This is a genomic window from Vreelandella sp. V005 (assembly GCF_052645115.1).
In genome coordinates this window covers 1-57671 of sequence record NZ_JBQXYA010000012.1, presented here as the reverse complement: position 1 = coordinate 57671, position 57671 = coordinate 1, and the positions used below count along the sequence as shown (strand labels likewise).

53 protein-coding genes and 1 rRNA gene (1 of these 54 running past the window's edge) are annotated in these 57671 nt (G+C 52.8%); 12 read left to right on the top strand and 42 right to left on the bottom strand.

Annotated elements, in window-relative coordinates:
* On the bottom strand, positions 1-963 hold the 5' portion of the coding sequence (locus ACUN8H_RS18330) for a class I adenylate-forming enzyme family protein (RefSeq protein WP_445533471.1). Its footprint begins 639 nt before the window's first position; only the first 963 of its 1602 coding nucleotides appear in the window; its start codon is at positions 961-963; the stop codon falls past the left edge of the window.
* Positions 963-2114 carry an acyl-CoA dehydrogenase family protein gene (locus ACUN8H_RS18325; protein ID WP_445533470.1) on the bottom strand — a complete coding sequence of 384 codons (1152 nt, stop codon included), beginning with the start codon at positions 2112-2114 and terminating at the stop codon, positions 963-965. The genes ACUN8H_RS18330 and ACUN8H_RS18325 overlap by 1 nt, the downstream gene beginning before the upstream one ends.
* Positions 2115-2352: 238 nt before the next feature.
* On the opposite strand from ACUN8H_RS18325, the gene ACUN8H_RS18320 reads away from it, so the two are divergent.
* The 3 genes from ACUN8H_RS18320 (at position 2353) to ACUN8H_RS18310 (ending at position 6038) form a co-directional block, all read left to right on the top strand.
* Positions 2353-3894: a 3-hydroxyacyl-CoA dehydrogenase gene (locus ACUN8H_RS18320; protein ID WP_445533469.1), complete on the top strand. Its 1542-nt coding sequence runs from the start codon at positions 2353-2355 to the stop codon at positions 3892-3894.
* A gap of 11 nt (positions 3895-3905) precedes the next feature.
* Positions 3906-5114, top strand: coding sequence for a 3-oxoadipyl-CoA thiolase (locus tag ACUN8H_RS18315; RefSeq protein ID WP_445533468.1), 1209 nt, complete (start codon positions 3906-3908; stop codon positions 5112-5114).
* A 102-nt stretch (positions 5115-5216) separates the two neighbouring features.
* Positions 5217-6038: an IclR family transcriptional regulator gene (locus ACUN8H_RS18310; RefSeq protein ID WP_445533467.1), complete on the top strand. Its 822-nt coding sequence runs from the start codon at positions 5217-5219 to the stop codon at positions 6036-6038.
* On the opposite strand, the gene ACUN8H_RS18305 is transcribed toward ACUN8H_RS18310, so the two are convergent.
* The 10 genes from ACUN8H_RS18305 to ACUN8H_RS18260 form a co-directional block, all read right to left on the bottom strand.
* Positions 6031-7887 (bottom strand): protein kinase domain-containing protein, encoded by a 1857-nt coding sequence (locus ACUN8H_RS18305; RefSeq protein ID WP_445533466.1) that lies wholly within the window; start codon positions 7885-7887, stop codon positions 6031-6033. The two genes, ACUN8H_RS18310 and ACUN8H_RS18305, sit on opposite strands and share 8 nt — an antisense overlap.
* Before the next feature lie 11 nt (positions 7888-7898).
* On the bottom strand, positions 7899-9152 hold the full coding sequence (locus ACUN8H_RS18300; RefSeq protein ID WP_445533465.1) for a 2-oxo acid dehydrogenase subunit E2: 1254 nt from the start codon (positions 9150-9152) through the stop codon (positions 7899-7901).
* 20 nt (positions 9153-9172) lie between these two features.
* Positions 9173-10150: an alpha-ketoacid dehydrogenase subunit beta gene (locus ACUN8H_RS18295; protein WP_445533464.1), complete on the bottom strand. Its 978-nt coding sequence runs from the start codon at positions 10148-10150 to the stop codon at positions 9173-9175.
* Position 10151: 1 nt separating this feature from the next.
* Positions 10152-11354, bottom strand: coding sequence for a thiamine pyrophosphate-dependent dehydrogenase E1 component subunit alpha (locus tag ACUN8H_RS18290; RefSeq protein ID WP_445533463.1), 1203 nt, complete (start codon positions 11352-11354; stop codon positions 10152-10154).
* A 165-nt stretch (positions 11355-11519) separates the two neighbouring features.
* Complete coding sequence (locus ACUN8H_RS18285) at positions 11520-12293, bottom strand: ABC transporter permease (protein ID WP_445533462.1); 774 nt, start codon at positions 12291-12293, stop codon at positions 11520-11522.
* Entirely contained in the window at positions 12286-13248 is a 963-nt protein-coding gene (locus ACUN8H_RS18280; protein WP_445533461.1) for an ABC transporter ATP-binding protein, read from the bottom strand. Before ACUN8H_RS18280 ends, ACUN8H_RS18285 begins: the two co-directional genes overlap by 8 nt.
* Entirely contained in the window at positions 13245-14444 is a 1200-nt protein-coding gene (locus tag ACUN8H_RS18275) for an ABC transporter permease (RefSeq protein ID WP_445533460.1), read from the bottom strand. The genes ACUN8H_RS18280 and ACUN8H_RS18275 overlap by 4 nt, the downstream gene beginning before the upstream one ends.
* A 48-nt stretch (positions 14445-14492) precedes the next feature.
* Complete coding sequence (gene osmF / locus ACUN8H_RS18270) at positions 14493-15419, bottom strand: glycine betaine ABC transporter substrate-binding protein OsmF (RefSeq protein WP_445533459.1); 927 nt, start codon at positions 15417-15419, stop codon at positions 14493-14495.
* A gap of 133 nt (positions 15420-15552) precedes the next feature.
* Complete coding sequence (cysS, locus tag ACUN8H_RS18265; protein ID WP_445533458.1) at positions 15553-16947, bottom strand: cysteine--tRNA ligase; 1395 nt, start codon at positions 16945-16947, stop codon at positions 15553-15555.
* Positions 16948-16965: 18 nt separating this feature from the next.
* Positions 16966-18645, bottom strand: coding sequence for a glutamine--tRNA ligase/YqeY domain fusion protein (locus ACUN8H_RS18260; RefSeq protein ID WP_445533457.1), 1680 nt, complete (start codon positions 18643-18645; stop codon positions 16966-16968).
* A gap of 181 nt (positions 18646-18826) precedes the next feature.
* On the opposite strand from ACUN8H_RS18260, the gene ACUN8H_RS18255 reads away from it, so the two are divergent.
* Together ACUN8H_RS18255 and ACUN8H_RS18250 are read left to right on the top strand one after the other, a co-directional pair.
* Positions 18827-19327: a peptidylprolyl isomerase gene (locus ACUN8H_RS18255; protein WP_445533456.1), complete on the top strand. Its 501-nt coding sequence runs from the start codon at positions 18827-18829 to the stop codon at positions 19325-19327.
* A 13-nt stretch (positions 19328-19340) separates the two neighbouring features.
* Positions 19341-20114, top strand: coding sequence for a UDP-2,3-diacylglucosamine diphosphatase (locus ACUN8H_RS18250; protein WP_445533455.1), 774 nt, complete (start codon positions 19341-19343; stop codon positions 20112-20114).
* Positions 20115-20223: 109 nt separating this feature from the next.
* Here the strand turns inward: ACUN8H_RS18250 and ACUN8H_RS18245 are convergent, their stop codons facing one another.
* The 8 genes from ACUN8H_RS18245 to ACUN8H_RS18210 form a co-directional block, all read right to left on the bottom strand.
* Positions 20224-22044, bottom strand: a complete 1821-nt coding sequence (locus tag ACUN8H_RS18245) for a SurA N-terminal domain-containing protein (protein ID WP_445533454.1) — start codon at positions 22042-22044, stop codon at positions 20224-20226.
* Positions 22045-22170: 126 nt separating this feature from the next.
* On the bottom strand, positions 22171-22443 hold the full coding sequence (locus ACUN8H_RS18240; protein ID WP_007114333.1) for an HU family DNA-binding protein: 273 nt from the start codon (positions 22441-22443) through the stop codon (positions 22171-22173).
* Between the two features lie 195 nt (positions 22444-22638).
* Complete coding sequence (gene lon, locus ACUN8H_RS18235; protein WP_445533453.1) at positions 22639-25050, bottom strand: endopeptidase La; 2412 nt, start codon at positions 25048-25050, stop codon at positions 22639-22641.
* A 279-nt stretch (positions 25051-25329) separates the two neighbouring features.
* Positions 25330-26610 (bottom strand): ATP-dependent Clp protease ATP-binding subunit ClpX, encoded by a 1281-nt coding sequence (gene clpX, locus ACUN8H_RS18230; RefSeq protein ID WP_295711689.1) that lies wholly within the window; start codon positions 26608-26610, stop codon positions 25330-25332.
* 74 nt (positions 26611-26684) lie between these two features.
* Positions 26685-27302, bottom strand: coding sequence for an ATP-dependent Clp endopeptidase proteolytic subunit ClpP (gene clpP, locus ACUN8H_RS18225; protein WP_088700269.1), 618 nt, complete (start codon positions 27300-27302; stop codon positions 26685-26687).
* Positions 27303-27370: 68 nt separating this feature from the next.
* Positions 27371-28723, bottom strand: a complete 1353-nt coding sequence (gene tig, locus ACUN8H_RS18220) for a trigger factor (protein ID WP_445533452.1) — start codon at positions 28721-28723, stop codon at positions 27371-27373.
* 288 nt (positions 28724-29011) lie between these two features.
* Entirely contained in the window at positions 29012-29389 is a 378-nt protein-coding gene (locus tag ACUN8H_RS18215; protein WP_445533451.1) for a hypothetical protein, read from the bottom strand.
* Positions 29390-29392: 3 nt separating this feature from the next.
* Positions 29393-29857 (bottom strand): flavodoxin, encoded by a 465-nt coding sequence (locus ACUN8H_RS18210; RefSeq protein WP_445533450.1) that lies wholly within the window; start codon positions 29855-29857, stop codon positions 29393-29395.
* Between the two features lie 141 nt (positions 29858-29998).
* Here ACUN8H_RS18210 and ACUN8H_RS18205 point away from each other — a divergent pair, with 141 nt between their 5' ends.
* Positions 29999-30205 carry a DUF2788 domain-containing protein gene (locus ACUN8H_RS18205; RefSeq protein ID WP_445533449.1) on the top strand — a complete coding sequence of 69 codons (207 nt, stop codon included), beginning with the start codon at positions 29999-30001 and terminating at the stop codon, positions 30203-30205.
* Positions 30206-30326: 121 nt separating this feature from the next.
* On the opposite strand, the gene ACUN8H_RS18200 is transcribed toward ACUN8H_RS18205, so the two are convergent.
* The 13 genes from ACUN8H_RS18200 to ACUN8H_RS18140 all read right to left on the bottom strand — a co-directional run bounded on the left by ACUN8H_RS18200 (position 30327) and on the right by ACUN8H_RS18140 (position 42782).
* Complete coding sequence (locus ACUN8H_RS18200) at positions 30327-30626, bottom strand: integration host factor subunit alpha (protein WP_445533448.1); 300 nt, start codon at positions 30624-30626, stop codon at positions 30327-30329.
* Between the two features lie 129 nt (positions 30627-30755).
* Entirely contained in the window at positions 30756-33137 is a 2382-nt protein-coding gene (pheT, locus tag ACUN8H_RS18195) for a phenylalanine--tRNA ligase subunit beta (RefSeq protein ID WP_445533447.1), read from the bottom strand.
* Between the two features lie 26 nt (positions 33138-33163).
* Positions 33164-34183, bottom strand: coding sequence for a phenylalanine--tRNA ligase subunit alpha (pheS, locus tag ACUN8H_RS18190; protein WP_445533446.1), 1020 nt, complete (start codon positions 34181-34183; stop codon positions 33164-33166).
* 159 nt (positions 34184-34342) lie between these two features.
* Positions 34343-34696: a 50S ribosomal protein L20 gene (gene rplT, locus ACUN8H_RS18185; protein WP_007114344.1), complete on the bottom strand. Its 354-nt coding sequence runs from the start codon at positions 34694-34696 to the stop codon at positions 34343-34345.
* A 64-nt stretch (positions 34697-34760) separates the two neighbouring features.
* A complete protein-coding gene (rpmI, locus tag ACUN8H_RS18180; RefSeq protein WP_295711667.1) occupies positions 34761-34955 on the bottom strand; it encodes a 50S ribosomal protein L35 in 195 nt (64 codons plus the stop codon).
* A gap of 82 nt (positions 34956-35037) precedes the next feature.
* Positions 35038-35529 carry a translation initiation factor IF-3 gene (gene infC / locus ACUN8H_RS18175; protein ID WP_008957470.1) on the bottom strand — a complete coding sequence of 164 codons (492 nt, stop codon included), beginning with the start codon at positions 35527-35529 and terminating at the stop codon, positions 35038-35040.
* A gap of 60 nt (positions 35530-35589) precedes the next feature.
* Positions 35590-37512 carry a threonine--tRNA ligase gene (gene thrS, locus ACUN8H_RS18170; protein ID WP_445533445.1) on the bottom strand — a complete coding sequence of 641 codons (1923 nt, stop codon included), beginning with the start codon at positions 37510-37512 and terminating at the stop codon, positions 35590-35592.
* A gap of 216 nt (positions 37513-37728) precedes the next feature.
* Positions 37729-38598: an OmpA family protein gene (locus tag ACUN8H_RS18165; RefSeq protein WP_445533444.1), complete on the bottom strand. Its 870-nt coding sequence runs from the start codon at positions 38596-38598 to the stop codon at positions 37729-37731.
* Between the two features lie 332 nt (positions 38599-38930).
* A complete protein-coding gene (locus tag ACUN8H_RS18160; protein ID WP_445533443.1) occupies positions 38931-39398 on the bottom strand; it encodes a DUF2489 domain-containing protein in 468 nt (155 codons plus the stop codon).
* Between the two features lie 131 nt (positions 39399-39529).
* Entirely contained in the window at positions 39530-40447 is a 918-nt protein-coding gene (gene cyoE / locus ACUN8H_RS18155; RefSeq protein ID WP_445533442.1) for a heme o synthase, read from the bottom strand.
* Between the two features lie 14 nt (positions 40448-40461).
* Positions 40462-41514 carry a COX15/CtaA family protein gene (locus ACUN8H_RS18150; RefSeq protein ID WP_445533441.1) on the bottom strand — a complete coding sequence of 351 codons (1053 nt, stop codon included), beginning with the start codon at positions 41512-41514 and terminating at the stop codon, positions 40462-40464.
* A gap of 33 nt (positions 41515-41547) precedes the next feature.
* Positions 41548-42060: a hypothetical protein gene (locus ACUN8H_RS18145; protein WP_445533440.1), complete on the bottom strand. Its 513-nt coding sequence runs from the start codon at positions 42058-42060 to the stop codon at positions 41548-41550.
* Entirely contained in the window at positions 42060-42782 is a 723-nt protein-coding gene (locus ACUN8H_RS18140; RefSeq protein WP_445533439.1) for an SURF1 family protein, read from the bottom strand. Before ACUN8H_RS18140 ends, ACUN8H_RS18145 begins: the two co-directional genes overlap by 1 nt.
* On the opposite strand from ACUN8H_RS18140, the gene ACUN8H_RS18135 reads away from it, so the two are divergent.
* Positions 42781-42972 carry a DUF2909 domain-containing protein gene (locus ACUN8H_RS18135; RefSeq protein ID WP_295711652.1) on the top strand — a complete coding sequence of 64 codons (192 nt, stop codon included), beginning with the start codon at positions 42781-42783 and terminating at the stop codon, positions 42970-42972. The two genes, ACUN8H_RS18140 and ACUN8H_RS18135, sit on opposite strands and share 2 nt — an antisense overlap.
* A 5-nt stretch (positions 42973-42977) precedes the next feature.
* Here ACUN8H_RS18135 and ACUN8H_RS18130 read toward each other — a convergent pair whose 3' ends face one another.
* The 5 genes from ACUN8H_RS18130 to ACUN8H_RS18110 all read right to left on the bottom strand — a co-directional run bounded on the left by ACUN8H_RS18130 (position 42978) and on the right by ACUN8H_RS18110 (position 47612).
* Positions 42978-43838, bottom strand: coding sequence for a cytochrome c oxidase subunit 3 (locus ACUN8H_RS18130; RefSeq protein ID WP_445533438.1), 861 nt, complete (start codon positions 43836-43838; stop codon positions 42978-42980).
* Positions 43835-44461 carry a cytochrome c oxidase assembly protein gene (locus ACUN8H_RS18125; protein ID WP_445533437.1) on the bottom strand — a complete coding sequence of 209 codons (627 nt, stop codon included), beginning with the start codon at positions 44459-44461 and terminating at the stop codon, positions 43835-43837. The genes ACUN8H_RS18130 and ACUN8H_RS18125 overlap by 4 nt, the downstream gene beginning before the upstream one ends.
* Before the next feature lie 49 nt (positions 44462-44510).
* On the bottom strand, positions 44511-46148 hold the full coding sequence (gene ctaD, locus ACUN8H_RS18120; protein ID WP_445533436.1) for a cytochrome c oxidase subunit I: 1638 nt from the start codon (positions 46146-46148) through the stop codon (positions 44511-44513).
* 48 nt (positions 46149-46196) lie between these two features.
* Positions 46197-47312 carry a cytochrome c oxidase subunit II gene (coxB, locus tag ACUN8H_RS18115; RefSeq protein ID WP_445533435.1) on the bottom strand — a complete coding sequence of 372 codons (1116 nt, stop codon included), beginning with the start codon at positions 47310-47312 and terminating at the stop codon, positions 46197-46199.
* 126 nt (positions 47313-47438) lie between these two features.
* Positions 47439-47612, bottom strand: coding sequence for a DUF2970 domain-containing protein (locus ACUN8H_RS18110; protein WP_445533434.1), 174 nt, complete (start codon positions 47610-47612; stop codon positions 47439-47441).
* Positions 47613-47813: 201 nt separating this feature from the next.
* On the opposite strand from ACUN8H_RS18110, the gene ACUN8H_RS18105 reads away from it, so the two are divergent.
* A complete protein-coding gene (locus tag ACUN8H_RS18105) occupies positions 47814-48032 on the top strand; it encodes a hypothetical protein (protein ID WP_445533433.1) in 219 nt (72 codons plus the stop codon).
* Between the two features lie 28 nt (positions 48033-48060).
* Here the strand turns inward: ACUN8H_RS18105 and hrpB are convergent, their stop codons facing one another.
* From hrpB to ACUN8H_RS18090, 3 genes are read right to left on the bottom strand one after another with little or no spacing between them, the layout of a single operon-like run.
* Entirely contained in the window at positions 48061-50181 is a 2121-nt protein-coding gene (gene hrpB, locus ACUN8H_RS18100) for an ATP-dependent helicase HrpB (RefSeq protein WP_445533432.1), read from the bottom strand.
* Positions 50157-50501, bottom strand: coding sequence for a hypothetical protein (locus ACUN8H_RS18095; protein WP_445533431.1), 345 nt, complete (start codon positions 50499-50501; stop codon positions 50157-50159). The genes hrpB and ACUN8H_RS18095 overlap by 25 nt, the downstream gene beginning before the upstream one ends.
* 7 nt (positions 50502-50508) lie before the next feature.
* Positions 50509-51171 (bottom strand): TetR family transcriptional regulator C-terminal domain-containing protein, encoded by a 663-nt coding sequence (locus ACUN8H_RS18090; protein ID WP_445533430.1) that lies wholly within the window; start codon positions 51169-51171, stop codon positions 50509-50511.
* A gap of 189 nt (positions 51172-51360) precedes the next feature.
* Here ACUN8H_RS18090 and xdhA point away from each other — a divergent pair, with 189 nt between their 5' ends.
* Genes xdhA through guaD form a run of 4 tightly spaced genes read left to right on the top strand, consistent with a single transcriptional unit; the run spans position 51361 to position 57415 of the window.
* Positions 51361-52818, top strand: coding sequence for a xanthine dehydrogenase small subunit (gene xdhA, locus ACUN8H_RS18085; protein WP_445533429.1), 1458 nt, complete (start codon positions 51361-51363; stop codon positions 52816-52818).
* Entirely contained in the window at positions 52802-55225 is a 2424-nt protein-coding gene (gene xdhB, locus ACUN8H_RS18080; RefSeq protein ID WP_445533428.1) for a xanthine dehydrogenase molybdopterin binding subunit, read from the top strand. Before xdhA ends, xdhB begins: the two co-directional genes overlap by 17 nt.
* Positions 55226-55230: 5 nt before the next feature.
* Entirely contained in the window at positions 55231-56094 is an 864-nt protein-coding gene (gene xdhC / locus ACUN8H_RS18075; protein WP_445533474.1) for a xanthine dehydrogenase accessory protein XdhC, read from the top strand.
* Position 56095: 1 nt separating this feature from the next.
* On the top strand, positions 56096-57415 hold the full coding sequence (gene guaD / locus ACUN8H_RS18070; RefSeq protein ID WP_445533427.1) for a guanine deaminase: 1320 nt from the start codon (positions 56096-56098) through the stop codon (positions 57413-57415).
* A 155-nt stretch (positions 57416-57570) separates the two neighbouring features.
* Here the strand turns inward: guaD and rrf are convergent.
* Positions 57571-57671 (bottom strand): 5S ribosomal RNA (rrf, locus tag ACUN8H_RS18065); the annotation flags it as partial.

Genomic DNA, 57671 nt, shown 5'->3' with positions numbered 1-57671 from the left:
TAGGCCAAAGGCTGCTTCAACACGGGTTTTGGTATCGCTATCCAGCGGCGAGCCGCCTGCGGAGATATAGATAAGCGCCGGCGCTTCTAACGCTCGCTGCTCACGCTTCAAATACTCCAGGGCGCGAGCGTACATGGCGGGCACGCCCTGAAGCACGGTAATGCGCTCCTCTTTCAGCGTTGCCAGCAGCTGTACCGCGTCAAACCGGGGTACGGTATACAGGCAAGCACCGTTATACAGCGAGCCCATACACACCGATGAGAGACCAAACACGTGAGACATCGGTAACACACCATACACCCGCTGCCCTTCACTCAGGTGGCGCATGCCGCCGGAAATAGAGGCGATATACAGTATGCCGCGATGGGTCAGCATGACGCCTTTCGGCGTACCGGTGGTGCCCGAGGTGTAGATCATGGCCGCGACCTGCTCAGCACCTCTGGCGTGCACAGGCTCTGGCTCGCTATCAAACAGCGGTGAAATCGCGAGGCCGCCGAGCTGCGGATGCTGATAGCGGTCAGCCGCGTGGCGCTCGGCGTGCTGGCTCGCCTCTTGGGAGGCTTCGCAGGTGTAAAACACTCGGCGTGGCAGGCAGTTGCCCTGAATTAAATCCACTTCCTGAGCGGAGAGGCGCGAATTGACAATCGCGACCCAAACATCCATTTCACTGGCAGCCAACAACAGCACTACCAGCGCACGGCAGTTTTCGCTAATCGTCATGATACGGTCGCCGGGGCGCACGTTCAGAGAAGCTAGCCACTGGCAGGCGGCATGGATCTCATGACCCAGCTCGGCGTAGTTCCAGCGAACGTTGCCATCCACAAGGGCGGGCTGGTCCGCTAGGTGCTTGGAATTTTCCAGCACGCGGGTGCTTAAGCGATCAGGCAATTCCGCCACCAGTTCGCTGGCCAGACGGCCAAAGATATTCTCGTCAGGCGCTTGGTAAGGGACCGACAGAGCCATTAAGACGCCTCCCGCACCATGTTCCGGGCGATTACCAACTGCTGAATTTGCGTCGTCCCTTCGTAAATGCGGAACAAGCGCACATCGCGGTAAAAGCGCTCAACGGCGTATTCCGACATATAGCCCGCCCCGCCATGCACCTGCACGGCACGGTCGGCCACGCGACCCACCATTTCGGCACAGAACAGTTTGCAGCAGGAGGCGAGTGTGGAGACGTTCTCGCCGTCATCCTTACGCCGTGCGGCATCCATCACCATGGTTTTGCCAGCGTAGGCTTCGGTTTTGCTATCCGCCAGCATCGCCTGAATCAACTGATGTTCAGACAGCGCAGCACCGAACTGCTTGCGCTCCATGGTATAGCGCAGCGACTCTTCTACTAAACGCTCGGCCACCCCCACGCACACGGCAGAGATATGCAGGCGCCCACGATCGAGTACTTTCATGGCGGTTTTGAAGCCTTGGCCCTCTTTACCGCCAATGATATTTTCAGCGGGCACGCGGCAGTTATCAAAAATGATGTCGCAGGTATGCGCGCCCTTCTGGCCCATCTTATTATCCGCCGGACCGCGTATGAGGCCTGGGGTATCACCTTCTACGATAAACGCAGAGATACCGCCCGCGCCTTTGTTGTCTGGGTCGGTACGCGCCATCACGGTGAACAGATCTGCTTCCGGCCCGTTGGTGATATAGCGCTTGGTACCGTTTAATACGTAGTGGTCGCCATCGCGCACGGCGGAGGTCCGCAGGCTGGCGGCATCAGAGCCTGAATCCGGCTCGGTCAGGCAGAACGAGCTGAGTATCTCGCCAGTGGCCAGGCGTGGCACGTATTTACCTTTTTGCTCGTCGGTGCCATCGATCAGAATACCCTGGGCACCAATGCCGTTGTTGGTGCCGAATACCGAGCGAAACGCCGGAGAAGTTTTGCCAATTTCCATGGCCACCAGGGCTTCCTCTTCCATGGTCAGCCCCAAACCGCCGTACTCTTCAGGAATCGATAGCCCGAACAACCCCATCTCTTTCATTTCCGAGAGGATCTCAGCGGGCACCGCATCCTCTTCTGCAAGACGTGTTTCGTTAGGAATCAAACGCTCGCGGACAAAACGGGAGATAGTATCAACAAGTTGATTGATCAATTCGGGATCGCGAATCATGACGGCTCCTGGTGATGATAGTTTGCTTTTTATCGTTGGAAATAGTGCTTGGATGAGATAGGGACACCGATTAAAACCGAACCTATTTCATCAGGCGAAATTAACGTCCACACTTCTTGTCAGGCACTTTTGCATAGCCTAGGATGGCAGTCAATAATTGAAACACCATTTTGCAATGCAAAACAAAGCAAACAAATAAACAGGCAGTAGAAGCCTCAAAGCAGAGAGGATTTGGCATATGGTTAGCGAATCAGCACCGTCTCCCTTCACCACGCTGGGTATTGTGGGCACCGGGGCCATGGGTCGCGGCATCGCTCAATTAGCCGCACAGGCAGGCCTAAACGTGATGCTTTTCGATGTTAGAAAAGGAGCGGTCGAGGAAGCGCAGCACTTTATTACTGGGCTATGGCTGAGAAGCGCTGACAAGCAGCGCATTAGTCAAGCGCAGGTACAGCAGTATAGCGAGCGACTGACTGAAGCCAGCGAACTCACCGCCCTTGCTACTTGTGATATTGTCGTTGAAGCGATCGTCGAGAAACTCGAAGCCAAACAGGGTCTGTTTAGCGATTTAGAAGTCATTGTCAGCCAGGATGCCGTGCTAGCGACCAATACCTCCTCCCTCTCGGTAACCGCTATTGCTGCTGCCTGTCAGCATCCCGAGCGCGTGATCGGTTTTCACTTCTTCAACCCCGTCCCACTAATGAAGATTGTTGAAGTGATACCAGGGCTGCGCACTGCTGACACCGTCACTCAGCGAGTCAATGCTTTGGGCACCGCCATGGGCCATTTTACCGCCCAGGCTACCGACACCCCAGGTTTTTTGGTCAATCACGCCGGGCGCGCCTTTGGCACCGAAGCGCTGCGCGTTCTCAGTGAGAGCGTAGCCGACCCCGCCACCATTGACCGTATTATGGTCGACCAAGGCGGCTTCCGTATGGGGCCGTTCACGCTGCTGGATTTGACCGGCCTGGATGTCTCTCATGCGGTGATGGAGTCGGTCTACCACCAATACTATGAAGAGCCACGCTTTCGCCCGTCCCCGATCACCCGCCAGCGACTCTCAGCAGGCCTGCTGGGGCGCAAAACCAGCGAAGGCTTCTACCGCTACATCGACGGCCAGCAGCAAATGCCAGATGAGCTTACCATTGTCGCTGCTTCCCCCTGCCCAGTGTGGATCAGTCAGGACGACCCTGATAGCGCCGCCCAGCTTGCTGAACTGGCCAGCACAGCGGGCTGGCCGCTTGAGCGTGCTGAACACCCTTCCGCCGAGGCACTTTGTTTGCTGACGCCGCTAGGCGAAGACACCACGTCGTGTGCACTGCGCCAAGGCTTGAACGCTGAGCAGTGTGTAGCTATAGACATGCTGGCGGGGCTGGATAAGCGCCGCAGCCTGATGGCCTCCCCCATTACCCGCCCAGACCTTATCAACGCGGCTGCCAGCCTGCTCAATGCCGATGGCACCCCGGTCAGTACGCTTCATGACAGCAACGGCTTTGTTTTACAGCGAGTGGTGGCGTGCATCGTCAATGTCGGCGCTGACATCGCTCAGCAAGGGGTCGCAGCGCCCGCTACTATCGACCGCGCAGTGGAACTCGGCCTGGGTTATCCCTTCGGCCCGCTGCGCATGGGCGACCACTACGGTGCTTCGCGCATCCTGACCATTTTAAACAATCTGCTGGCCGCCACCGGCGACCCCCGCTATCGCCCTAGCCCGTGGCTGCGCCGCCGCGCCGCACTGGACATGCCTCTCACGGATGAAACAACAGGCTTACACAAATAAGGAGAACAACCATGCAAGATGCCTATATTTACGATGGACTGCGTACCCCTTTTGGCTGCCATGGCGCTAGCCTGGCGGCCATTCGTCCAGACGAGCTGCTGGGATTGACCTTGAAAGCGCTGGTAGAGCGCAATCCTTTTGCGCCCGATAGCTACGAAGAAGTGCTGGCGGGCTGTACCAACCAGGCGGGAGAAGATTCGCGTAACGTGGCCCGTAACGGTGCGCTGCTAGCAGGCCTGCCCATTGAAGTGGCTGGCCAAACCGTTAACCGCCTGTGTGGCAGCGGCTTAGCCGCAATGATGGACGCCGCCCGCGCCGCCCGCTTAGGCGAAGGCGAGCTATTTTTGGCTGGCGGCGTGGAGTCCATGTCGCGCGCACCTTACGTGCTCGGCAAAGCCGACTCGCCCTACGCTCGCAACCAGCCAATGTTCGATACCGTGATTGGCTCGCGCTTCCCCAACCCGTGGATCGCCAAGGAATACGGCAGCCACAGCATGCCGGAGACCGCCGACAACATCGCTCACGACCTGAACATCGGCCGCGAGGCCAGCGACGCCTTTGCCGCTCGCTCCCAGGCACGCTATGCCACTGCGCTGGAGACCGGTTTTTATGAGGGCGAGATCTTTGGGGTCGAAGTACCCCAGGGGCGTAAGCAGCCTCCATTGTTAGTGAATAAAGATGAGCATCCTCGCCCAGAAAGCACACAGGACAAGCTAGCCAAACTCGGTGCGCTGTTTGAAGGTGGTGTGGTCACGGCAGGCAACGCCTCAGGCTTGAACGACGGCGCGGCGGCAATGATTGTCGGCACGCTTGCAGCAGGTGAGCGGGCTGGGCTTGCTCCGCGAGCGCGTATTGTTGCCAGCGCCGTGGCGGGCGTTGCTCCCCGTGTCATGGGGTTGGGGCCGGTACCCGCCTCGCAAAAAGCACTGGCACGAGCTGGCCTATCCCTTGAACAAATGGACGTAATTGAAATTAACGAAGCCTTTGCGGTGCAGGTGCTGGGCTGCGTTCAGCAGTTGGGGCTTTCAGCAGATGATCCGCGTCTTAACGCCAATGGAGGCGCCATTGCTATTGGCCACCCGCTGGGCGCCTCGGGCGCTCGCCTGACGCTGACGGCGCTGCGCCAGCTAGAAGCCACCGGCGGGCGTTATGCACTGGTGACCATGTGCATTGGTGTCGGTCAAGGCATCGCAACGATCATCGAGCGTCTGGATGGCTAATACGCCGTTAAAAGCAGGCGTTTTCGTTGATGAGCATGAAAGCTGCCCCTAAGTCGATATGCGATAATGAATGCCATAAGCCACCTATTGTTAGGAAATTGAATGCAATCCACCGACTCAGATGCTGAAGAGCCGCAACTGCCCGGAAAAGATCGTAACTTTGTGACCGCGCTGGCGCGCGGTCTTGAGCTGCTACGTGCCTTTGGAACCGGTGAGGAGTATCTAGGTAATGCCGAACTCTCCAATCGCACCGCTATTCCCCGCCCTACGGTGTCACGGCTGACTTATACGCTGACCCAGTTGGGTTATCTACAGCACAACACGCATCTTGAGAAGTATCGTCTTGGCCCCGGTGTGCTGGCGTTGGGCTATCGTTTCCTGGCGAACATGGGTATTCGCGAGGTCGCTCGACCACATTTACAGAAGTTTGCCGATGCCACCGACTGTAATGTCAGTCTGGGCAGCGCTGATCGTAGTGATATGGTTTACCTGGAAACCTGCCATGGTAGCGGGCCGCTTATCATTCGTCTCGATGTGGGGTCACGCTTACCTATCGCCACCTCAGCCATTGGTCGTGCTTGGCTTTGCGGCTTGCCCGCTGCTCGGCGCCAGCAATTAATGCATGAGCTGGCGGGCTTCCATGGTAGCGACTGGCCTGCGCTGGAAGCCGGCATCCATCAAAGTTTGAAGGACTATGCCGAATATGGCTTTTGTCTCTCCGAGCAGGATTGGCAGCGCGACATCAGCGCCGTGGCCATGCCGCTCATCCTGGAGGATGGCGCCGAGGTCATGGCCATCAACTGCGGCGGCTCTAGCCTGCGGCTGGATCACGACCGCTTGGTCAATAATCTGGGGCCTCGCCTTAAGGAGGTAGCAGAACAGATCAAACAGGAGCTGGCACCCCGTTACCGTTCTGCTAGGTAGCGTCTCCGAGCGATGATCGCCTGGTGGCTTCCCGCGGGTCGCGTGGGTAGTAGCGTTCTGGCTGGCTTGCCAAGTGGGTAAAATAGCGAGTGTCTTTATAGGGCATTTTCATATAGCCCGAGACGCCCAGCCCTTCAATCTGATTGACCGATGACAGGATCCGAGCCAGTAGACTTCGAAACTCGGCTTCTCTGGCGGGGTCGAGCAGGCGGTAATAGCTGTGAATCTTGAGGTGCTGAGGTAATGCTTCAAAAATGATCATGCCGGTATGGTGTATATCGTTGAGCTGCTGCAGCACGTGCATGATCGCCTCCGGCAACGCCAGCAGCTCCTCCGGATCGGGACCGTCTTCGAAGTAACTATGTTGACGGGTGCGGTCCTCCAGCTCAGGTACCGCGCTCAGCTCGTAGCCAATCGCCATGTTCGGTTCGCTGACAAACGCCTCCTCCGCACTGGCGCGCTCCAGATGAAGGGTTTGGCGGGCATTGAACAAACAGCTCTTGAACACCCCCTGACGGTGAATGGCACGCGCCAGATGCACCATGTTGTTGACCGCTTCAACGAAGGCGGGCTTCAGCACCGGGTCATGAAGGTTTAGCGAAGAGTCAATGTATACCCCTTCCCGCTCCCAGCGAACTGCTAATCCGCCTACCACTGGATACTTACCCAACCGGCTGACGGAGGCCAGAAAGGCTTTTTCGGTTTCCCCCATGCCCTGCATGAACTGCTTGTAGTAGCGGTCAAGCTGCACATCGTTGACATCATTGAGCGTTTCCTGGGCATTTGCTTCACGCAAAAAGGCCTTCCGTGAGCTATAGACCACCGTATCTATTTCCTGCCGGGCAGGTCGTGCCCATACCGGCACTAGCGGCACCTTTACCGATTCGGGGAGATCAATCATCACCACCTTAGCCATGCGTGTCATATTGGCCAAAAAGTAGTCGCCCGCTTTACGACGAGCTTGAGGATCGGTATCCAACATGCCATCCAGTGTACGCGCAAACTCCATGGGCAGCCCCAGCGAGCTGGCTGGAATGGCACGATGCCCAAAACGACAGGACTGGGCTGACGCCAGTGCGTACAAGGTGCCTGCGGTGCCCTGCTCATCAAAACGCGGCGAAGATAGCGCCCCATTGAGCTGCTCTTCACCAATAAAGTAGACATCGCCGAGCCGGGCATTGGTTTGCTGCAGATTATCCGACATTAATTCCATGACATTGGCGCTCACAAACTGCAGTTGAGCATCTAGTTGCGCAAAAACCGATGATCCCCAGTCAATCAACGCAATTGCTTCCTGCTCAGGATCGAAGACCAAATTGGAGGGTTTGATATCCCCATGCACGACAGGCCGCGCCTGGGGACCAGATTCGCGGCGCAAAGCGAGAAGGATATCAGCTAACTGCGCAGCGATACGCACGATCAAGCGGGGTGAGAGGCGCCCTTGTCGCAGCGACACTTGCTCGAGATTCCAACCCGGCGCACGCTCCATGACCAAAATAGATTGTCCTCGGGAGCGCTGATAAGCAACTAATCCGGGAATACGTGGGTGTGACACCTGGTCGAGCATGAACGCCTCTTCCTCAAGGCGTTCCTGGAGATGCGTCGGCAGAGTAATGCGCGAGAACTTAAAGACATAATGGTGGTTAGCGCCTTGCTGGGCGGTACTACCGGCAAATACAAAGCCGTAAGCGCCCTTACCGATCAACTCGATGCCTTGGTAACCCAGCTGGGTGAGCTGCGCTTGGCACAGCGCCACCCAGTCCTTGAGTTTTCGGGCATCGTGATGGCTCAGCAGATAAACCGACTGTTCTTCGGGTATATAAAACTGCTGAAGCGGTGCCTGGGACATAAGTCGCCTTGCTAGCCCAAGTGAAGCAACATGGTCTCGGGATCTTCCAGAAAGCCCTTCCAGCTATTACAGAAGCGCGCAATGGTGCCACCATCGATGAAGCGATGATCCCCCGCCCAGGTAATGGTCATGATGGCACGCCGCTGCACCTCGCCCTGCGCATCAAACCTTGGCAGCCACTGGGTTTTACCAATCGCGACAATGGCGGCTTCCGGCGCGTTGATGATAGGAGCCGCGTAGGTGCCGCCGAGCGCACCAATATTGGAAATACTGATGGTTCCGCCTTTGAGATCCGTTTGATCAACGCGTCCTTCCCGTGCAGCAGTGGTTAGCCGAGCCACTTCCCGAGCAATCTCCAGCAGAGACAAGCGTTCGACACTTTTGACATTGGGCACCATCAGGCCTGCCTTGCTATCCACTGCCATACCGATATTACACTGAGAAAAGTAGTGCAGCTCGTTACCCGCCGCATTTAACTGGGCGTTTACAATGGGTTCTTCTGTGATCGCTAACGCCATGGCTTTCATAAAGAACGGCATTAGCGTTATCCGCTCGCCTCTTGCCTCTGCTAGTGGCTTCAAACGCTCACGTAGTGCCAACAGCGCTGTTACGTCGATCTCTTCGCCGTAATGAAAATGGGGAATCGTGCTGGCCGACTCCACCATTCGCTTGGCCATTACCGCCCGCACGCCACGCAGTGGCTCCACCCTGGACACCCGCTCTTCGTCTTGAGTGGGTAAGGCTTGCGACGCTGGCGTAGCGGTCTCACTAGGCTGTTCAAGGTGCGCCAATACGTCTTCCTTGAGCACACGGCCATCTTTACCGCTGCCTGCTATATCCGTCAGTTTGAGCTGATGCTCTCGCACCAATCTTCGCACTGCGGGGCTGGCGGGTACTTTTCCGTGGGTGGCCAACATTGACGTGGTTGGCACTGCCGCTGTGTCCGTTGACGTAGCGGTACTTGTTGTTGGCGTAGACTGAGAGGCATCCGGAGTATCCTCCGGCGTGCTGGGCTCGCCGGATACTTCTCCTTCGGCCTGATAGGCGTATAAGGGAGCGTGTACCTTGGCAATCTGCCCCTGAGCCACATAAAGCTTGGTGACAACACCAGCTTCTGGGGCGGTAATTTCCACCAGCGCTTTGTCGGTCATGACTTCAACGATGGGCTGGTCTTCTTCAATTTGATCGCCTTCAGCGACGCGCCATTCGACGACTTCGCACTCGACAATGCCTTCGCCAATATCAGGCAGTAAAAAATCGCTCATTGTTGTTCCCCTCCTCAGCGCTAAAAGTTGACGCTTTCGCGAATCGCTTCAAAAATCTTCAGGTGATCGGGCAGATACTCTTTCTCCAGCACCAACGGAAAAGGCGTATCCAGCCCTGTCACCCGAGCAATGGGCGATTCTAGATAAAGAAAACAACGCTCCTGAATGGTGGCAGCAATTTCACCGGCAAAACCACCGGTTAAAGGTGCTTCATGGCTCACGACCAAGCGACCGGTCTTGAGCACTGATTCCACGACAGTGTCCGCGTCCCAAGGCAGTAGTGAGCGCAGGTCGATCACTTCACAGGCGATACCCTGCTCTTCGGCCAGCTCGACTGCTTTACCGATCACTTCCATCTGGGCACCCCAGCCGACCACGGTAATGTCGGTACCCTCTTTGGTAACTTCGGCCTCGCCAATGAGTAGCTGATAATCCTCTTCGGGCACTTCGCCTACCGCTGCGCGATAGAGGCGTTTTGGCTCTAGGAAAAGCACCGGATCCGGATCACGAATGGCGGCAAGCAGCAGCCCCTTCGCTTGATAGGGGTTGCGTGGCACGACTACTTTCAAGCCGGGAGTATGGGTGAAATAGGCTTCTGGAGACTGGGAATGATAAAGCCCCCCGGCGATTCCCCCGCCGTAGGGGGTACGAATGGTCAGCCCGCCTACATTGAAAAGATCCCCTGAGCGATAGCGGAATTTGGCGGTTTCGTTAACGATTTGGTCGAACGCGGGAAAGATATAGTCAGCAAACTGGATTTCCGCGACCGGTACCGAGCCTTGGGCCGCCAAGCCATTGGCAAAGCCGATGATGCCTTGCTCTACTAGCGGCGTGTTGAAACAACGAGCCTTGCCGTACTTTTCCTGCAAGTGACTTGTCGCCCGGAAGACGCCGCCGAAAATCCCCACGTCCTCACCAAAGCAAATGACCTTTTCATCTTCTGCCATGGCGATATCCAGCGCATTATTAATCGCCTGAAGCATGTTCATTGTGGCCATGTTACGCCTCTCCCTGCGAATCAGTGTCGGTGCCCACGTCCAGATCCAGCGACTGCGCCCCTCGTGGATAAGCGTCTGGATAGCGGCGAATATGGCGTTTCAGTTGATCAAACTGACGTTGCAGCGCAGGTGTAATGTCGGCATAGACATCGCTGATTAAACTCTCAAGCGGTGGCGAGGGACGCTTCTCGGCACGTTTTAACGTCTCGAGCACTTCCCGACGCAGAGTTTCTTGCTGGGTAGTCTCTTCTTCTTCGCTCCACCACTGCTTTTTTAACAGCCACTTTTTTAACCGCAGCACGGGGTCTTTAGCGCGCCATACCTCTTCTTCATCCTTGGAACGATAGCCGGAGGGGTCATCCGAGGAGGAGTGGGCAGCAAGGCGGTAACTCATGGCCTCGATCAAGACAGGCTGGTTGCGCTCAACAGCAATTTTACGCGCGTGACGGGTCGCTTCATAAACGGCCAGTACATCGTTACCGTCCACACGTATCACGTGCATACGGTAACCAAACGCCCGCGGAGCAATACCGTCGGCGGCAAATTGCTCGACGGCAGGCGTGGAAATGGCGTAGCCGTTATTGCGACAGAAAAAAATCACCGGCACCTGATGCACCGAGGCCATGTTGAGCGCGGCGTGAAAGTCGCCTTCGGAAGCGGCACCTTCACCAAAAAAGGTCAGCGTGCAGTGGCCGTTACCCGCCAGTTTCTGTCCATAGGCGTAGCCCGTCGCCTGAGGAATCTGGGTGGCCAACGGGGAAGAAATGGTCAGATAGTGGAGCTTGCGAGAACCATAGTGGATCGGCATTTGACGGCCTTTACCGTAATCCAACTCATTGCCGAACAATTGGTTCATGAATTCATCAATCGAGAAGCCGCGATACATCAAGGCACCCTGCTCACGGTACTGGGCCATGATCATATCGGCATCATCAAGCGCGGCAGTGGCGCCTACCACCGCCGCCTCCTCACCCGTGCACTGCATATAAAAACTAAGCCGCCCCTGTCGCTGGGCAGCCATCATCCTTTCATCCAGGATACGAGTGGCTAGCATGGCGTGGTAAATGCGCCGGGCGTGATCACGCTCAAGCGCCGGCTCGGTGGCGCCTTCATGCAGCTCGCCTTCCGGGCTCAGAAGGCTAAAAGTTGGAATCGAAAATTCATCGCCGGTCATGAAATCCGGCTGGTGCACATATTCGGTCATCATTATTGTCCTTGTTTCACCCCTTTTGAGGGCAGTGTTGCTGGTATTGATCGTTTTTGCCAGTGGATTTATCTGCCAAGATCAATACAACTACTGCGACAGTAACGCAGCACAAGCACTTTAGGGATACAACTTAAGGCGCAGAGGAGTGAAAACCGAGACAGGTTAAGGTGCCGAGAACCGAGAACGCAGCGAATGCTGCAATACTTCAAACAGGCTGTCGACCGTTAAGGCCAGTAGCGCAATGGTCAACGCTCCCTGAACCACATACGCCATATTACCGTTGACGATGCCAGAAATGATCGGGTCGCCAAGGTTACTGGCGCCCACAGTGGCCCCTAACGCAGCGGTGGCGATATTGATAGTCACTGATGTGCGGATGCCTGCCAGAATGATCGGGGCGGCCAGTGGCAGCTCGACCTGACGTAACGTCTGTGTCGGCGTCATGCCCATCGCATGCGCAGCAGATTTTATATTGCTGTCCACTTCCTGCAGCCCGGCCAGCGTATTACGCACAATGGGCAACAGGCCATACAGCATCAAGGCGACAATAATAGGTAGGGTGCCAAACCCAAGCACAGGTACCGATAGTGCAAGTACGGCCACCGGGGGAAAGGTTTGCCCCAGCGAAGCCAACTGGGCCACCAAGGGTAAAAAATCAGCACCTCGCGCGCGCGTCACCGCAACACCGGCAGCCACCCCCACCACAACGGTCACCACTGCTGCGATGCCTACCACCAAGAGATGACGACCCAACAGCACATAGAAATCGACGCGGTCATAAACCACCTGCCTGGCATCGGGTTCTATCCAGCGAAACAGTGGCTCGGCAGCAGACATGGCCACTACGCTAAGCAGCAGCAGTGCCCCCCATACCAGTGGCCAAAGCCAGGGTGAGGCATTTTTACGTGGCTGCAGGGCACTCAGCGAGTTACTCACGTACGTTTCCTTTATCCAGTTGCGCTTCCTTGATGATTCTTCGCAACGAGAGTTCGCCAATAGGGACATCGTGCTGGTCGACAACCGTCAGCCTATCGCTATGATCGCGTAGCATCATGGAAAGCGCTTGACGCAGCGAAAAATCTGCCGGAATGCGCGACTGGGCAGGCAAGGTTTGTCCCAGGGAGGTCATATGGTCTTTGACACGGGTTAACGCCGCCTGTTTGAGTCCCCGTTCAAGCCCTCCCAACATTGATTCGACAAACGGGTCGGCTGGCTGTTGTAACAGCGCCAGCGGGGATCCCTGCTGCACAATGCGCCCTTCGCGCATCACAACCAGATGATCCGCCAGTTTGAGAGCTTCATCCATATCATGGGTCACGAAGACCACTGTTTTATGCAGCCTCGCCTGCAACCTGGCCAGTTCATCCTGCAGCTTTTCACGGGTAATCGGATCGAGGGCGCCAAACGGTTCGTCCATTAACAAAATATCGGGGTCGGCGGCCAGCGCTCTTGCCACCCCTACCCGCTGTGCCTGGCCACCAGAAAGCTGGTGGGGGTATTTATGCGCAAACTCCCCCACCGGCAACCCCAGCAGGTCCATCAACTCTTCAACACGTGCTTGAACCTCTGTCGCTGACCACTTCAATAAGCGCGGCACAAGGCCGATATTACGCGCCACGTTCCAGTGAGGGAAAAGGCCGGTATGCTGAATGACATAGCCAATCCGGCGGCGCAGTTTGACGGGGTCGTATACCTCAATGGCCTGGCCATCCAGGATGATCTCGCCGTCGCTATGCTCGATTAAGCGATTGATCATGCGCAAGGTAGTCGATTTACCGCAGCCGGAGGTGCCTACCAGCGCACAGAACTTGCCTTTAGGCACGCGCAGTGAAATATCATCCACCGCGGTTTCTTCATCAAATCGCTTTGAGACATGGGAAAGCTCGATCATTGTGTTCCTCCGGGGCGCAGCGCTTCGGCCAGTGCGCCCAGGCTCGCATCGACCACCAGAGCCAGCATGAGAATAGGCAGTGCGCCGAGCAGGACCATGTCCATAGCCGCTTGGCCCAAGCCTTGAAAAATAAAGGTGCCAAGCCCGCCTGCCCCGATCAGTGCGGCAACAGCGGTAAGACCAATGGCTTGAACCGTGGTAATACGTACCCCCTCAAGCAGTACCGGCAGTGCCAACGGTAGCCGCACCTGCCAAAAACGCTGACCAGCGCGCATCCCCATTCCCTTGGCGGCTTCCAACGTATCGGGGCTGACTTCTTCAAGAGCGGTATAGGTATTGCGAACCATGGGGAGCAGGCTGTAAGCAATCAACGCGATCAACGCAGGCGTTGTGCCAATCCCACTAACGCCTAGCTGTTCTAAAAAAGGCACATTGTCGGCTAGCCATGCAAGCGGCGCCAGCAGTAGCCCAAACAAGGCAAGGCTGGGGATGGTTTGCAGGAAATTAAGTACTGCAAAAGCGCTTTTTTGAAGTCGCGTATAGCGTCGCATCAACATGGCCAGTATCAACCCCAGCACCACGCTAATGCACACGGCGATCCCCACTAGCCGCAAATGCTGACCAATAGCACGCACAAACTGCTGATCACGCGCTTTGAATTCCTGAACCAAGGCAAGGCTATCCAGCCAGAAGGCACCACACAACCACCACACGCAGGCCACGCCACCTAGCAGCAGCGTGGGCCAGAAACGCGTGAGGTGTAAGCGTAAGCGTATTTCAATCAGGCAAAGCAGTAGTACAAAGAGTACCACCCAATACGCTGCTCCCAGGCCCAAGCGCGCCTGGGGCAGCTCAGGGTCAATCATTAAATAGCTGCTGGCCATTAACCCCACGGGCATCAGTGCCATCAACATCATGACGGTAGCTAGCAGAGCGCGATAATGCCGGTGGCTCGGCTGCCAAGCTAACAATCCCAGAGTACTGAGCAACAGTGTCGCCAATACCGCGCCGGGCCAACCCAAGGCTTCAAGGGCACCGTAACCGGTACCCTGAACAATTCGGTTAGGCGCCATGGTGACCACGTCGAGGATCCAGAAAGCTGCCAGCATGATAAGGCTGAGGCTAACAAGCACAGCATTAGGGTGCCGACCCTCCCAACGAAGCCGTGGGCTGGGCAGAGCATCCAATAGCGACATTAATTAATTATCCCGAGCATGAGCATTGATAGTTTAACCCATCATGCATTAGTTATTGAGCTTATCAAGATAGTCGCTGGCCACTTGGGTGGGTGATAGACCGTTAACGGCAACGTCTGCATTGAGTTTTTGCAGTGTGACTAGGTCAAGAGAAGCAAAAACGTCGTTTAGAAGCGTTTCCATTTTGGGATAAGTTTCCAGCACGCTTTCACGCACCACAGGGGCAGGCTGGTAAACGGGCTGCACACCTTTCGTGTCTTCAAGCACGACCAGACCCAGTGCGCTTAAACCACCGTCAGTGCCATAGGTCATTGCGGCATTAACACCACTGGTTTGCTGTGCAGCAGCCCGCATGGTGGCAGCGGTATTGCCACCGGAGAGTACCAGCAATTGCTCATCGCTTAAGTCAAAGCCGTAGGCCTCTTGAAAAGCGGGTAACGCCTGTGCTGATTCGACAAATTCAGCGCTGGCGGCAAACTTGAAGTCACCTCCGTCTGCCAGGTAGGCAGAAAGGTCTTCTAAGCTGACCAACTCATGCTCTTTGGCCACGTCTTCGCGAACACTCATTGCCCAGGTATTATTAGCGCTAGCGGGCTCTAACCATACCAGGCCCTGTTCGGCGTCACGCTCCTTAACAGTTTCGAAAGCTTGATCAGCATCTTTCCAAACAGGACTGTCGGCCATGTCAAAAAAGAAGGCACCATTACCCGTGTACTCTGGGTACACATCGATTTCTCCCGCTTCCAGCGCAGTACGTACAACGCTAGTACCGCCTAGCTGTAAACGGTTTTCGGTAGCAATATCATTGCGTTCTAAGGTCTGAATAATCAATTCGCCCAACACCGACCCTTCCGTGTCGATTTTGGAGGCCACCACCACCGGCTCATTAGCGCTAGCCTGGGAGAGCATAATAGCGGACACGGCGCATGCAACGGTAAGCGGCTTGGCAAGGATAGAACTGGCTGAAAAGCGCATCTTTGAATTCCTTTTGAAGTGGGCTTTTTTTAACTGGGGCTCTTAAGCAGTATAAGAGCCAACAGCGTTTAAGTCAGAGCCTTCAGCGTTTAAGAAGAAGGTCTGCAGCTTTTAAGGAGAAGGCCTTTAACGTTTAAGGCGCCTCTAACACCCAAGAAGTACCTTCTCGTGAGTCTTTGAGAATAATACCCAGGGCTGACAGCTCATCTCGAATCGCATCCGCCTGAGCGAAGTCCTTATTCGCTTTCGCTTCAATACGATGAGCAATTTTCGATTCAATTTCGCTTTCGCTAAGCGGCATACCCTGTTGCTGCGTGCCTTTTAGGAACGCTTGTGGTGCTTGCTGAAGCAGGCCCAAAATAGCCCCTAGCTGCTTGAGTTCTCCCCCCAGCCTAGCGGCTTCATCTGGCTGCTCCTGTTTGGCGCGGTTGAGTTCACGAGCCAGCTCAAACATCACCGCCAGCGCCTCAGGTGTGTTGAAGTCATCGTCCATCACTTGCACGAAACGCTTCCGGTAGGTGGAGGCCTCTTGGCTGATAGGGGTTTCAGCTTCAACGCCCTCTAACGCCGTATACAAGCGTGTTAGCGATTTGCGTGCTTCGGTCAATGAATCAACAGAGTAATTGATCGGGCTGCGGTAGTGGCTGGCCACCAACAGAAAGCGCACCACTTCAGGGTCGTGCTCGGCCAGCACATCACGGATGGTAAAGAAGTTACCCAGGGATTTGGACATCTTCTCCTGATTCACCCGCACTGCCCCAGCGTGCATCCAAGTATTGACATAGGTTTTGCCAGTGGCCGCCTCAGATTGTGCGATCTCGTTTTCATGATGCGGAAAAGTAAGATCCGGCCCGCCACCATGAATGTCGAAGGTGTCACCCAAGCAGCATGTCGACATTGCCGAGCACTCGATGTGCCAACCAGGACGGCCATTACCCCAGGGGGAAGCCCAATGGGCCTCACTCGGTTTGGCAGCTTTCCAAAGCACGAAATCGAGCGGGTCTTTTTTATGAATATCCACATCAACTCGACTGCCTGCACGCATATCATCAAGCTGGCGATTATTGAGTTTTCCGTAATCGGCAAACTTGCGCACCCGGTAGTAGACATCACCATTATCGGCCGCGTAGGCATAGCCTTTTTCAATCAGCGTTTCAATCATCGCTACAATATCGCCGATATGGCCGGTAGCACGGGGTTCATGGCTGGGCGCAAGTACATTCAAACGCGTTTCATCTTCGTGCATGGCATCAATCATACGCTCGGTCAGCGCAGTGATACTTTCGCCATTTTCGTCGGCGCGCTTGAGGATTTTATCATCGATATCAGTGATATTACGCACGTAGTTAACGTCGTAACCACGCTCACGCAAGTAGCGAGTGATGACGTCGAAGGCGACCATCACCCGGGCATGCCCTAGATGGCAGTAGTCATACACCGTCATACCGCAAACATACATACTCACTTTGCCCGCCACAAGCGGGGTAAAAAGTTCTTTGCGACGAGTCAAGGTATTGTAAATGTGCATGTGGCTATCCATGTTTTCTTAGCCCTTCTGCTTGATTTTGGCCCAGCTATCCTTCAGCCCTACGGTGCGGTTAAAGACTAAATGCTCTGAGGAGGAGTCATGACGATCGGCACAGAAGTAGCCAATCCGCTCGAACTGGAAGCGTGACTCGGGGGTCGCCTCGGTAAGGCTTGGCTCACCAATCGCCTGACAAGCGACCAGAGACTCCGGATTAAGATGCTCTAGAAAATCGACATCTTTGTCGCGATCCGGCTGTTCAACGGTAAACAAGTTGTCATACAGACGCACTTCCATGGGTACACCGTGCGCGGCACTTACCCAGTGAATAACGCCTTTTACCTTGCGCCCTTCTGGATTTTTGCCCAGCGTATCGAAATCAACCGAACAGTGCAGCTCGCTAATCTCACCGGCGGCGTCCTTGATCACTTCGTCACAACGGATCACATAACTATTACGTAGACGCACTTCTTTGCCCGGCGCCAAGCGGAAGAACTTTTTGGGCGCATCTTCCATAAAGTCGTCTTGATCGATATACAGCTCGCGGGTGAAAGGCACCTTGCGTACCGTCATATCTTCACGTGCAGGATGGCCGGGCACGTCGTATATCTCTTCGTGGTCTTCTGGCACATTGGTTAGCACAACTTTTAGCGGCTTTAACACGCACATGGCGCGCGGCGCATTGTCTTCTAGATCCGAACGAATGGCGTGGGTCAGCATGGCAATATCGACCAAACCGCCGTCGGCACGAGTGACGCCAATCATTTCGCAAAATTTGCGGATCGATGCCGGCGTGTAGCCGCGGCGACGCATGCCCGAGATCGTCGGCATACGCGGATCATCCCAGCCATCGACAATTTTTTCATCTACCAGCAGCTTCAACTTACGCTTGGATGTTAGCGTGTAATCCAGGTTGAGCCTAGCAAACTCGATTTGCCGTGGTTTCGCGGGAACGGGCAAGTTATTCAAAAACCACTCGTACAGCGGCCGGTGATCCTCGAACTCAAGGGTGCAGATCGAATGTGTAATACCCTCGATAGCATCCGACTGACCATGGGTGAAGTCGTACGAGGGATAGATTTTCCACTTATCTCCCGTTTGGTGATGGCTAGCATGGCGGATGCGATACAGGATAGGGTCGCGCAGGTTGATATTGGGCGATGCCATATCAATTTTCGCGCGCACGACTTTTTCACTTTCACCAAACTCGCCTTCACGCATGCGTGCCAGCAGGTCGAGATTCTCTTCAGCACTGCGCTCTCGGTAGGGACTCGGCTTGCCCGGCGCCGTTAGGGTACCGCGATACTCGCGGATTTCATCCGGTGAAAGGTCATCCACGTAAGCTTTGCCTTCACGCATCAAGTGCTGTGCCCAGGCGTAGAGCTGATCAAAATAGTCGGAAGCAAAGCGCACGGGGCCTGCCCACTCGAACCCTAACCAGCTGACATCCTCTTTTATGGCATCAATATAGGCCTGCTCTTCTTTGGCCGGGTTGGTGTCGTCAAAACGCAGATGACACTCGCCACCCAGTTGCTCCGCCAGCCCGAAATTTAGACAGATCGACTTTGCGTGGCCGATGTGCAAAAAGCCGTTGGGCTCCGGGGGGAAGCGTGTCACGATTTTAGTGACCTGGCCGCCCTCGATCTCGTCGCGTACTTGGTTACGAATGAAGTTCGGCGCTGGGGTGGTCTCGTTGGTCATGGCGGTGTTAATTACCTCGTGGTGGATGGCGTGCTGCGCCGGGAGGACATGTTCTGAAAACCTGTCTTGAAAACATAGGATACTCCTATGACCCTTCGCGGCGCAGGGCAAAACCGCTATTATAACGTGACGCCGATGCACAGCGCCAAGGCGAACGCCTTTAATGAACAGGAATTTATCAATGATCGTATTACAGACGAACCACGGTGACATCACCATCGCTCTTAACCACGAAAAAGCGCCGATTAGCGCGGCGAATTTTGAGCAGTACGTTCGCGACGGTTTTTATGACGGTACGCTGTTCCACCGGGTGATTGACGGCTTCATGGTTCAAGGTGGCGGTTTCGATAAAGACTTTGAACAAAAGCCGACACGTGACCCTATCGAGAACGAAGCCGACAACGGATTAAAAAACACCGTGGGCACATTAGCCATGGCGCGCACCCAGGATCCGCATTCTGCCACCGCACAATTTTTCATTAACGTGGGCGACAACAGTTTTCTCGATCACAGCGGGAAAAGCTTACAAGGCTGGGGTTATGCGGTATTCGGCGAAGTCGTTGAAGGCATGGAGGTCGTCAACGAAATCAAAAACGTTTCCACGACACGCCGTGGAATGCACGCCGATGTGCCTGCTGAAGATGTCATTATCGAACGCGCTTATGTGAAGGAAGCGGAATAACACGGGGAGCCTTATGCGCACATTGCTTATTGCCGACCTGCATTTAAGTAGCGATACCCCTGATACCAATCAGGGGTTTTACCTTTACCTAGAGCATACTGCTCCAGGGGCAGATGCACTGTATATTTTGGGCGACCTTTTCGATGCTTGGATCGGTGATGACCTGCTCGACGCCACCCACCACCCCGTCAGCGGCATTGCTCATGAGGTCATTACGCGTCTGCGCAAGCTTAGCGACGACGGTACCGCTGTCTATTTAATGCATGGCAACCGTGATTTCCTGCTGGGCGAACGCTTTGTGAGTGCCTGCCAGGCAATGTTGCTAGCGGATATTGAACAAGTAGAGTTGCAGGGTGTGCCGGTGGTTTTACTTCACGGTGATAGCTTGTGCACTCAAGACGAAGCCTATATGGCCTTTCGTCTTCAGTCCCGCAATCCAGAGTGGCAGGCACAAATGCTCGCCCTACCCTTGGAGCAGCGCTTGGAGCTGGCGAAAAGCTTACGCATGCAGTCAGGTGAAGCCAATGCTAATAAGGCTGAGGCGATTATGGATGTCACTCAGCAAGACGTTGTCGCGCTAATGGAGCATTATGGTGTGGCTACGATGATTCATGGTCACACGCACCGGCCCCATGTCCACGACCTGACAGTGGAAGAAGTACCTGCTAAGCGTTACGTGGTGGGCGACTGGGATAGTCAGCATGGCTGGGACATTGTGATTGAACGTTCCGATCACACCGCTCCTCGGTTGCGTCAATTTGCGCTTTCAGAGCCACCTGACGCTTAGCCGCGCCATTTTTGCTCATATCAACCTCATCGTATAAAAAAAGCCGATCGCAATGATCGGCTTTTTTGGCTACCTAAGTACTTCAACCTGCACTTCTAAACCAGCACCTCTAGCGTTCGATGTCTGCATCACTACGCAGGTCATCGACTAACCCTTGCAGAACGGACTGAGCTCGAAGTTGTTCTGCCATCTGCGAGACAAATGTCTCCATCTGCTCATCGACTTCACCTTCTGAAACGCTATCCAACGCCACCACGGCGACTCCTTCCGGTAGCTCTACGGCCCGATAAACACTGCCATCATCTTCAGGACGTGGCATGCGGAAGGCTTCCTGAACAATGACTTGCGGTACCGTGGTATCTGCTTGACGGCTCACGTTATTGGCTTCAACCCAATTGATGTCGGCTTCCTCACCCGCACGCAGGTCAGCCATCAGTGATTGCGCTTCCTCAAGCAATGCTTGCTGCTGCTGCTCGGCGGCCACTGCCATTTCGACCTCTTCGCGAACTTCATCAAGTGACAGTACTGTCGCATCACGCTGCTCAGCAACTCGAAGCACCATGCGACGATCCTGGTCGAGTTCGATGACTTCACTGTTATAGCCCTCTTCCAGCACGTCGCCGCTAAAGGCTGCGGACATCACGCCAGGCTCGGATAAAACCCCTTCAGCTTCATCATCCCGGGCGAGCCAATCACTCTGATTCAAAGTCAGGCCAATGTTGTCAGCCACGCTTTGCAGGTCATCCGCGGCAAAGCTTTCATCAATTAACTGCTGAACCCGCTGATTAAATTCATCATCGACTTCACGTAAGGCCACTTCACGGGCTAATTCATCACGCTGCTCTTCAAAAGTAGGCCCTTGAATATCAGTCACTTGAATAATGTGAAATGCATTATCCAGCTCAACCGGTTCGGAAATGTCACCCTCTTGCAAACTAAATGCAGCGTCATCAAAACTATCGCCAAAGAAACCACGGCTAATGACCCCAAGATCACCATCCTCTTCGGCACTAGCCGTATCATCAGAGTAACGCACGGCAGTGTCTGCAAACGATTCGCCATTATCCAGCGCTTCTCTGGCTGTCTCGGCCACTTCCTGAGCCTCTTCACGCGTGCGCTCATCACCAAAAGTGATCATGATATGAGAGACTTGGCGATCCGCGTCTCGGTTTTGTTCGCGCCAAGCATCACGAAGCGATTCTTCATCGACATCGCGACCTTCTGCCATTGCTTGGCGATCAACTATCACATACTCAAGACGTACCTGTTCAGGACGCTCGTAGCGCTCCTGATGGCTATCATAATAGGCTTGAAGATCGTCCTCAGTGACGCCGATATCGGACTCAACGCCGTTTCCATCCAAAATGACGTAGCGTAAGCTACGCTGCTGACGCTGCAGTTCAGCCAGACGCGCCTGCTCACTGGGCAAGCTAAAATCGCTAAATGCTAGACCCTGCTGTAAATGCTGCCGCTGAATATCGACCCGTAATTCTTCACGGAAAGATAACGGTGTGTAGCCAGCGCCTGCTAAGCGGTTACGGAACACCTCAGCGGAGAAGCGGCCGTCCTGATCATGAAATTCGGGCAAACTAACGATCAACTGATCCAATTGCTCTTCGGAAACGGCAAAATCACCCTCTTCTGCATACTGTCCCAGCAATTGTTGGGTGATGAGCTCATCAAGCACATCGCTGCGCAAAGCCCGCTCTTGCTCGGGGGGCACCTGCCCTGAGCGTAATGCGCGCTGGACTTCGAGCTCAACCTGCTGACGCATGATGGGCTGTCCATTCACGCTTGCTACTTCGTCTGGGTCGCTGCCAAAAAGCCCAAACAGTGACTCAATTCCAAACAGCGCCATGGCCGCAACCATCACACCGATAATAATTTTGGCACCCCAGCTCCTGGAGCCGTCTCGAATACTTTGCAGCATGCTAGCCTCAGATAGTCACAGCCAAACACATCGACCCGCTAAAACCTAATAAATAGGGGGCCAGAAAATAACATGGGCGCATCGCCAATGCGATGCGCCCATAAGGTTACAGCAAACGCGGTCAAATTAGTTGACGGCGTCTTTCAATGCTTTACCTGCTTTGAAGCTGGGTACTTTGGCGGCGCTGATCTGAATTGGCTGACCCGTCTGTGGGTTGCGGCCAGTTCGTGCAGCGCGCTCTTTAATGGCGAAGGTACCAAAACCTACCAGTGATACGCTTTCGCCTTTCTTAAGGCTATCGGTGACAGACTCCACCATGGCATCCAATGCGCGGGTTGCCGCTGCTTTCGGAATATCTGCAGACGCGGCAATGGCTTCAATCAGCTCGGACTTATTCACTCTTCACCCCTTGACTGTTTCAAAAATGGCTCTGAACGGCATGGTCACCGATAGGTACGACGATCAAAGCATAGCTGCGTTTTATAGCAACGCCTTGAAACACCTGTCAAGCAACCATGCTGTGAGATACCCGCTACACAAAGCAACGAGCACAAATATTAAGTAAAATTAAAGACCATGAAGGGCTTTAACAGCTTAATGAGTACTAGCAACTACGGTATTACTATACGAGGCGTCGCTGCTTTTCAACGGCGCACCGTTTTCTACATTATTTGCTAGTGCTACGGCTAAGACGTCATCTATCCAACGTACCGGACGAATATCAAGTGCACCTTTGATATTGTCAGGCACTTCCTTGAGATCACGACGGTTTTCTTCAGGGATTAGCACTATCTTTATACCACCGCGGCGGGCTGCCAGCAATTTCTCCTTAAGACCGCCAATAGGTAACACTTCGCCGCGCAAATTGACCTCACCGGTCATGGCTACGTCACAACGGACTGCACGGCTCGTATAAGCGGAAACAATCGCCGTCACCATAGCGATACCTGCACTCGGGCCATCCTTGGGCGTTGCCCCTTCAGGCACGTGAATATGCAGATCCTCTTTTTCAAACCGTTCAGGATCAATACCGTATGCTTCTGCTCTGGCCCTAACCACCGTTTGAGCCGCGCTTACCGACTCTTTCATGACATCACCAAGAGAACCGGTTTTGTTGATACGGCCTTTGCCAGGCGTTACTACAGACTCAATGTTAAGCAATTCACCACCGACGGATGTCCAGGCAAGCCCCGTGACTCGGCCAACCTGATCTTCCTGTTCAGCGAGTCCATAGCTATAGCGACGTACACCTGCATAGTGCTCAATTTGCTCACTGGTTAGGTTCTGGCCTTCCTGAACATTGGCTGGATCTCGTTCTTTTTCAATACGCTCTCGTAGCACTTTACGCGCCACTTTGGCGATCTGGCGCTCAAGCTCACGCACACCTGCTTCACGGGTGTAATAGCGAATAAGCTCTAAAAGTGCGCTATCTTCCAGCGCTAACTCTTCATCTTTTAAGCCGTTGGCGGCCAATTGCTTCGGCAATAAGTAGCGTTTGGCGATGGCCAGCTTCTCATCTTCTGTGTAGCCCGGCAGACGAATAATCTCCATGCGGTCTAGTAGAGCGCTAGGGATATTCATCGAGTTCGCAGTACATATGAAGAGCGTTTCTGAAAGATCGTAATCAAGCTCTAGGTAATGATCGCTGAAGCTATTGTTCTGTTCAGGATCAAGCACTTCAAGCAGCGCAGAGGCAGGATCACCGCGATGGTCCATGCCCAGCTTGTCAACTTCATCCAATAAAAATAGCGGATTTTTGACGGCGGCCCGGCTCATACGCTGCATTAATTTACCCGGCAGCGACCCGATATAGGTGCGGCGGTGACCACGAATTTCCGACTCGTCGCGCACACCACCCAACGCCAAGCGCACATACTTGCGATTGGTCGCGCGCGCAATGGACTGGCCAAGTGACGTTTTACCTACCCCAGGCGGACCGACCAAGCACAACACAGGCCCTTTCATCTTGCGTACGCGCTTCTGAACCGCAAGATATTCAAGAATACGCGCCTTGACCTCCTCCAGGCCGTAGTGATCCTCATCCAGCACCTGCTGTGCTTTGACAAGGTCGTGCTTGACCCGGGTACGTTTTTTCCAGGGAACCGCCACCAGCCAATCCAGGTAAGAGCGAACAACGGTGGCTTCGGCGGAGTTTGAGGCCATCATTTTGAGTTTATTGAGCTCTTGTGTGGCTTTCTCAAATGCCTCTTTCGGCATCCCGGCTTCTTTAATCGCCAGCTCGTACTTTTCGGCCTCATTAGGCACATTATCCAGCTCACCCATCTCTTTCTGGATGGCTTTCATCTGCTCATTGAGGTAGTACTCACGCTGGGTTTTCTCCATCTGCTCTTTAACCCGTGAGCGGATGCGTTTTTCTACCTGAAGCAGATCAATTTCAGACTCAATCAGCGCCATCAGGTGCTCGATGCGATCACGCACCCGATCCATCTCTAGCAATTCTTGTTTATCGCCAATCTTTAACGATAGATGGGCACAAATGGTGTCCACTAAGCGACTTGGGTCTTCAATACCTGACAAGGAGTTAAGTACCTCGTTAGGGACTTTCTTGGAAAGCTTCACATACTGCTCAAACTGGTTGAGGAGTACACGAACGAGTGCCTCTTGCTCCCGGCTGGTGAGCGGCTCGCTATCACGGGGTGTTAGATGTGCTTGCGTGTAGCCCGCATCATTATCTTCAACACTTATGACATCCGCTCTAAAATTGCCTTCAATAAGTACCTTGACCGTGCCATCCGGGAGCTTAAGCAGCTGCATAATGTCAGCCACGGTACCCATCGAATAAAGGTCAGCGTTATCGGGCTCGTCCTGAGAAGCTTCACGTTGAGCCACCAACAAGACACGCTTATCAGCCTCCATCGCTGCTTCGAGCGCCTGAATGGACTTTTCACGACCAACAAAAAGGGGTATTACCATTTGCGGATAAACGACCACATCGCGCAACGGTAATAGGGGTAGACATTGTGTCTGTTCGGCGTTCTGCTGCATCGCAGACGTTCCTCGGCAAATCGGATGAATACTTAAAAAAGAGTACTTGCTAAAGTACTACATCGTCTTCAATAAGCTGTTGTAAACACGTAAGCATTGAGCGAACTAGGCAGTAACACCTCGCGACAACGCCTTTCAACAACAATGCTATTGGTAACCTGAGCGCTCTTCAGCGATGCTGCGCTTTAACGGCGTTGAGCCTCAACAGCAAGGGGTCGCCTAAGCGACCCCTTGAATTTAGCGCAAGCGGTTAAAGCGGGGCCGACATTTGACTAATCACTAGCCATCGGTGCCGTCGACTCGCGCTTCTTCCTGCTGAGAGTAAATTAACAGAGGCTCGCTCTCACCAGCGATCACTGAGCCATCAATGACCACTTTGCTGACACCTTCCAGTGATGGGATTTCATACATGGTATCAAGCAGCACCGACTCGAGAATAGAGCGCAATCCGCGGGCACCTGTCTTACGCTCCATCGCTTTTTCGGCGACGGCACGAAGTGCCTCTTCTCTGAACTCAAGCGCCACGTCTTCCATTTCAAACAACTTGACATATTGCTTGATCAAGGAATTCTTGGGCTCGGTCAGTATCTGGATCAATGCGTCTTCAGTAAGCTCCATCAGTGTCGCGATGATAGGCAGACGACCCACAAACTCAGGTATCAGACCAAACTTAACCAAGTCTTCCGGCTCAACGTCAGCTAGCAGCTCGCCCACACCACGAGAGGACTCCTTACTCTTGACGGCCGCATTGAAACCAATACCACCTTTCTCAGCGCGGTCACGGATTACCTTGTCCAAGCCCGCGAAAGCACCACCCACTATAAACAGGATGTTGGCTGTATTGACCTGGACAAATTCCTGCTGGGGGTGCTTGCGCCCACCTTGGGGTGGCACTGATGCAGTAGTACCTTCAATAAGCTTAAGAAGTGCTTGCTGGACGCCTTCGCCCGAAACGTCACGAGTAATCGAAGGGTTATCCGATTTACGTGAAATTTTATCGATCTCGTCGATATAAACGATACCGCGCTCAGCTTTTTCGACATCGTAATCGCATTTCTGCAACAGCTTTTGAATGATATTTTCTACATCTTCACCGACGTAGCCAGCTTCTGTCAGCGTGGTCGCATCAGCAATTGTAAAGGGCACATTCAATAGCCGTGCCATGGTCTCCGCCAACAGCGTTTTACCGCTACCAGTGGGGCCAATTAGCAGAATATTTGATTTACCCAGCTCAACATCGCCGTCGCGGACATCGGTCTTTAAACGCTTGTAGTGGTTATAAACCGCTACGGAGAGCACCATTTTGGCGCGATCCTGTCCGATGACGTAGTCATCCAGAGTATGACGTATTTCGCGAGGCGTCGGTAAACGCTCCTCGTCGCTCTCGGCATCGGCTTCGAGAACTTCCTCGCGAATGATGTCATTACATAAGTCGACACACTCATCGCAGATATAGACGGACGGGCCCGCAATTAACTTACGTACTTCGTTTTGATTTTTGCCACAAAACGAGCAGTAGAGCAATTTGCCACCTTCGTCCTTGCCTTTGCCGTCGGCCATTCGCATACCTCTGTCACTGCGGCGGCTCACGCCGCCGGAAAAGCTCGTTAGAAAAGCAGACTCCTATCACGCTATCAGGATGTAGGCCGCTTATCCAGCACTGCATCAATTAAGCCATACTCTTTGGCTTTATTGGCGCTCATGAAATTATCCCGATCAGTATCACGCGAGACAGCTTCGATATCTTGGCCAGTATGATGGGCAAGAATCTGATTCAGCTTTTCGCGAATACCCAGAATTTCTCGGGTATGTATTTCGATATCAGACGCTTGGCCTTGATAACCACCCAGCGGCTGATGAATCATGACACGTGAATTGGGCAGGCAATAACGCTTCCCAGCAGCGCCCGCTGTTAATAACAGCGCGCCCATGCTCGCAGCTTGTCCAATACATACCGTTGAGACATCAGGCTTCACAAACTGCATCGTGTCGTAAATCGACATTCCCGCGGTGACCGAACCACCTGGCGAGTTGATATACAGGTGAATATCTTTATCTGGATTTTCCGACTCCAGAAACAGTAACTGAGCGACCACCAAATTAGCCATGTAGTCTTCTACAGGGCCTACCAAAAAGATCACACGCTCTTTCAACAGGCGTGAATAAATGTCGTAGGCTCTTTCCCCTTTGGCGCTTTGCTCAACCACCATGGGCACTAAACCGCCGGCGTTTTGAATATCAAACTCACTCATTTAGGTGATTCCTTGCGTCCGGGAAGGGAAAGGCGCACCGACATAGAGGTGCGCCACGTTCCAGGGTGTTAGGCGCTCGCTTGCTCGCCCTCTTCAGCACCCTCTTCTTGCTCTGCCTGCTGCTGAGCAGCGGCAAGGGCTTGCTGATAAGACATTTCCACATCTTTAATGTTCGTTTGCTCAAGCAGTTTCGCAACCGCTTTTTCTTCGAGAATGGCAGATTTTACTTGGGTTTTCAGCTGCTCATTACCCATGTAATAGCTGACCACTTCTTCAGGATCTTGGTACTGCTCAGCAAGCTCGGTTACTTTTGCTTTGATGGCATCATCATCAGCATCAAGTTCGTTAGCTTTAATCACTTCAGCCAGCAACAAACCAACCTGAACACGGCCTTTGGCCTGCTCTTCAAACAGCTCGTTTGGCAGCTGGCTAACGTCGAAATCTTCACCTAAGCCAAACTGCTGGGCCGCTTGGCGCTTCATGCCATCCGTTTCTTGCTGAACCAGAGCGCTCGGCACAGGGATCTCATTTACTTTTTTCAACGCATCCAGCACTTGCTGCTTAACCCGGTTATCAACGGCTTGCGATGCTTCACGCGTCATGTTCTTCTTGATTTCAGCGCGGAATTTCTCCTGATCGCCGCCTTCAACGCCAAAACGCTCGATGAACTCGTCATCTACTTCAGGCAATTTCTGACGGCTAACTTTATGCACTGTCACTTTGAAGGTGGCTTCTTTACCGGCCAAGTGTTCTGCCTGGTAATCGTCAGGGAAGGTAACGTTAAGCGTCTTCTCTTCTCCTGCCTTGGCACCAATTAGCTGCTCTTCAAAACCTGGAATGAAGCTATTGGAACCAATGACCAATGAATGACCTTCAGCGCTACCGCCTTCAAACGGCTCATCGCCAATATAACCCTGGAAATCGATAGTCACCTGATCACCATCAGCGGCGGCGGCATCGACCTCTTCCCACGCAGCGTTTTGCTTGCGCAGCGTATCGATCATTTCATCGACATCCGCATCGCTAACTGAAACCACGGGGCGCTCAATCTCTGTGCCTTCAATCGAGTTCAGCTCTACCTGCGGGTAAATTTCCATCACCGCCACGAATTCAAGATCTTTGCCAGATTCATTAACGGAGGGTTCAATTTGCGGAAAACCAGCCGGGTTGAGGCCTTCATCGGTAATAGCGCGCACGTAACGCTCACGCATTACTTCGCTGACGACTTCGTTACGAACGTCCTGGCCGTAGCGCTGCTGAACGACTGCCATTGGCACCCGGCCCTGGCGAAAACCATTCAAGCGAACGTTCTTCGCGGTGTCTTTCAAGCGAGCACTAACGGCCTCGTCGATTTCGGCAGCCGGCACTTGAATAGTAATGCGACGTTCGATCTGGGAGGTCGTCTCGACAGAAACTTGCATGAATTGTCCTCTAACGGCTGGGCGTTGTGTTGATTGCATGTAATTTTGCTGATTGGATCTAATAAGATCAAAGGGGCAATTTTAAGAACCCCAACGCATGGTGGCAAGCGCCATGCTCGCAACATGGGGGCAGTGAATTCAAAAACAAGGTAATAAGTGTTTAATTAACTGCTTTAGGGTGTCGTTGGCTTCATTATTAGCCCAATGCTGCCGCATCAGGGTCATTCTACTGCTTTGTTGAGTCAGCAGCGACTTTTTCAATTTTTGACTTAGGCGCTAAATGCCACCTTATTCAGATTGAGGCTCACAAGACCACCACAGGCTGAGCGTATGAAGAAGCACCCCAAGCGTAGCACCATGAGAAATAAATACTTGCCAACTGATCCACTCGGTAAACAGCGCGTGCCAGCCAGCCATCAACGACATGCCTAGTAGCAGCATGATAACCAATCGTTTGCACAATGGCGGGAGCTTGCGGCGCATATCTGACGCTAATAAGCGCCACTGGAGAACGGCCGCAAACGCCACCAGTGCAAAAGCGAGACTAATCAACGTCTGGCGTGTTTCATGGCCACCCGCCATATAGCGAGGCAACGTGGCCAACATAACCACACAGATACCCAGTAAAACACTAATTCGCTCAGGCGAGGAAGGAGCTCGCTGCATCGATTAACCCACCTCCAACTGCTGAGCAACAATCCACTCCTCTACCCAGGGCAAAGCAGCATCGTCGGCCATAAAGGTCTCCATGGCATCGACTTCTAACCGCTCGCCTAGACGAGTCGCACCGTGATCTGCCAGCAGCTCATCAAGCGCACGCCCAGCACCGCAAAATGTATCTCCATAAGAGCTATCGCCCAAAGCAATGAGCCCGTAACGAAGAGAGCTAAGTGAAGGGCTTTGATCGCGCAACTGACGAACAAAGGGCACAAAACTACCGGGAAAATCGCCACTGCCAGTGGTTGATACACAAAACAGCGCTAAATCGGCATCACCAGTGACAATATCATCAATCGACGGCTGCTCATGAATCTCCACTGCATAACCGGCCTGTTCAAACAATGGCTTCACCTGTTCTGCAACATCCAAGGCGCCGCCGTACATCGTTCCCACTAAAATATTCAGCTTTGGCATCGTCACTCCCCTGCTAAAGTGTCACAGTGCCAACCGTCAAGTCGACAAATACCCGATGAATTTGCTCAAATATTAACATGACTGGTTAAAATGAAACACACAACGTCATGATCAGCTCATTACCGTCAACCAGGAGTCACTATGCAGCAAACCTTTGAGACTTGGATCACCCCGCTCATGATCGGGGGATTAATTATATTTATGTTTTTTATCATTTGGGACTTGGCTAAGAAATCTAACGCAAGCAAGTTTGGCACCATCATGCTGTTTGTCGTCCTAGGCGCCGGCATGCTGGGTTACGTTATCAAAGTCGTTATTACTTGGTTAATTGAGAGCGGCAATATTTAATCTCTGTGGTGTTTTTTATAAAGCAAGGCTGACCCAACGTAAAAAGGAGCGCTCGAAAGCACTCCTTTTAGAAGTAACACCTAGCAATTAGACACCCAGCGTATTGATTGAGCAGTTAAAACTATTCATTACCTGCATAATGTTCGACCTGCTGCTTGAGCTTTTGACCTGGACGAAACGTGACGACCCGCCGAGCAGAAATGGGAATTTCCTCACCGGTTTTGGGGTTTCGTCCCGGCCGTTCGCGCTTATCACGTAGATCAAAGTTACCAAAGCCCGATAACTTGACCTGCTCGTTCTCACGCAGGCAAGCCCGTATCTCTTCAAAAAAAGCTTCGACCATGGCTTTCGCTTCTCGCTTGGACAAGGCCAGCTCAGCATGCAAATGCTCAGCCAGCTCTGCTTTGGTCAACGCACCCATAAGGCTTCTCCTTATCCTTGAAGCAGATACAGCAGCAAGTAAGCGCTGTATCAACCGTATAGTAGTAAACGCATTGCCAAGAACGTGATAAGCATCGTGGCGAGGCCTAAGCATTTACTAGCTACTTATTTAGCCGCGCAGATCCGCATCCAGCTTGACACGCACTTGTGTCACGATTGAATCGACCAACTGATTGATTTCTTCATCGTTTAGCGTGCGCGATGGATGCTGCCAGGTCAAGCCCAACGCAATACTCTTGTGGCCTTCTGCGACCCCTTTACCCGCATAAACGTCAAATAGCTTAATATCCTGCAGGTAATCCCCCGCTTGCTCCCTGGCACAATCCAGCAATGATTGAACAGAGGTAGCTTCTTTGAGTATAAACGCTAAATCACGACGCACCTCTGGAAAGCGAGATAGCGGTTCAAAGGCTGGCACACTGCCTTGGCTTAGCATATCCAGGCGCACTTCAAACAACACAGCATCCATTTTCAAACCCAGCGTTGCTCGCACTTGCGGATGCAGCGTGCCAATCCAGCCTGCAGGTTTACCATTGTGCAGCAGCTGCGCACTTTGCCCAGGATGAAGTGCGGGGTGCTCTGCGGGCTCGAACCGCCAAGCATCTTCTTCACCACCCAGGGCGATGACGCTTTCTAGATCTCCCTTAAGGTCATAAAAGTCGACGCGATCTCTGACCCCGCTCCATCCTTCTGTTTCACGCGGGCCACACACTAAAGCACCCAGCATCGGTATCTGCGACAACGCATCCAATTCGCCATTAAATACTAGCCCGGTTTCAAATAATCGCACACGGGTTTGCTGCCGATTGAGGTTGTGCTCCATGGCACGAACTAGGCCGGGAAATAAACTTGCACGCATTACCGACAAATCAGCCGAGATAGGATTGGCAAGTACAGGCGTCACGGCATCGGGCAACAACGTCGCTTGCAACTCAGGCGCAACAAAGCTGTAGGTGATCGCCTCTTGAAAGCCACGGGCAACCATCTGCTGACGCAGACGTGACTGAGTGAGCGTCGCCTCATTCGCCGAACGCAGTGCTAAGCGTGCCGCAGGGCGACGCACCGGTAAGTTATTATAACCATGTATGCGCGCCACCTCTTCGATGAGGTCTTCCTCAATGGCCAAGTCGAAACGCCAGCTGGGCGCAGTCACTGCCCAATCTTCACCCTGCATGCTGACATTAAGACCTAGGCGCTGAAGAATATCGCTGACGTCACCGCTATCGAGAGTCTTGGAGAGGGCTTTTTCTAAACGCTCGCTGCGCAATACGATAGCGCGCTCGGCGGGCATATGCGCTGCACTCTTCGCTTCAACAGCAGGCCCTGCCTCGCCGCCACAAATCTCTATTAACAGTTGTGTAGCCCGCTCGACGGCAACGGGCGTTAACTGCGGGTCGACACCGCGCTCAAAACGATGCGATGCATCGGTATGCAGTCCGTAAGAGCGAGCTTGACCTGCAATCGCAAGCGGCGTGAAGAAGGCTGACTCAAGAAAAATAGTGTGAGTATTTTCATTTACGCCGGAGTTTTCGCCCCCCATCACCCCTGCCATAGCAAGCGGCCCAGAATGATCGGCGATAACCAGTGTTTCTGGGCGCAGCGCTACATCGTTACCATCCAGCAGCGTTAGCTTCTCGCCTGGCTTGGCCATGCGAACCACGATGCCACCCTGTAGATTGTCACGATCAAAGGCGTGCATTGGCTGGCCTAACTCCAGCATGACGTAATTGGTAATATCCACCACTGGATCAATAGAACGTACGCCACTGCGGCGCAGACGCTCAGCCATCCAAAGGGGTGTTTCAGCTTTAACATTGACGCCCTTGATCACACGGCCAATATAGCGCGGACACTGCTCAGGTGCTTCAATGTTAACCGTAAAGCTATCCTTAATTTTAGCAGCCACCGGCTCTATCATTGGCCCGTTAACCGGCAATCGGTTAAGAACCCCCACCTCACGGGACAACCCCTTAATACTAAGGCAGTCACCGCGATTGGGCGTCAGATCGACCTCGATCGTCATGTCGTTAAGATGCATGAACTCTCTGAAATCAATACCCACTGGCGCCGCTGACGATAGCACCAGAATGCCGGGCGAGGTTTCTTCTTCCAGCCCTAGCTCTGATGCTGAACAGATCATTCCGCGCGATTCAACGCCGCGTAGCTTGGCTTTTTTGATTTTAAAATCACCGGGCAGTACGCCACCCACCCGGGCAAAGGGAATTTTCTGACCAACCTCCACATTGGATGCACCGCAAACGACCTGCACAGGTTCGCCCGTACCATCATTCACGGTACATACATTGAGCTTGTCTGCGTCTGGATGCTTCTCTTTACTCAGCACCTCAGCCACGACGACACCGCTGAATTCGGTGGCTACCGCTTCAATGGCATCGACTTCCAAGCCCGCCATGGTGATTTGATCGGCCATTGCCTGCGTTTCAAGCTGCGGCGATACCCACTCGCGCAGCCACTGTTCTGAAAATTTCATCGTTGATCCTGTATTCGGCGGCGGTCTTAAGCGAATTGACGTAAAAAACGCAGATCGTTTTCAAAAAACAGGCGTAAATCATTTACGCCGTAGCGCAGCATTGCCAAACGCTCAGCCCCCATTCCGAAGGCAAACCCCGTATAGCGCTCAGTATCGATACCTGAATGCCTGAACACTTCAGGATGAACCATGCCGCAACCCATCACTTCCAGCCAACCGCTATGGGAACAGACGCGACAGCCTGACCCACTACACATCACGCACTGAATATCCACTTCCGCGGAGGGTTCAGTGAATGGAAAGTAAGAAGGACGGAAACGTACCGAAAGATCATCGCGCTCGAAAAATGCCTGCAAAAAATCTTCGATCGTCCCTTTAAGATCGGCAAAGCTAACGCCCTCATCGACCAACAGCCCCTCGACTTGATGAAACATGGGCGTGTGGGTCAGGTCTGAGTCGCTGCGATACACGCGCCCTGGGCAAACAATACGGATAGGCGGCTCACTGCTTTTCATCGTGCGTACTTGCACTGGCGAGGTGTGAGTTCGCAGCAGCCGCGTAGCATCAAAATAGAACGTATCTGCCATGCCTCGAGCCGGATGGTGGGCAGGAATATTCAGCGCTTCGAAATTATGATAGTCATCCTCAATCTCAGGCCCTACCGCTACATCATAACCAATTCGCGTAAACAGCCCCTCTATGCGCTCAAGCGTACGTGTCACAGGATGCAGACCGCCTTCGGCTTGGCCACGCCCCGGCAAAGTGACATCGATACTCTCAGCGGCCAAACGAGCATTCAGCGCAGTACTTTCAAGCTGCTGTCGCTTGGCATCAATTTCGTCGGCTAGGGTTTGCTTGGCCTGATTAATACGCTCACCCGCTGCCGGGCGCTCTTCGGCTGACAGTTTTCCCAGGCCTTTCAGCAAGGCAGTTACCTCACCTTTCTTACCTAAGTAGCGTACTCGTAACTCGTCTAGTGCGGCGACACTCTGCGCAGCCTGAATGGCGTCGCGAGCCTCAGATACCAGAGTAGGAAGGTGATCCATCCGTTTCACTCCGAATTAAGCGGTGTCCATCTCTAAAGATGGCGTGGCACGTTGAAGGTGACAAAAAAACAGGGGAAGAGCGGCTGCTCTTCCCCTGTATGGGCCACTCTTAAATGACCTCAGGCACGTTGCACAGGCAAAAGCCCAGCACAAACTACCTTATTGGGCAGCCTTGGCTTTTTCCACGATGGCAGCAAATGCAGCCTTCTCGTGTACTGCCAAATCGGCCAATACTTTACGGTCGATTTCGATACCGGCTTTCTTGAGACCGCCAACAAAGCGGCTGTAAGACATACCATTGACGCGTGCACCGGCGTTAATACGCTGGATCCATAGCGCGCGGAACTGACGCTTACGGTTGCGACGGTCACGGTACGCATACTGACCTGCTTTGATAACGGCTTGCTTGGCAACGCGGAAAACGCGCGAACGGGCACCGTAGTAACCTTTAGCAAGTTTCAATACTTTTTTATGGCGACGACGCGCTACTACGCCACGTTTAACTCGAGTCATAACACACTCCTGACTTTAAGGCTGAGACGAACAAATTTCGCACTCAGAAATACAAAAACCCGACTTATAGATTCGGCAGCATACGCTGGATGAGCGCTTTATCAGATGCGTGAATCTGCTTCATTCCACGCAATTGACGCTTACGCTTGGTCGTTTTCTTGGTCAGGATGTGGCTACGGTGAGACTGCTTGTGCTTAAAGCCTGTCGCAGTCTTCTTGAAGCGCTTAGCAGCGCCACTGTTACTTTTGATTTTCGGCATGAGGAAAACTCCGCTCGATATTTTTTAGAAAACCCAGGGCCGACCACCGTTTTAACGGCGGCCCGTTAACATCGCCGTTGGATCACTTCTTCTTCGGGGCAATAATCATGATCATCTGGCGCCCTTCCATTTTCGGGAAAGACTCTACCGCTCCGATCTCTTCCAGGTCTGCCGCAATCCTTTCCATCAGCTTACGGCCGATGTCCTGGTGCGCCATTTCGCGACCACGGAAGCGCAGTGTGACTTTGCCCTTGTCACCACCTTCCAAAAAGCGCGTCAGGTTTTTAAGCTTAACCTGATAATCGCCTTCGTCGGTGCCAGGACGGAATTTAACTTCCTTAACCTGGATTTGCTTCTGCTTCTTCTTTTGAGCCGCTTTCTGCTTCTTGGTCTCAAAAACGAATTTACCGTAATCCATAATCTTACAGACAATGGGATCGGCATTCGAAATTTGCACGAGGTCTAAGCTTTCAGATTCAGCACGCTCAAGCGCTTCGGTGGTGGGCACAACACCCAACTGTTCACCGTCACTACCGATAAGGCGCACTTCTTCTTCAACAATTCGCTCGTTCATTGGTGGACGTTTGTCTGCTGGACGCCCGCGCTGGTTGCTTCGCTTGATCGTTCTGTCTCCTTAGGCAATTGACGATGTCGCCAGGGCTGCTCTCTCGGCAGTATGACGGTCAATAAATTCATCGATCGTCATTGTACCGAGGTTTTCGCCGCTGCGTGTTCGCACGGCCACTGAGTCAGCTTCGACTTCCTTATCTCCAACCACAAGGAGATAGGGAATTTTCTGTAACGTATGCTCACGGATTTTAAAGCCGATCTTCTCGTTCCTCAAGTCCGCTTTGACACGCAAGCCACTTTTTTGCAGACGCGCTTCCAATTCAAGCGCATATTCACGCTGTGAATCGGTAATGGTCATAATCACCGCCTGCTGTGGTGCCAGCCATAATGGCATAGCGCCTGCATAATGTTCAATCAAGATGCCAATGAAACGCTCCATTGAGCCAACGATAGCTCGGTGCAGCATGACCGGAGGCTTTCGATCGCCCTCTTCGGTCACATATTGAGCACCGAGTCGCTCTGGCATCATGAAATCTACCTGCATGGTACCCACCTGCCATTCGCGACCCAGGCAGTCTTTCATATGATATTCAATCTTGGGGCCATAGAACGCACCTTCACCAGGAAGTTCCTGCCAATCCACATCGCAAGATTTTAACGCACTACGCAAGGCGTCTTCCGCACGATCCCAAACCTCGTCGCTTCCGATACGCTTTTCGGGACGAAGTGCAATTTTAATAGCAATGTCTTCAAAGCCAAAATCACTATACACCTTCAGCGCTTGGCGATGGAAATCCGTTACCTCTGGCTCAACTTGAGCTTCGGTACAAAAAACATGGCCATCATCTTGAGTAAATGCTCGCACGCGCATGATACCGTGCAACGCACCCGAAGGCTCATTACGGTGGCAACCGCCAAACTCACCAAAACGCACCGGTAGTTCGCGGTAGCTGCGTAAACCGGAATTAAATACCTGAACATGTCCAGGGCAATTCATGGGTTTAAGGGCATATTCGCGCTTTTCTGACTCAGTAAAGAACATGCCGTCTGCATAGTTATCCCAATGCCCTGACTTCTTCCACAGCGACACATCCATTATTTGAGGGCAGCGAATTTCCTGGTAACCCCCCTCTTTATAAACACCGCGCATATATTGTTCGATCTGCTGCCATAACGCCCACCCATTCGGGTGCCAAAAAATCATGCCTGGCGCTTCTTCCTGCATATGGAAAAGATCTAATCGACGCGCTAACTTCCGGTGATCACGCTTCTCTGCCTCTTCGAGACGCTTGATATAGGCCTTGAGCTGCTTTTTATCGCCCCACGCGGTACCATAGATCCGCGTCAGCATCGTGTTAGCGGCATCACCACGCCAATAGGCACCTGCCAGCTTAGTTAGCTTAAAGGCTGCCAAGTGGCGCGTATTCGGCACGTGCGGACCACGGCACATGTCGGTGTACTCTTCGTGATGATAAAGCCGAATGGTTGCATCGTCGGGAATATCGCGGATTATTTCCTGCTTATACGGCTCATCACGAACTAAAAAGGTCGACATTGCCTTGTCACGGTCGACATATTCGCGCACCACATCATATTCGCGCTCAATCAAAGACTGCATGCGCGCTTCTATTGCTTCCAGATCTTCCGGCGTAACAGGTTGGCCAAACTCAATATCGTAATAAAAACCGTCTTCTATGACCGGCCCAATCGCCATTTTGGCTTCGGGGTACATCTGTTTAACGGCGTGACCAATCAGGTGGGCGCAAGAGTGACGAATAATCTCCAACCCTTCAGCGTCGCGTGCGGTGATGATAGCGACACTCGCATCTTTTTCGATTAAGTCAGCCGCATCTACCAGCACACCATCAATCTTTCCAGCCACGCAAGCCTTAGCCAAACCAGGGCCAATGGATTCTGCGAGCTGCATGATAGTTAGTGGCGCTTCAAACGTTCTTTGACTGCCATCAGGCAGAGTAACAATAGGCATTCAGGTTCCTTGAGCGCAGTGGTGATCCATACCAAGGATCACATTTCGCTATCAATGGTCTTGGGGGCGCAAACGTAGTAATAAAACAGCGGCAAGATTAGCAGAATTGCCGATCGCTTAAAATAAAAACGGGAGGCATAAGCCTCCCGTTTCTGTTGCTGTGATTGGTAGTTAGCCGATTACGGATAACCAGCAAGTCTCAGCTGATAAGTGAACTTAGTTCCACTCATCCAGTTCAACACGACGGTTCTGGAAGCGACCTTCTTCAGTTTCGTTAGAAGCGATGGGGCGCTCTTCGCCGTAACCTACTGCACGCATGCGGTTAGCATCTACACCTTGGCTCGCAAGGTAAGAGGCAACAGATTCGGCACGCTCTTGTGACAAGTTTTTGTTGTACTCGTCAGAACCACGTGAGTCTGTATGACCTTCGATGCTTACACGCACGTCAGGATTGCTAACCAAGCGCTCAGCAACACCGTTCAGTACGCTGCGGGCGTTAGAAGTCAGTTGAGCAGAATCAAACTCAAAGTTAACTTCTTTTAGAACAACGCTGTCCGGGCAACCCAGAGCGTTAACTTCTACGCCTGCCGGGGTGTTAGGACACTGGTCACGGTAATCCGGAACGCCGTCGTTATCAGAGTCAAGCGGGCAACCGTTGGCATTAACTTCAACGCCGGCCGGTGTACCTGGGCACTGATCACGGTAATCCGGAACGCCGTCGCCGTCAGAATCTAGCGGGCAACCTTCAGCGTCAACAGCAACACCAGCAGGCACTTCGCCGTAGCTCGGGCACTGAGGAGCAACCGGCTCAGGCGTGCGATCAGCACATAGCAAACCGCCGATAGCAGCACCAGCAACAGCACCCGTTGCAGTACCGCTCTCTTCATCAGAGCTGCTGCTAGTGGCGTAGCCAATGCTGCCACCGATAAGACTGCCTGCCAGACCGCAAACGGCAGGGTGCTGGTACCAGCTACGGTCGCTGCTAGCGCTTGATTGGCTAGAAGACTGTGATGCTGAGCTGGCACAGCCAGAGAGACCTACTACCAGTGCGGAACCGATTAGCAAGCCAGTCGTTGATTTTTTCATGCAAGACTCCTTCTTGATCCAATGCTGAAATGGCCATGAGTGACCAAATCTATCCAATGCTTCTTATTGCGAGAGCATCCATTTTTCGCCTGCTCTGCACCGCTGGTTTTATACGCTGGCATAGTACTTATATAACGTACTAGATGCCCAGCATCCAGATAATACAGAGCTGTGTGCCTATCATTAACGCTTATACGTAAGAAGGCAACAATGCCGAGATATCAACTTCTTGCCAATACCGACATTCTGTAGCATAGCAAAATTGCCCCAATGGGCACTACAAAATAGCATGCTATACTTTTTGGCGACTAAAAGTCGCTCAAAATCGTTATTTAATGTAATGCACCTGACCCTTTGGCACGCCATTTCAACACTTCTTTGGCCGCTTCTAACACCGCTTCTCGCATTTCATTTTCTACCATTAACCGCTCTTTGTCTTCTTGCATTCGAGCTTGAGGTGTCAGTTGTTGACGAGCAGAATGCGTTTTCAAATGCTGTGTGCGGCTATAGTGTTCAGCAAATGCCTGAAATTCACGCCGCTCAGTTAAGCTAGGGTCAATAATTTCAAGTAATACTTTACAACGCCACGCCCCTTCAGTGATATCTACCTGCTCCTGAACTAGTGCACTGGCTACATAATCAAGATTTTCCAAGCTATTTTGTTGAGCACGAGTATCTTCATCGCGTCGGTAGGCTTCCCGGCGACCCACCTCTTGGCGTAAAAACCAAGCATAGGCACCGAGGGCTACGATGACCGCTATGGCCACCGCCAATAAAATCAGTGCTCCCGTCGAGTTCATGAAACTCCTTACTTTCTCTATAAATTGCTTGACGAAAATTGTACACCCTTATACCACTATTAGCACCGCAGCATCCAGGCTTGCGTTGCATCTTGCTAGACGTTTACTTATTTGACGTATGAACGCTGTAATTACCAAGCAATACCCATCGAGTAATGATCAAGCAGCAACGCCGAAAACACACCCAATAGATAGCGAATCGAGAACCAGAATGCACTGATAGGCGCGGTGGAATCCTGACCACGCCAAATACGCCAATTCCAGAACATAAAACGCGCATTTAGCGCTAGCACAATGACCAAATAAAGCATTCCGCTCATGCCGATCACTACTGGCAGCAAGGTAGTTACTACAGTGAGCCAGCCATAAAGCCAAATTTGTAGCCTAGTAAACGGAATGCCATGGGTAACAGGCAACATTGGAATGCCTGCCCTCGCGTAATCATCACATTTATGAATAGCCAGTGCCCAAAAGTGCGGCGGCGTCCAGGCAAAAATAATTAGCATGAGCAACAAAGGCTCAGGAGATACATACCCGGTAATAGCCACCCAGCCAAGCAATGGGGGTGCCGCGCCAGCCACGCCTCCGATCACTATATTTTGAGGCGTTGCACGCTTAAGAAAAGCGGTATAAATCAATGCGTAGCCAATTAATGAAGCAAACGTTAGCAAGGCGGTCAATGAGTTCACCTGCCAAGCTAAGATCGCCACACCAAGTGCAGAAAGCACCACTGCCCAGCCTATCGCTACTGGCACGGGCAGACGTTTGCTGGCGACCGGCCGACGCGAAGTTCGGGTCATGACAGCATCCAAGTGACGGTCAATGACATGATTAAAAGCGGCCGCTCCGCAGGAGGCTAAACCGATTCCGGCGAGACCGAATATCACGTTGGTTAGCGGTGGCACTCCAGGCGTTGCTAATGCCATCCCCACTGCCGCACATACCAGCATTACAGCGACGACTTTCAGCTTGCACAGGCCAAGCAGTTCTCTCCAACCCCACACCATTGAAGGCACTGACGCGGGCAGCATTATTGTTATATTTCGCATGCCATGCTTCCCTTTTATTGAGTGATAATGTGGTTATAAGGTGACGAGGCAGAAGCTGAATAAGCGATATCCGCTTGATAGCGCCAACGCCACCATGCCCAAACGATCACGGTGGCCAATATCATGGCACCAGCCGTGTGCAATAAGGCCAACCAAAGGGGCAACCAAAACACCACATTGGCAATTCCCAACGCGGCTTGCAGTGCGTACAAGCCAATCACTATCGCAAGCGGCCTTGCAACAACAGGGAAACGCCGGTGATGCCACCAGAGCGCAATTAGCCCCATACCCAGCAATAACGCTCCTAAGCGATGAACTACTTGAATAGCGGTGCGTGCATCGGCATGCAACTGGCCATGAAGATAATTTGGCCCGACCGTCTGGGTGAGGTGAAAGCCTTCGCTAATATCCATCGGGGGCAACCATTGGCCATTGCAAGTTGGGAAACCTTGGCAAGCTATACCGGCATAGTTGCTGGAAACCCAGCCGCCTAGAGCCATTTGCGCAACCAATAAACTTGCCGCAATTATCCACCACACGTTGGTACGCCGAGGCGTACTTACCTTCACTTGCGTTAAAGCTAGCCTTAAACGCAGGTGCAACCAAAGGAACAGCAGCAGGACACTTAACCCACCCAACAGATGCAGGGTGACCACTTGGGGCCATAACTGGAGGGTAACGGTAAAAGCACCAAATGCCCCCTGGAGCACAATAATGATTAACAATACCCAACTCAGGTGCCAGGGATAGCCTCGGCGACGGTGCAAGGGCCAGCCTAGTACAACAACGCTTATTACGAGTAAACCTAACAAGCTAGCAATGTAGCGATGGACCATCTCTACCCATGCTTTAAAGGGGACTAAAGGTACATCGGGATGGCGTAGCGTGGCGTGTTCATTATCGGGCACCAGCAGTTTACCGTAGCAACCTGGCCAATCAGGGCAGCCTAAGCCCGCGTCCACTAATCGCGTCCATGCACCCACTAACATCACCACTGCTGTAAAAAGAGTGCCTATTAACGTTAATCGCACTAGCCAACGTAACCGGCGCTCGTATGAATCATGCATGGTGCTTTCCTTAGCAACAGGGTTCATTGCGCTTTATAGGGGATTGACTTTAAACAGGTGCTGTATGTCGTCGAGCATGTACTTAGTCGCGATACTTTCATCAAATGCTAACGCCGGCCGTCCTGAAGGGTCGAGTAACCACACCGCATTTTCCTTTCGCCATGCAGGTAGACGTTGCCACTGACTGGCCACTTCTCCTGGCAGCGGTTGAGCATCTCCGCCAATACGTAAGCGCGTTAGTCTTGGGGCCTCACGCCCTAAAGCACGGTGCAGCCGCCAAAGTGCGTCTTGGCGTGTTTCGCATTGCTGGGTGCAGTCGTAGGCAAGAATCCACTCGTCTTCGTTCCCCACGGCAAAGGGGGTCAAAGGCCATTCATCCAAAGCAGGTAATGCCAGTTCTACATCGCCATGCGCCGTATGACGATCAGGAATGCCAATACGAAATTCGACCATCCCCCAAGCAGCCACCATCGGAGCCGCAAATATCGCAAAGATGAGCATCAACTTGAGCCGCTGTCGGCGATCATGGTTCGCATTCTGCTTCATTATTCACCCTGCTTATTTTTATTCAGTAATAACGCTTGTTGCGATGCATCGCAACGCAACCTTCGCCCACCCAAAAACATTACCACCAAGGCCGCCAATGCCAACGCCCACCATTGAAATGCGTACCCCATATGACGACTGGGCGGCATAACGTTGGCTTCCCACCAAGGCGTTAGAACGCCATCACCCTCGCTAGCATGCAGCCAGCCTGCATAGCTAAAAGAGCCTAGGGCAGTACGCCATGGCTCAAGGCTTAACTGTTGCAATCTGACACCCTCTTGATTGGCTCCGTAAAGCGGACCACCTGCTTGCACATCCTGCCATTCACCGATCAACTCAACGTAGCCTGTTGGCGTAGTGGCTTGAGGCGGTTCGCGCTGAGGACCAGTGGGTAAAAAGCCCCGCTGTACCAACCAAAGCTGCCCAGCGCTGTCACGCAAAGGCGTTAGTACGGCTACACCTAACTGACCGTCTACAATTCGGTTGTCTAAATAGAGCGTATGCTCTGCCAAGTACTTACCTTGCAGGGTTACCTTGGCGCCTTGCTCTGGGTGCACCGCCGGCTGCACCAATGTTGGCGCCTTGGCACGAAGCGCCAAGGCTAAGCGCTTGTCATCGGCCCTGTCCCACTGCCATAGTCCTAGACAGGCCCCTAGGGCTACCAGCAAACTCCAGAAAATACACCAACTATAAAAACGCCATTGCCGAGAGGTTTTCATCATGTGGTTACAACTACTCATTGCTGCCGTGTTTATTGCCATGGTCGCCAGTCTAGCGATGGGAGCTGGCTTTCTTTTACGTGACGGCGCTTCTTCTCGCCGGCTATTGGTGTCTCTTAAATGGCGTATCGGTCTCGCGTGTGTGCTAATGGCACTTATCATTTTTGGGTTTTGGTCTGGTCAGCTAGGTTGAGCGGGCTATAAAACGTAAACGAAAATAAATAGCCCTACCCATACCACATCGACAAAGTGCCAGTACCAACATGATGCTTCAAAGCCGAAATGATTTTCGTCAGCGAAGTGACCTTTAACAATTCTTACCAGCATTGTGGCAAGAATGATCGTGCCGATGATCACGTGTAAGCCATGAAAACCGGTCAATATAAAGAACGTCGCACCAAAAATACCGGCTTCTAACGTAATGCCGTAGTGTGCATAAGCCTCATAATATTCGACCCCTTGAATCATTATAAAGCAGCAGCCTAGTAGCACGGTTCCCGCCAACCAGTTACGGCATGTACGCCGATAGCCGACTTTTAAGGCTTCATGAGCAACTGTTAGCGTAATACTGGAGGTAATCAAAATCAGGGTGTTAACGAGGGGAAGTTGCCAAGGACTAAATACTTGCTGAGGACCGGCAATGGAATCATCTGGTGGATTCAGCAAGGGCCATGTCGCCACAAAATCAGGCCATAATAACGCTGACACGCCTTTTGCACCTTCTCCCCCCAGCCATGGAAGGGTAAACATCCTCACATAAAATAACGCCCCAAAAAAAGCGGCAAAAAACATGACTTCTGAGAAAATGAACCAGCCCATGCCCCAGCGAAAGGAACGATCCATTTGTTCATCGTATAGCCCACCACGCGACTCACTGATCACATCACGGAACCAGAGTCCCATAACAGCCACGATACCCAGCACACCTATTACCATTAGTGGGAGCCCAGTGTCGTAAACAAGCTTGATACCTGTGCCTACCATCATGGCACCGAGTGCTACCGAACCGAGAACCGGCCACCGGCTACTCGCTGGAACGTAATAGCTACCACTGCTCATATCGTCTCTCCCGCCGCTTTATTGTTTTTTAATTCATAGTTGGGATTGTTCATCAGGCGCGTATTCGTCATCGAGGCATTTTGCTCAGCCCGGTCAACTGGATACAGGGTATATACCAGCGTAATGGTGTTGATCTCTTCGGGTAGGTCTCGCGCCAGCTGGAATACCAACGGAATGGTCAAGCGCTCATCGCCTTGCAAGCGCTGCTCCTCAAAGCAGAAACAGCTCACTTTGCGCAAATGACGGGTCGCGTTTGAAGGAGAAACGCTCGGCACCGCTCGCCCCCAACTTTCGCTAGGACTATTGTTAGTAAAGGTAAAATCGACTTCAGCAGTTTGCCCCGGGTGCACGCTCATTTGACGCATTTCAACACTCATTTGCCATGGCAGACCTGCGCTACCCCGCGTTATAAATTGCACATTCACGTAGCGAGATTCATCTACCTCTTCGTGAACGATACTTTGCGCCGTTGCATCGACTTTGCCGTTAATACCGGTAATTTGACAAAAAACGTCATATAGCGGCACTAGTGCAAAAGCAAAGGCGAACATACCGACCAGCACGGCCAGCGTTCTAATGACCGTACGGCGCACACCTACCTGGTTTTGCTCTCGACTATCCATATCACCTCTCCTATCCATACCCCTTCTCGGGACTATTGGATGGATGCCACTATGAGTGAGAAGTACGATGAAAAACGGGCGGCGTCTCAAACGTATGCAGCGGCGCTGGAGAGGGAACGGTCCACTCTAAATCTTCGGCCCCTTCCCAGGCTTTTGCTGGAGCTTTCTTCCCACCGCGAACGCACAATATGATCCCTAAAACAAATAGCAGCTGGGATGCTCCAAAGAAGAAGGCACCGATACTGGAGAGCAAGTTAAAATCAGCAAATTGAAGCGCATAGTCAGGAATGCGACGAGGCATACCTGCCAAGCCAGCAAAATGCATCGGGAAAAAGGTTAAATTCACACCAATAATGGAGAACCAGAAATGCCACTGAGCAAGCCGCTCGTTAGGGTAATGCCCAGTCCACTTCGGCAACCAATAATAGACCCCAGCCATAATGGCAAAGATCGCCCCTGGCACTAATACATAGTGAAAGTGAGCTACCACGAAATAAGTATCATGATATTGAAAATCGGCTGGCGCGATGGCCAGCATTAATCCCGAAAAACCACCAATGGTAAATAGCACCACAAACGCAAGGGCAAAAAGCATTGGCGACTCAAAACTGATGGAGCCCCGAAAGAGCGTAGTGACCCAGTTAAACACTTTCACCCCAGTCGGCACGGCGATTAACATAGTGGTGTACATAAAAAACAGCTCTGCCACCAAAGGCATTCCCACCACAAACATGTGGTGTGCCCAGACTAAAAACGATAGAAACGCAATGGCAGCTGTGGCGTAAACCATCGATGCATAACCAAACAATGGCTTTCTTGCAAACGTGGGTATGATCGCGGAGACAATTCCAAAAGCAGGCAGAATCATGATGTACACTTCGGGATGACCAAACGTCCAGAAGAGATGCTGAAACAGAACTGGATCGCCCCCGCCCGCCGCATCAAAGAAGCTGGTGCCAAAGTTAATGTCCATCAGCATCATGGTGATGACCGCCGCTAAGACCGGCATTACCGCGATTAGCAAAAAGGCCGTAATCAACCATGTCCATACGAAGAGCGGCATATCCATTAGGCGCATGCCCGGTGCCCGCATATTCAAAATAGTGGCAATAATATTGATGGCCCCCAATATCGAACTGATACCGGCAAGGTGTAATGAGAGAATAAAAAAGGTGGTGGAAGGAGGCGCATAGTTGGTTGACAGCGGCGCATAAAAAGTCCATCCAAAATTAGGGCCGCCGCCAGGCATGAAAAGGGTTGAAAGCAGTAAAATAAAAGCAACAGGAAGCAGCCAAAAGCTAAAATTATTCAATCGCGGTAACGCCATGTCTGGCGCGCCAACTTGTAGCGGTATCATCCAATTAGCTAACCCAGTGAATGCCGGCATCACCGCGGCAAACACCATGATCAACCCATGCATAGTGGTCATCTGATTGAAAAACTCAGGCTCTACCAGCTGCAGTCCTGGCTGGAAAAGTTCGGCCCTGACAACTAAGGCAAAAATGCCGCCAATGAAAAACATCGTTAACGAAAAAATTAGATAAAGAGAGCCAATCTCTTTGTGATTGGTGGTCAACAGCCAGCGTAAAATACCTTTTGGCGGCGCGGCATGACCATGCGCTTGCCCATCGGCCACGGCCGTGGAGCTATGCTGCAAAGGAGGTTGAGGGGGCAGTTTGGGCGACATGGTAATCTCCGCAATATTGTTGTTGTCTGGTTGAGTGGCACTTCAACTTCATTGGGCGATTAACTCAGCCACTAAAGAAGGCTGCACCACCTCACCTGTTTCGTTACCCCAGGCATTTCGCGTATAGGTCACTACAGCGGCAATTTCCACTGGGTTTAAGGTGCTGCGAAACGCTGGCATTGCAGCACCCGAGACACCGTTAATCACTTTATTGAGATGCCAATCCACATCACTAATAAGCTGTTCATTATTGGCCAGCGCAGGAAAAGCGGGCGGAGAGCCTTGCCCTTCTGCTTGGTGGCAAGAAGAGCAGATCGATTGATAAATGGCCTGACCCCGCTCCATCAATTCATCCATGCCCCACTCACGGTCAACACCCATCGCTTCTTCCGCAGCAGCTTCTTTGCGCTCGGCAAGCCAGCCATCGAACTCATCCTCTTCCATCGCATGTACCACAACAGGCATAAAACCGTGGTTAATGCCGCATAGCTCAGTGCACTGCCCACGGTAGATACCCGGCTCATTGATCTTTACCCAATTTTCATTAATAAAGCCGGGAATCGTATCTTGTTTGACTGCTAAATCAGGCACCCACCACGAGTGGATAACGTCGTCGGATGTCATCAAAAAGCGTACTTTGCGATTGACGGGTAGTACTAGCGGCTCATCTACTTCTAATAAGTAATGCTCTCCCCGGGTCTCAGCCCCACTAATTTGTGTCCTAGGCGTGCTCATATTAGAAGTAAACGCAACATCCTCTCCCAGATACTCATAGCGCCAGCGCCACTGCTGCCCTGTGATCATGACGTCTAATTCTGCATCTGAAGAGTCGTACATATTTTTAAGCGTGGCTGTGGCGGGAACTGCCATGCCAACCAAAATCAACACAGGAATGGCCGTCCAAAGTACTTCCACGCTGGTATGCTCATGAAAATTGGCCGCTTTTGCACCTTTTGAGTGGCGATAGCGAAACAGGGAGTAAAACATAGCCCCAAACACCACGAGGCCAATCACGACACATATCCAAAAAATCGACATGTGTAGGCCAAAAATATCGGCACTTACATCGGTTACCCCGACAGGCATGTTCCAATCGCTTGCATAAGCCTGCGACCCGCTTGCAGAAAGTGAAATAACGAATAGCCACCGCCACACTGATCGCATAAAACCTCCGTACTTATTGTTGTTATCACCTGCCTTTAAAGTAGAGCAGGATTAAATAAGATATTAGCAGTATAGAAAATATGTGCCATTCGTCACGGTTTGCTCGGTTAACGCTATCAACGTTTCTTAGCGGGCAGCCAACGATGCGAGAAAGATGAGCGCTACAACGAATAGCAGCGTAACGATGAACCCCGTCAGAAGGTAGGCTGCTGGTTTCCCACTACTAAAGTCCTGCTGCCGCTTTTGGTTACTCTGAACCCCCAGCAAGGCCGCTAGCACTGACTTCACCACTGACCACATAAAACCTCCGGTTGAGATTCGCAGAGCTACATGCATTTAGGATTCACGGTTCTCTTCCACTATCATAGACAGACAAAGGTATTAGGCAGGGATAAATGAAAGAGATCTAAGCATTTACAGACAAGTTAATGGCAATCTATAGTTCTGACTATGCGATACTACGTTTCCTACAGGATCTAGCATTACCCAATGGAGTGACTGATGTTCAAGCGCCTTGCCCTCCCACCAGCAATAAGCCTGTTAGCTTTTATTCCACTGTTACTACTCGTGGGTTGTACGACTTACACATGGCCCGACGGCTCAAAGAAAACTGTGATTGGCGTGGTGCCTGAAGAAGAAAATCAACGCTACGAAGAAGAGCAAGTAAACGGCGTTCGCTACCGGCTTCCAGATGAGATCCCAGAGAAACGTAGTGAATAGAAGCGACCGATGAAACGCTTATAGGTGGTTAACGCAACTTTTGTTTTGTGCGCGCGGTAGCAACGGCAGTCATGGGATCTTCTGGCCAGGGGTGTTTGGGGTAACGCCCGCGCATTTCTTTACGCACCTCAGAGTAGCCATTTTGCCAAAAGCTGAGTAGATCCTGGGTAACTTGCAGCGGCCTTCGGGCTGGCGATAGCAGGTGAATCATCACAGCAATGTCGCCATTTACGATCGTTGGTGTTTCCCGCCAACCAAATGCTTCTTGAAGCTTTAGGGCTAGAACAGGTGGGTAGTGGGAAAGACAAGGTAAATAATCTAGCGCGATCTCTTTTCCACTAGGTACTTTAAGCGCTTTAGGTGCTAAGCGTTCGAATTCACTTTTCTGTTCCCACGAGAGTGAGTCAAGCAAATAGTCGAATAACGGTAATTTCTCAATCTGACTTAGCCGATTAATATCGATAAGGTAGGGCGCTAGCCAGCTATCTAACGATGCTAGTAGCGTTTTCTCCGACCAGTCTGGCCACGCTTCTCCCAGCTTTTCGCGTAGTAGCGTCATACGCCCTTGTAACTGCTGTAACTTATCGCTAAACAACCTTTCTGGCTGCTGGCGCAACGCGATTAATAAGGCCTCTCTTACCACCTCCTCGGGCATGTGGGCTAAATGCCGTTTAGCAATGACCAGACTTCCATGTGTTTGCACCTCCTCCCCGATCAAACGGCCATGATCTTGCGACCACATAACGCGCGGGCGCCAAGAGCGAATATCGGGATAAAGCGAAAGTAGCGATTCGAGCGATAACGGCTCGCCGGAAAGCATACGCGCCTGTTCATTACCTTCACTGTTTAACGCAACGGCGACTAGATATGGCTGGTGCGCCAACGTATCTTTTAATGGCAGCGTCGCCGTCTTGCCATTTGCTAGCCGAAAGTTACCTGGCGCTATTTGTTGCCCTATGCGATCAGGAAATACCAGCGACAAAAGCGGCCCAAGCAACTCAACCACCGCATCGTTCAACGCTACCCCAGCCATTTTCGTTAATCGATGTGCTTCACGCTGCCAAGTGGGGAAACGCGAAGGCTGGCGAAGCCGTAGAGTCAAAGCATCCTGCAACGAGCGTTCGCTACTGTCACGGCTTTCCAGCAACGCAGCTAAGCCACAGGCAAGCGGCAGCGCATTCATTTCACAGGCTCTTTCCAGCATGACGGCGATGCGCGGCGCGACAGGCCACCGCGTACTGCGAACACCCAAAGCGGTCAGTTGATGCTGATCATCCAGCACACCCAACTGCACCAGCAGCGCTTGGCCACTTCGCCAAGCGCCCTGTGGCGGCGGCGTTACCCAACTCAATGCCTGGGGGCACTTGACTCCCCAGCTCGCCAACTCAAGTACTACCGAGGCGAGATCAGCTTGCTGGATCTCAGGCTCACCGAAAGGCGCCAGCGTCTGCTCTTGTGCCCAAAGTCGAAAACATAAGCCTTCACGTTGACGCCCTGCTCGCCCCCTTCTTTGGTCTGCGCTAGCACGGTTAATACGTCGTGTGGTTAACCACGTTAATCCCGTACGAGGCTGAAAAAGAGGCACTCGCTCTAATCCTCCGTCGATCACTACGTTGACACCATCGACGGTAATACTCGATTCGGTAATGGCGGTGGAAACAATAATACGCTGTTGTGACGTGTTCGCTGCCAATGCCGCCTGCTGCCGTTCGATACTCATCCTGCCGTGCAGGGGACGTATGTCGATATGAGGCAAAGCCTGCTGGAGCGCTTGAACCACGCGATTTATCTCGGCAACCCCCGGTAAGATCACGAGGATATCCTGGGTCTTTGGATTTGCTAGCACTTCATTAACCACTCGAAGCGTATGGCTACTACTCTCCTCACCGCTCTGGCGTGGTCGGTAAGCGGTTATCACTGGATACTGTCGGCCATGGCATTCGATGGTGGGCGTTTGCGCCCCTAAAACCCGCCGAAGCGCTTCTACATCCAACGTTGCCGACATCACCAGCAAGCGTAGGTCGTCACGGATACTCGTTTGTACATCCAACGCCAACGCCAAACCCAGGTCGGCTTCGAGACTACGTTCATGAAACTCGTCAAAAATAATACCGGCCACGCCTTCTAACAGTGGATCATCCTGCAACATGCGGTAAGAACACCTTGGGTCACCACCTCTAAACGAGTTTGTGAACCTACGCAGCTGTCGCCGCGCATGCGATAGCCCACCGTCTGCCCTACGCTTTCCCCTAGCTGCTTAGCCATAAAGCTAGCCGCCAAGCGGGCCGCTACTCGTCGTGGCTCTAGCAAGAGCAGCTTTTTTCCGCTAGCCCACTCCGCTTTCAAAAGCGTCAGGGGCACGCGTGTCGTTTTACCCGCCCCCGGCTGGGCAATTAGCATTGCTCTATGATGGTCGCTAAGAGCGGTATTGATCTCGTATAGATGCTCATCAATAGGCAATGTGCTCATTGAATGATCACCTGTCGGCCTGAACAACAGGGGTATGCGTTTGGCTAACACCGCAGCCTTTGAGAATGACGTGTTCAAGGAAGGCGCAGATTGACGCAACATCTTCGTCGCTTAACGTATCGCGGCCTAGAATACCGCTAACCTGCGCGCTATATTCAGTGTAGTGCTGGGTAGCTGACCAGATTAAGAAAATAAGCCAACGGGGGTCGAGATCATCCATTTTGCCCTGAGCAGACCATTGGCGAATAATGGCGGTCCGTGAAGCCACCCACTCACGCAGCTCTCCGGCCAAATAGCCACTCAAGAAAGGCGCCCCTGCTAAAATTTCTGCCGCAAACAGCTTCGAACCTTCAGGGTAGCGCTGACCAAGCACCATTTTAGTGCGGATAAAATCGCTGAGCACCTCCGCTGGATCGCTGTCGGGCGTAATGTCTTCCAGTACTTCATTCCAGCGACGCATCATGCGATCAAGCAGCCGTACATAGAGCGCTTGCTTGCTGCCCATATAGTAAAGAATATTGGCCTTGGGCAGCCCGGCCTGATCGGCAATCACTTGTAAGCTCGCGCCCCGGTAGCCGTGCTGTGAAAACACTTGCTCCGCAGCCATTAGAATACTTGCTTCTATTCTTTCACGGCTTGGACTTTCATGTGTGGCGGATGCAGCAGTCATTAACGGTGTTCCTTTAGCAAGAGTCTTGGACAGGCCAATCGCCCCAAATGATGGCATTTCGCATAAGCTTGCCCCACTCCCGTGCAGCGATCAAATACTTGCAAGATACGGTGTTTTGTTCCAAGCTCAACACATATTGACCGATCGGTCAGCATTATTCCGGTCTATACAATCACAATGGAGTTTGGCATGGCAACGATTGCGTTCCTGCTCAATGGCGTCCCTCAGCGGTGCGACGTTTCACCGGACACGAGCATCTTAACCTTATTGCGCGAGCACTTGGGCCAAACAGGCACCAAAGAGGGCTGCGCGTCGGGTGATTGTGGCGCCTGCACCGTGGCCATTGACGATTTAGCGGGCGATATTCATGCGTTTGCCAGCGCCAATGCTTGCATAACACCGGCTCACCAGCTTCAGAACAAGCACATGGTAACCGTTGAGGGGCTAGCGAAAAGTGGCAATCTTCATCCGGCGCAGCAAGCAATGATTGAGTGCCATGGGAGCCAGTGCGGATTTTGTACGCCGGGTATTGTCATGTCACTTTTTACGCTGCACAGCGATCTTGCCCAACGCCCTGCGCCGCTAACCTCCGAACGCCTTGAAGCCACTCTAGGCGGTAATTTGTGCCGCTGCACAGGTTATCGACCTATCCGCGATGCAGCGCTGCGTATGAGTGATATTCCTTACGAGCGCCCCCAGTGGTTCGACGCAACATTACCAGAATCAGAACGCCAACCCGCTTTAACCACGCCAGCCGATGCCAGTTCTTTTTTTGCCCAGCCGCAATCGCTGGAAGAGCTGACGCAACTGCGCCAATCAGCCCCCCAAGCACGCCTTGTGGCGGGAGGCACCGATCTTTGGCTGGAAAGCACTCAGCGCTTGGCCCCGCTTGATCAGTTGATTGACGTTTCTCAAGTTACCGAACTATTAGCGATTGAAAAGTATACCTCTGCACATCAGTCCGGCTGGTGGGTAGGCAGTGCGGTCACCTACACCCAGCTTGAGCCCTTTTTTGAAAAACACTTTCCCTCTTTCGCCCATCTTCTACACCGGCTTGGCTCCCAGCAGATTCGCAACCGAGGCACCCTCGGTGGCAATATCGCCAATGCTTCTCCCATTGGCGACACGCCGCCTGTGCTTCTTGCCCTGGGTGCCCAGATCGAGCTTGCCAGCGTAAACGGCGAGCGCTGCCTAGCCCTTGAAGATTTTTTTCTGGACTATAAAAAGACGGCCCTAGCGGCTAATGAAGTCGTTTCGCGGATTTTCATTCCACAGCTGGCTGAGGGCAGTCAGCTGCGCGTTTGGAAGCTGTCCAAACGTCGTGAAGATGATATTTCCGCAGTATTGGGCGCCTTTAGCTACCGAATCGAACACGATAGGCTGCTTAACGTGCGCATCGCCTTTGGAGGCATGGCGGCAACGCCTAAACGCGCACTGGCAGTAGAGGCGGCACTTGAAGGCATCCCTATCGGCCAAGCGATTTTTCGCGCCGCCCAGCAGGCTCTAGATGAAGATTTTCAGCCAATGAGCGATGTGCGAGGCAGTCAGCATTATCGCCAACAGGCCGCCAAGAACTTGCTTGAACGCCTCTATCTTTCTCTTTCAGCGCCCGATCAAGAGGTGATGCTCAATGCGTACGCTCACTAAACTGGACAGCGACAGCAGCCGTGCCCGCCGAGAGCTCGACGATCACATTCAAGGAGACGGCCCTCTGGCGCGTCATACGATCGATGTAGCTGGCCAGCGACAGGCGGGTAGCTCAAGCTTTCATGAAAGCGCTGAAAAGCACGTGACCGGCAAAGCCACTTATATTGACGACCTGCCAACCACTGCCAATGAGCTGCATGTGGCACTAGGATTATCCCCGGTTGCGCACGGCGCCTTAACGAAGCTTGACCTTAGTAAGGTGAAACAGGCGTCAGGGGTGGTCGATGTGGTTACCTTTCATGAAGTACCTGGGCACACCGATATCGGCCCGGTTTTCCCCGGCGACCCTATTTTTGTCGATCAAGACATCAGCTACGCAGGCCAATGCTTATTTGCGGTCGCGGCGACGACCTTCCAAGCAGCACGTAGGGCCGTGAAATTGGCCGTGGTCAATATCGATGAGCAGCCTGCTAGTCTTGACCCGGTGGGCGCAGCCGAGCGCGAAGAGTTCGTGCGTCCGACCCATGTTCAGAGCCACGGCGACTGGCAGCAAACGCTTGATCAAGCGGGTCAGATTGTCGAAGGCCAACTGTTTATTGGCGGCCAGGAGCACTTCTATCTGGAAGGTCAAGCGTGCGTTGTGCACCCCACCGAAGACGAAGGGGTTATCGTTCACACCTCCAACCAACACCCGAGTGAAACCCAAAAGCTAGTGGCAGAAGTGCTCGATATCCCTTTTCACTCAGTTACTGTAGAAGTGCGGCGCATGGGCGGTGGCTTTGGCGGCAAAGAGACGCAAGCCTCTGCTTGGGCCTGTATCGCGGCGCTATTAGCCCGCCGCACGGGTAAAACCATTCGGCTCCGCTTGCCCCGCAGCGAAGACATGCGCACCACGGGAAAACGCCACCCCTTCCATGATCGTTACCGATTAGCCATTGATGATAAAGGCATCATTCAGGGGGGAGAGATCACTCTGATCGGCGACTGCGGCTATTCGCCGGATCTTTCTGACGCTATCGTCGATCGCGCCATGTTTCATGCGGATAATGCTTATTCGCTAGGGAAAGCACAGGTAGTGGGTCATCGTGCTAAAACCCATACTGCTTCTAATACCGCCTTTCGGGGTTTTGGCGGCCCCCAGGGCATGATGATCATTGAAGCTGCCATGGATGATATTGCTCGTCAGATTGGCGAAGATCCACTCACGGTGCGTAAGCGCAATTTCTACCGTGACGGCCGCGAAGTGACTCATTACGGTCAGCAAGTCGATCAGCGAAAGTTACTGCATACGCTGGTCACCACGCTCGAACAGGACAGCGATTACTGGGCTCGGCGCAGTACCATTAGCCAATTCAACGCCACCAGCACAGTGATCAAAAAAGGACTTGCTCTTACCCCGGTCAAGTTCGGCATATCCTTTACTGCCCAACACCTTAATCAAGCGGGCGCCCTGCTGCATGTCTATACCGATGGCAGCGTTATGATCAATCACGGCGGCACTGAAATGGGGCAAGGTCTCCATACCAAGATTTGCCAAGTGGTAGCACGGGAACTGGGGCTGGATCTAGACAAGGTACGCATCACGGCTACGCGAACCGACAAAATCCCCAATACCTCGCCGACCGCCGCCTCTAGCGGTGCCGATCTGAATGGTATGGCGGCCAGAGACGCGGCCACCAAGCTTCGTGAGCGTCTTTTTGATTTCGCAGCGGGTCACTTCGCCGAAGGCCTGGATCGTGAAGGTATGCATCTGAAAGATGGCATGTTGATAGCGGGATTAGGCGAGAGCCAGCGACGCATTCCTTGGGGGGAGCTGATACAAACCGCCTATCTCAATCGTATTTCGTTATCTGAAAAGGGCTTTTATGCCACACCCTTGATCCATTATGACCGCTCGACAGGTCAAGGACGGCCTTTTTATTACTTTGCCTTTGGCGCGGCAGTGGCTGAAGTCAGTGTCGACACATTAAGTGGCGAGTACCAGGTGGATCGAGTGGACATTCTGCATGATGTAGGCGATTCATTGAATCCAGCGATTGATATCGGGCAAGTGGAAGGTGGCTTTATTCAGGGGATGGGCTGGCTGACCAGTGAAGAACTGATCTGGAATGATAAAGGCGTGCTGGTAAGTGATGGCCCGGCCACTTATAAAATCCCCACCTTTGGAGACTTGCCCCCTATTTTCAATGTCTCACTTTTGGAGGGCCATCCCAACTCAATGGCCAGCCTCTATCGCTCCAAAGCCGTTGGCGAGCCCCCTTTTATGTTGGGCATTAGTGTCTGGTCGGCGCTGCGTGACGCGCTATCAAGTCTTACCGATTATGCCGTCTCTCCCCACTTAGATACCCCAGCTACCCCCGAGCGGGTCATGTTGGCCGCAAACGCCATCAGGAAAAAAGCGCTGTGAGAGATATTCAACCTCCAGAAACGTGGCATGCAGCGCTGCACCGCTTGCAGCGCGACGGCATACCGCATGTATTAGCCACGCAGGTAACCAGCCTGGGTTCAACGCCCCGCGAGCCTGGTGCGCGCATGGTTGTTACCGCTGATGCGATTTTTGACACTCTGGGGGGCGGTACGTTTGAGTGGCAAACCATTGACGCAGCACGCCGCTTATTAGCCGAGCAGCGCTTCGGCCTTAGCCTGGAAGCCTTCTCTTTGGGAGGGCGTAGTGGTCAGTGCTGCGGTGGTTTTGTGAATATTTTACTTGAAGCCTTTCCAGGTGCGACCGCGCATGTGGCTATCTTCGGTGCTGGGCATGTGGGCCATGAAATTATAAAACTATGCATGCCACTCCCCTGGCAGTTGCATTGGTTCGATAGCCGAAACGATGCGTTTTCTGCGCGTGAGCAGCAGCCGCAACTTACCTGTTATTCACTCCAAAACATACCACAAAGTGTTGCCGCTTTGCCTGCAAACACGCATGTGCTGGTAATGACCCACAACCATGATGAAGACTATGCCATCATCTCAGCGCTGCTTGACCGGCCAGATATAACAACCATAGGACTCATCGGCTCTGACAGTAAATGGGCAAGCTTCGAAGGACGGCTTAAACGCGACGGATACAACGGCGAACAGAGGGCTCGTGTGCGGAGCCCGATCGGTCGTATTCATTCCACTAAGCTCGCCAACAAGACCCCTTATGCAATCGCATTAACGGCAGTAACCGAATTGCTCTGGCTGACAGATAAACCACTTACTCAACAAAATCGTGGGCTTGATGCCGATACACTGCGAACCCTTTTTACCGACGCTACAACGACCACGAGTTAATATGAATTCCTCTACTGACACATTTATTCGTGCCGAACTGATTAGTTTTACCCGTGACCCAGGTGATGGCAATATGCCTGAATCAGGCAGTTTAGAGCATTACGGTGACGGTTTGCTCTGGTTGAAAGACCAGCATATTCACGCTGTCGGTCATTTCGTTGAAATCTCCCCTTCGCTGCCAGAGGGTGCTGACGTTCTCGATTATCGTGACAAGCTGATCATGCCGGGGTTTATTGACACCCATGTGCATTACGTTCAGTTGGATATCATGGCCTCTTATGGGCGCCAATTACTCGACTGGCTAAACGAGTACACCTTCCCAGAAGAGTGTCGGTTCGCTAATCATGCCCATGCAGAAGCCCTGTCCGCTGCCTTTCTGGACGAAATGTTACGCGCAGGCACCACCACTGCCCAGGTTTTTGGCTCTAGTCACCCCGGCTCCGTCGATGCTTTTTTCACCGCCGCTAATAAGCGGCAGTTACGCATGCTGGTCGGCAAGGTATTGATGGACCGTAACGCGCCAGAGGCACTGATGGATGGCGCCTCGGGCATTGCCGATAGCGAACGACTTATTGAAGATTGGCACGGCAAAGGCCGGCTAGGCTACAGCGTAACGCCGCGTTTTGCCCCCACTTCGACCAAAACACAGATGGACGCCGCTGGCGCGCTACTACGCAATGACCCAACCCTTTGGTTGCAGACGCACTTAGCTGAAAACAGCGGTGAGTTGGATTGGGTAGCCGATCTTTTCCCCGGTAGCCGTGACTATTTAGCGGTGTACGAAGCATCAGGTCTTGTTGGGCCACGTAGCACCTTCGCGCATGGCATTCATCTTGATAATGGCATGCGCAAACGGCTGGCAGATCGCGGCGCCAATATTGCTTTTTGCCCGAGCTCCAACCTGTTTCTTGGTAGCGGACTGTTTGATCGGGAAGCGGCGAAAGAGACGGGGATGGCATTTACCTACGCCAGTGATATTGGCGCAGGCACCGATTTATCGGGCTTTGCTACGCTGAAAGCAGCCTATCAAGTAGGCCAGCTGGGTGGACAACCTCTTACTGCCTGGCAAGGCTTTTACGGCTTAACCCGGGGTAATGCGAAAGCACTCTCGTTGGATAACCATATTGGTCAGCTAGCGCCTTCCCTTGAGGCGGATTTTGTCGTTATTGACCCTCAAGCAACATCATTACTAGCCAGACGAATTAGCCGATGCACAACACTTGGCGAACGCCTATTTGCCTTAATGATACTGGCCGATGACCGCGCCATTTTTGAAACCTGGGCAGGCGGGCAATGCCAACATCGTAGAGATAACGTCTAATCACGGTGCAACGGTGGCAGCTTCAGGTTGAGATGGCTGGGTGCTACCGAAAGTCGAGATGGCCACGTCGCTGCGCTCCTCGCCATGACATAGTTTTTCTTTCTTCCCGGCAACAAAAAACCCAGCCGATTGGCTGGGTTTTCTGCGGTATAAGTGCCTGACGATGACCTACTCTCGCATGGGGAGACCCCACACTACCATCGGCGCTAAGCGGTTTCACTTCTGAGTTCGGCAAGGGATCAGGTGGTTCACGCGT

Excerpts from the sequence above, each read along its gene's own strand:
- pheT (WP_445533447.1), bottom strand. The coding sequence starts at position 33,137 with ATGAAATTTTCAGAACAGTGGCTGCGCGAGTGGGTATCGCCGCAGCTT.
- ACUN8H_RS18140 (WP_445533439.1), bottom strand. The coding sequence starts at position 42,782 with ATGATGAAAACCTCTCGGCAATGGCGTTTTTATAGTTGGTGTATTTTC.
- hrpB (WP_445533432.1), bottom strand. The coding sequence starts at position 50,181 with ATGTTGCAGGATGATCCACTGTTAGAAGGCGTGGCCGGTATTATTTTT.
- ACUN8H_RS18205 (WP_445533449.1), top strand. The coding sequence starts at position 29,999 with ATGCAGCAAACCTTTGAGACTTGGATCACCCCGCTCATGATCGGGGGA.
- ACUN8H_RS18310 (WP_445533467.1), top strand. The coding sequence starts at position 5,217 with ATGCAATCCACCGACTCAGATGCTGAAGAGCCGCAACTGCCCGGAAAA.
- xdhB (WP_445533428.1), top strand. The coding sequence starts at position 52,802 with ATGCGTACGCTCACTAAACTGGACAGCGACAGCAGCCGTGCCCGCCGA.
- guaD (WP_445533427.1), top strand. The coding sequence starts at position 56,096 with ATGAATTCCTCTACTGACACATTTATTCGTGCCGAACTGATTAGTTTT.
- ACUN8H_RS18150 (WP_445533441.1), bottom strand. The coding sequence starts at position 41,514 with ATGCATGATTCATACGAGCGCCGGTTACGTTGGCTAGTGCGATTAACG.
- ACUN8H_RS18210 (WP_445533450.1), bottom strand. The coding sequence starts at position 29,857 with ATGCCAAAGCTGAATATTTTAGTGGGAACGATGTACGGCGGCGCCTTG.
- ACUN8H_RS18160 (WP_445533443.1), bottom strand. The coding sequence starts at position 39,398 with ATGAACTCGACGGGAGCACTGATTTTATTGGCGGTGGCCATAGCGGTC.
- ACUN8H_RS18145 (WP_445533440.1), bottom strand. The coding sequence starts at position 42,060 with ATGAAGCAGAATGCGAACCATGATCGCCGACAGCGGCTCAAGTTGATG.
- coxB (WP_445533435.1), bottom strand. The coding sequence starts at position 47,312 with ATGCGATCAGTGTGGCGGTGGCTATTCGTTATTTCACTTTCTGCAAGC.
- lon (WP_445533453.1), bottom strand. The coding sequence starts at position 25,050 with ATGCAGCAGAACGCCGAACAGACACAATGTCTACCCCTATTACCGTTG.
- pheS (WP_445533446.1), bottom strand. The coding sequence starts at position 34,183 with ATGGATCACCTTCCTACTCTGGTATCTGAGGCTCGCGACGCCATTCAG.
- xdhA (WP_445533429.1), top strand. The coding sequence starts at position 51,361 with ATGGCAACGATTGCGTTCCTGCTCAATGGCGTCCCTCAGCGGTGCGAC.
- infC (WP_008957470.1), bottom strand. The coding sequence starts at position 35,529 with ATGAACGAGCGAATTGTTGAAGAAGAAGTGCGCCTTATCGGTAGTGAC.
- ACUN8H_RS18260 (WP_445533457.1), bottom strand. The coding sequence starts at position 18,645 with ATGACCAACGAGACCACCCCAGCGCCGAACTTCATTCGTAACCAAGTA.
- ACUN8H_RS18135 (WP_295711652.1), top strand. The coding sequence starts at position 42,781 with ATGTGGTTACAACTACTCATTGCTGCCGTGTTTATTGCCATGGTCGCC.
- ACUN8H_RS18215 (WP_445533451.1), bottom strand. The coding sequence starts at position 29,389 with ATGCAGCGAGCTCCTTCCTCGCCTGAGCGAATTAGTGTTTTACTGGGT.
- clpX (WP_295711689.1), bottom strand. The coding sequence starts at position 26,610 with ATGGCCGACGGCAAAGGCAAGGACGAAGGTGGCAAATTGCTCTACTGC.
- ACUN8H_RS18300 (WP_445533465.1), bottom strand. The coding sequence starts at position 9,152 with ATGAGCGATTTTTTACTGCCTGATATTGGCGAAGGCATTGTCGAGTGC.
- ACUN8H_RS18295 (WP_445533464.1), bottom strand. The coding sequence starts at position 10,150 with ATGGCCACAATGAACATGCTTCAGGCGATTAATAATGCGCTGGATATC.
- ACUN8H_RS18110 (WP_445533434.1), bottom strand. The coding sequence starts at position 47,612 with ATGTGGTCAGTGGTGAAGTCAGTGCTAGCGGCCTTGCTGGGGGTTCAG.
- osmF (WP_445533459.1), bottom strand. The coding sequence starts at position 15,419 with ATGCGCTTTTCAGCCAGTTCTATCCTTGCCAAGCCGCTTACCGTTGCA.
- thrS (WP_445533445.1), bottom strand. The coding sequence starts at position 37,512 with ATGCCTATTGTTACTCTGCCTGATGGCAGTCAAAGAACGTTTGAAGCG.
- ACUN8H_RS18105 (WP_445533433.1), top strand. The coding sequence starts at position 47,814 with ATGTTCAAGCGCCTTGCCCTCCCACCAGCAATAAGCCTGTTAGCTTTT.
- ACUN8H_RS18125 (WP_445533437.1), bottom strand. The coding sequence starts at position 44,461 with ATGGATAGTCGAGAGCAAAACCAGGTAGGTGTGCGCCGTACGGTCATT.
- ctaD (WP_445533436.1), bottom strand. The coding sequence starts at position 46,148 with ATGTCGCCCAAACTGCCCCCTCAACCTCCTTTGCAGCATAGCTCCACG.
- ACUN8H_RS18325 (WP_445533470.1), bottom strand. The coding sequence starts at position 2,114 with ATGATTCGCGATCCCGAATTGATCAATCAACTTGTTGATACTATCTCC.
- ACUN8H_RS18200 (WP_445533448.1), bottom strand. The coding sequence starts at position 30,626 with ATGGGTGCGTTGACCAAAGCAGAGCTGGCTGAGCATTTGCATGCTGAG.
- ACUN8H_RS18095 (WP_445533431.1), bottom strand. The coding sequence starts at position 50,501 with ATGAGCACATTGCCTATTGATGAGCATCTATACGAGATCAATACCGCT.
- cysS (WP_445533458.1), bottom strand. The coding sequence starts at position 16,947 with ATGCACATTTACAATACCTTGACTCGTCGCAAAGAACTTTTTACCCCG.
- ACUN8H_RS18315 (WP_445533468.1), top strand. The coding sequence starts at position 3,906 with ATGCAAGATGCCTATATTTACGATGGACTGCGTACCCCTTTTGGCTGC.
- ACUN8H_RS18275 (WP_445533460.1), bottom strand. The coding sequence starts at position 14,444 with ATGTCGCTATTGGATGCTCTGCCCAGCCCACGGCTTCGTTGGGAGGGT.
- ACUN8H_RS18280 (WP_445533461.1), bottom strand. The coding sequence starts at position 13,248 with ATGATCGAGCTTTCCCATGTCTCAAAGCGATTTGATGAAGAAACCGCG.
- clpP (WP_088700269.1), bottom strand. The coding sequence starts at position 27,302 with ATGAGTGAGTTTGATATTCAAAACGCCGGCGGTTTAGTGCCCATGGTG.
- ACUN8H_RS18305 (WP_445533466.1), bottom strand. The coding sequence starts at position 7,887 with ATGTCCCAGGCACCGCTTCAGCAGTTTTATATACCCGAAGAACAGTCG.
- cyoE (WP_445533442.1), bottom strand. The coding sequence starts at position 40,447 with ATGCGAAATATAACAATAATGCTGCCCGCGTCAGTGCCTTCAATGGTG.
- ACUN8H_RS18245 (WP_445533454.1), bottom strand. The coding sequence starts at position 22,044 with ATGCTGCAAAGTATTCGAGACGGCTCCAGGAGCTGGGGTGCCAAAATT.
- ACUN8H_RS18130 (WP_445533438.1), bottom strand. The coding sequence starts at position 43,838 with ATGAGCAGTGGTAGCTATTACGTTCCAGCGAGTAGCCGGTGGCCGGTT.
- ACUN8H_RS18320 (WP_445533469.1), top strand. The coding sequence starts at position 2,353 with ATGGTTAGCGAATCAGCACCGTCTCCCTTCACCACGCTGGGTATTGTG.
- ACUN8H_RS18255 (WP_445533456.1), top strand. The coding sequence starts at position 18,827 with ATGATCGTATTACAGACGAACCACGGTGACATCACCATCGCTCTTAAC.
- ACUN8H_RS18250 (WP_445533455.1), top strand. The coding sequence starts at position 19,341 with ATGCGCACATTGCTTATTGCCGACCTGCATTTAAGTAGCGATACCCCT.
- rpmI (WP_295711667.1), bottom strand. The coding sequence starts at position 34,955 with ATGCCGAAAATCAAAAGTAACAGTGGCGCTGCTAAGCGCTTCAAGAAG.
- tig (WP_445533452.1), bottom strand. The coding sequence starts at position 28,723 with ATGCAAGTTTCTGTCGAGACGACCTCCCAGATCGAACGTCGCATTACT.
- ACUN8H_RS18290 (WP_445533463.1), bottom strand. The coding sequence starts at position 11,354 with ATGACCGAATATGTGCACCAGCCGGATTTCATGACCGGCGATGAATTT.
- rplT (WP_007114344.1), bottom strand. The coding sequence starts at position 34,696 with ATGACTCGAGTTAAACGTGGCGTAGTAGCGCGTCGTCGCCATAAAAAA.
- ACUN8H_RS18090 (WP_445533430.1), bottom strand. The coding sequence starts at position 51,171 with ATGACTGCTGCATCCGCCACACATGAAAGTCCAAGCCGTGAAAGAATA.
- ACUN8H_RS18165 (WP_445533444.1), bottom strand. The coding sequence starts at position 38,598 with ATGAAAAAATCAACGACTGGCTTGCTAATCGGTTCCGCACTGGTAGTA.